We start from the raw sequence: 57,671 nt of genomic DNA, 5'->3' as shown, positions 1-57,671 counted from the left end.
AAAGAGTTGGATAAAAGTAAAAAAATTGCAGTTCATTGCAATAAAGGTGTTACAGGAAATATGGGGCAAAATATCCTTTTAAATTCAGGGTTCGATGCATATAATATTTCTGGTGGATATTCAAACTATTCAACTTTAAATAAAAAATAATTAAAAAATAATTTGACTTCTAAATTTTCATATGTTAGTATACTTAAAAATAATTTATCGAAGGAGTAGTTAAATGACGAACTATAATTTAATATCAAAAACTACAATGATGAATATGATGCCTATGGGAGTTGGAACCAAAAATTAATTTTTAATTTTGGGACGAACTCATTTTTGCTTACAAAAAGAGAGCTCCCAAGGAATAAAGTTGTTAACATAAAGCTTGGGATTAAATCTCAAGCTTTTTTTTATACAATTTTTTCAAAAAATTAAAAATATAAAATATTTGGAGGAGATAGATATGATACAACTTAGGAATATTATAAAAACTTATGAGAGTAAAGGTCAAAGTGTTGAGGCATTAAAAGAACTATCTTTCGATTTTAAAAAAGGAGAGATTACAGGAATTATAGGTTATTCTGGAGCTGGAAAAAGTACGCTGCTGAGATGTATAAATCTTTTAGAGACACCATGTTCTGGAGAAGTTTTAATTGATGGAGTTGAGTTAGGGTCTTTAAATGCGAGAGAGCTTAGAGAGAAAAGAAAAAAAATTGGGATGATATTTCAACATTTCAATCTGATGAGAAGTAGGACAGTTGCTAAAAATATAGCTTACCCATTGAAAGGCAGTGGACTTTCAAAAGCTGAGATAGATGAAAGAGTAAATAGTTTGTTGGATTTAGTTGGATTAAAAGATAAAAAAAGTAGTTATCCATCACAACTTTCTGGAGGACAAAAGCAAAGAGTTGGAATAGCTAGAGCGTTAGCGAATAATCCAGATATAATCCTTTGTGATGAAGCAACCTCAGCCCTAGATCCAGAAACAACAGTATCTATTTTAAAACTACTAAAAAAAATAAATAAAGATTTAGGAGTAACCATTGTTTTGATAACTCATCAGATGGAGGTTATAAAAGAGATTTGTGATAGAGTTATTGTTATGGAAGATGGGTTTGTAAAAGAAGAGGGGGATGTTATAGATATTTTCTCGAGACCGAAAGAGCCAATAACAAAAAGGTTTTTATCCTCAGTTTTCAATAGTGATAAGATAAATGATTATTTAAACACAGTTCTTGTAAAAGGCGATGAAAAAATAATTAAGTTAGCTTATGTTGGTAGTAATACAGAGGAGGCTTACATTTCAAAAATATCAAGAGATTATGATGTTGATGGTAGTATCCTTTTTGGAAATATAGAGATTATAAAGGAAACACCAATAGGAAACTTGGTTGTGAAATTGAAAGGGGAAGAGGAAAATATCCAAAATTCCTTAGATTACTTAAATAAAAATAATATATACACGGAGGTTTTAAAAGATGGTAGAAAAGCTATATAGTTCTTTAGAAAATGTAATTAAGTATCAAGATGAGATGGTTCGTGCCATGGGAGAAACTTTGTTAATGGTATCTATAGCAGGAACAATCTCAACGCTGATTGGACTTTTAATGGGGATAGTTTTGGTTGTGACTAGAAAAGATGGAATTTTAGAAAATAACTTAATCAATAGTATTTTGGGGAAGATTATAAATGTGTTTAGATCAATTCCATTTGTGATTTTACTTGCAGCTTTGATTCCTGTAACAAGATTTTTTATGGGAACAACTATTGGATTGAAAGGAGCGATTGTTCCTCTTATATTTGGGTCAGCACCTTTTGTGGCTAGACAGATTGAATCAGCACTTTTGGGAGTGGATTCAGGAGTTATAGAAGCAGCGTATTCAATGGGTTCAACACCTTTTGAAATAATCTATAGAGTTTTACTAAGAGAAGCTCTACCTGAAATTATATATGCTCTTATTATAACAACAGTTAGTTTGATTGGATTTTCAGCAGTGGCAGGAACTGTTGGTGGAGGAGGTCTTGGAGACTTTGCAATAAGATATGGATATCAACATTTTAAAACGGATATTATGGTTGTAACAATTGTCATACTTGTGACTTTGATTACAGCAATTCAATGGTCTGGAGAAAAAATATTAAAAAGAATAAAAAAATAAAAATTGAAACATCGGAGGAGAGATTATGAAAAAATTAAGAGTTATTTTATTAGTAGTGCTATCTATTTTAGGAGTTGTAGGTTGTGGAAAAAAATCAGAAGATGTAACTTCAGGAACTAAGATTGTAAAGTTAGGAATAAATGGAGATGAGAATGTTATTTGGGAAAATGTTAGAGATGAATTAAAAAAAGAGAATATAGAGTTGAAGTTTATAAATTTTGCGGATTATATAAGACCAAACTTAGCTTTGCAGGAAAAAGAGATAGATATAAATGCTTTTCAAACTGAGATATACTTTGATAATTTTAAGAAAGAGCATAAGTTAAGTATTGTAAATTTAGGATATACGGTTTTAGCACCGATGGGGATATATTCTAAAAAGATAACTGATTTATCAGCTTTAAAAGATGGGGCAACAGTAGCAATACCAAATGATAGTTCAAATGGTGGAAGAGCACTATTATTACTTCAAGATGCAGGATTAGTAACTTTAAATAAAGAAGCAGGAGCATTTCCAAGAGTTAAAGATATAGTAGCTAATCCGAAAGGAATAAAAATTGTTGAGCTTGTAGCAACACAAATTCCAAGATCAATAGAGGATGTAGATGTGGCAGCTATAAATAATGGGGTTGCTGTTCAAGCTGGGTATTCGCCTCTGCAAGATTCAATATTTATTGAAGACTTCAAAAATGAGAGATTGAAACCATACTTTAATATTATAGCAGCAAGAGAGGATAATCAAAATAACCCTGAAATAAAAAGAGTTTTAGAGATATATCAAACTGCTGAGAATAAAAAAATAATAGATGATTATTATAGAGGATCATCAATAGCTGTATTTTAAATAAAAATAAAAAAGATAAGATTGGGAGGATTTAAAATGGAAAATAGAATAATAGGTTTTTTAGATGAGAATAGAGATGAGTTTATAAGTTTAAGTCAAAATATACATAAAAATCCCGAGATTGGAAACGAAGAGTATTTTGCATCTGAGTTGCTAACAAACTATTTGGAATCGAAGGGGTTCGATGTAGAAAGAGATATAGCTGGACATAAAACAGGATTTATAGCTAGAAAAAAATCAATTCATGGTGAGTATCCAAAACTTGCTTTTTTAGCTGAGTATGATGCTTTGCCAAATTTAGGGCATGCTTGTGGGCACAATGTTATAGCCGGAATAAGTGTAGCTGGTGGAGTTGCTCTTGCTGACTCTTTGGAAAATATCCCAGGTGAAGTAGTTATATATGGGTGCCCTGCAGAAGAGGGAGGACAAAATGGAAGTGCAAAAGGCTCATTTGTGAGAGAGAATCTTTTTGAAGGAATAGATGCAGCTATGATTATTCATCCAAGTAGCGAGCACTCAATAACAAAAAATAGTTTGGCTGTAAATCCCTTGGATTTTGAATTCTTTGGAAAGTCTGCTCATGCTGCTGGGTCTCCAGAAAGTGGAAAAAATGCTTTAGATGCCTTATTACATTTTTTCAATGGAATAGCTACATTGAGACAGCATGTTACATCAGATATAAAAATTCACGGGATTATTACTCATGGTGGGGATGCTCCAAATATAATTCCAGATTATACAAAAGCTAGATTTTATATTCGTGCTGCAACAAAAGAGGGGTGTGACGAGGTTACACAAAAAATTGTGGATATAGCAGATGGTGCTGCTCTTATGACTGGATGTAAGTCGAAAGTTTCTAGTTTCCAAAATAGAGTTGATAACTTAGTTCAAATAAGATATTTTGATGATCTTTATGTTGATGTTATGAAAAAGTTAGGAGTAGAAGTTTTAGTGGATTCTAAGAAAAGTATGGGTTCAACAGATGTTGGAAATGTAAGTCACATTGTTCCAACAATTCATCCAAATATTAAAATTTGTGATTCATGTGTTGTTGGACACACTCATGAGTTTAATGATGCAGCAGGTTCTTTAGCTGGAGATGAAGCTGTTATTTTAGGAGGAAAAGCTTTGGCACTTTTAGGACTTAAATTGATTTTAAATGAGAGTGAATTATTAAAAGTTAAAGAGGCTTTTGAAGCTACAAAAAAGTAATTCAAAAAGAGATAAAAATGAGAGAGGATTATTTCCTCTCCCACTCTTTAGCTAACTTATAAAATGTAGATTTTTTTAGATTTAAATTTTCCATAGCAAATGAGGGCGATATCTCTTTATTTTTCCATTTTACATAGATATTCTCCCAGTTATCAGGAAAAGGAATCGGTTTGCGTCCTTTATATTTTCCTAACTCTTTGGCTAGAAAAATCCCTTCTTTTTGTCTTTCTAAAAGGTTTGTTCTTTCGAACTCATTTATAGCTCCAATCATAGTTAGCATTAGTTTTCCAGTTGCAGTCGAAGTATCTATATTTTCTTTAAAAGATATAAGAGCCACCTTTTTCTGAGCTAAAATTTCAGTGATGTATAGGAGATCTTTTGTTGACCTAGCCAATCTTGAAAAATCGTGGACATAAATGGTGTCGCCTTCAACAACTTCATTTAACATAGTTATTAATTGAGTTCTTCCTTTAATATCTTTAGCGGATATTTTTTCGATGTATATTTTGTCAATCTTCATTTCATTCATTTTTTTTAATTGTCGTTTTTCATTTTGTTCGACTGTTGAGACTCGAACATATCCAATCTTCATAAAATCCCTCTTAAAATAAATTATTGTAATAAAGCTATATTATAATCCATAATAGCTTTAAATAATAGTATTATAATTGAAGGATTAAAGGTACCAAACAATAAATTGATTTTCATTCTCTTTGAATTTAATTTTCTCTTTTTTCAAGAGTTCCTCTACTATTCTTTCAACTTCTAAAGGGTTATTTTCTAATTTAGATGCGATTAAATCTCCCTCTAAAGTTTTTGTACACTTAAAAAAATCAATGAGAAACTCTTCAGAATTTAGAAAGGCATCCATATTTTTTGTATATGAAAAAATATCAGAAGAGGAAACTTTTGGATTTTGAATGAAAATATCCTCTATAAAAAATTCGAGACACTCTATTTTATATACTGGAAAAGAGATTTCTAATTTTTCATAGAAAGTATTAACTTTTTCTGAAGGCCAGTATTTCTTTAAAACTTGTTTAATTTTATTCATGTGTTGATTTCTCCTCTAAGATTATTTTCCAAATCTCTTTGATTTTATATGTTTTAAAATGTCTGTATATTGTTGTTTTGCCAGGAAGAATTCCTTGTTTTGTGAGAACTTCAATCTCAGAAATAGTTAGAGTTGAACCTTTCAAACAATATTGTTTATATAGTAAATCTTTAATCTCCTCAAGAGAGTATATTTTTCCTTCGGTAGTTGTTTTTTCTAAGTTTTTTTCAATCTCATCCCATACTTTGGAAATTTTAGTAGTCTTGAAAAATTTCAAAATTGTTTCTAGAGATGGAAGCTCTTTATTTTTGTTGATTTCACTTTGTGAAAGCCTTCGTCCTTTCTCTGCTCGAGCTATTAGTAACGCTTTGACGATATCCTCTTTAGAGTAAATAGAACCAAGTTTAAATGTAAATCCAGATAGCTCTTTTACAGTTTTCCAATTTCCAAAACGTCTCAATAAAACTGTTGAAGAGTATTTGAATCCATATTTTTTTAATTCAGACATAGAAGCTCCATTTGTAGCTTTAATTTTCTCAGAGAAGCTTTTGTATAAAGATATTAGTTCTTCATTTGACTCTACTACAACTTGTCTTTTATTGTTTCCATTTGAGGTAGAGCCTAAACAGAGTATAGAATTAGAGGAGATAGGAAAGTATTTTAAACAATTTTATGATAATAAACTGCATGGAAAAGATTTAAATAATAAAAAACATACTGATTGGAAAAATTGGGAATTGAAAAGCTTTATGAATTTAGCAAAAGATAATCCTATAAAATATTTGACTAAAAATGAGAAAAATAAAGACTTTTTTGAATATAAAAATAATATTTTTTATTTAAATGAAAAGTTGTATAATGAAATTAAAAATAATTATATGCTATTAAACAACATCTTAGATAGATTAAACTATCGTAATATAAACTACTTTAATAGAAAGTATATGGAGGAAAAATAATGTCGGTTAAATTTTATAATGAAAATGCAGAAAATTTTTTCAAGGATACAGTTAAAGCGGATATGAGTTACAACTATAACTATTTTATTAAAAATTTATCTGAACAAACTGGTGAAATATTAGATTTAGGTTGCGGAAGTGGAAGAGATTCAAAATACTTTATAGAATTAGGGTATAAAGTTACAGCAATTGATTTATCACCAGTTTTAGCAGAGAAAGCTTCGAAATATATTGGGCAAGGTGTTATCGTAATTGATATGAAAAATATAGATTTCAAAGATAAATTTATTGGAGTGTGGGCTTGTGCTTCTCTTTTACATCTTTCTTACGAAGAGATTTTAGAAACTTTAAATAAAATATACACTTCTCTTAAAAATAATGGAGTTGTTTACGCTTCTTTTAAGGTTGGAAGTCAAGATTATGAAAAAAATGATAGAAAATTTACATGCTTTACAAAAGAAAGATTTTCAAAGCTACTTGAGAAAAGTGACTTTTATTTAGAAGATATTTTTGAAACATCAGATGTGAGAGTTGGTAGAGGAGATGAAAAGTGGTTAAATGTAATTTTAAAGAAAATTTAAAAAAAGATGAAGTTCGTTTAGGCTCTACCTCAAACAAACTTAAAAATAATGGAATTTTGTAAGATTTCGTCATTTCGGTTGTATCTAAAAGCTTTAAAAAGTCGATTGCTTTTTGAGTAAACTGTAGTTCTTTTTCATTTAAATCATTAACTGTTTTCAAGAAATTATACCAACCCTCGTATTCTTTTATATACAGAGAAACTGGATACTCTCCAAATGTATAGATATCCATAATAGTAGGTGTTTTCTTTAAATAATCTTTAACATTGAGATAATCTTGAATCATTTTTTGATGAAGGGGCTCTCTTTTCTTTTCCTCATTTTCAAAGTGCTCTATAATTTTAAAATCAAAGTTAGCAGTACAGCCCTCTGGAAGAATAAAGTTTTCATCTAAAGGGGATTTTGGTAAATTACCATTTTTTCTGAATCCAGTTAAAAATGAAGGCTTTAATTCAGAACCTTTATAATTTCCAACAAAATCAAGAAATCTTAAGTGATGTTTATTGGGATAAGTTCTAAGCCCTCTACCTAATTGTTGCATGAAAATTGTATAAGAAGTTGTAGGTCTTAAAAATAAAACTGTATCTATACATGGAATATCTATTCCCTCATTAAAAATATCAACAGTGAATATGATATCTAATTTTCCTTCTTTAAATTTCTTAATTATATTTTGTCGATCAGAAATAGAAGTTTCTCCTAAAACTATAGCGCTTTTTATTTTATTTTTTAAAAAATAGTTATGCATAACTTTAGTATGTTTTACACTAGCACAAAAAGCGATAGTACTTTTTTTACGATATTTCAAATATTTTTCTAAAATTAGTTGGACTCTTTTTTCTACAATCAATGAGTTTTCTAAAGATTCTAAATCATATTTTCCTCCACGCCAAGGAATAAGTGAATAATCAGTGTCATCATAAATTCCAAAGTATTGAAACGGAGTTAGCCAACCATTATTAATAGCAACTCTGAGATCGCATTCGTAAGCGATATTGTAGTCACATAACTTATAAATATCACCAGAGTCAGCACGATCAGGAGTTGCAGTTAATCCAAGAAGAAATTTCGGTTTAAAGTAGTTTAAAATTTCAGAGTAACTTTTAGCTGAACTGTGATGAAACTCATCTACAACTATATAATCAAAATAGTCTTTTGAGAAATAATCTTCAGAAAGATAATCATTTTTAGAAAGAGTTTGAACACTTGCAAATATAATATCTTTTTTTGTTTCTTTTGTAGATCCATTGAAAAATCCGTAGTTTTTAGAATCTGAATAGATAGTTTCAAAAGTTTTTTGAGCATCTTTTAAAATCTCATCTCTATGAGCGACAAAAAGAATTTTATTGAAATTCTTAGAATCGAAAGCCGATAGGTATGTTTTTCCAAGTCCTGTTGCAACAATCACTAAAGCTTTATTGAAGCCCTCCTCTCTTGTTTTTGATAACTCATAAAGAGCTGGAACTTGAAATTTTATTGGTTCGATCTCTTCAATTGAACTCTTTGAAGAGTCAGGGTCTATATAATTTTGAAACTCCTTTTTTTTATAGTTTTTTTCATATTTTCTGAGCCAATCTAAGGTTAATTCGAAACTATTTTTTTCGTATAGCTCTTCAAATTCTGTTAATATATTGTTGATATCACTATTTTGTGTATCTCCAAAAAATTGATATGACCATTCAACTCCAGAGATTAAAGCTGAGTATGAGATATTTGAAGAACCGACGTATATTTCAACATTGTTTTTATTTTTAAAAATATAAGTTTTGGGATGAAATGAAGGTTTTTCAGGATTTTTAAAAATTTTCACACCAGGAATATCGAGTAATCTATATAAAGCATTAGGCTCTGTAACGTTCATATAGTCACTCGTGAGTATCTTGATAGACTTACCTTCAGAACGAGCTTTTGTAAGTTCTGGAATTAGTAACTTTAATCCGCTATCACGAATAAAAGAGACATTAATAATTATCTCTTCGGATAAATTAATAGAGTTTTTTAAACTTTCATACATTGTAACTTTGTTATTACTAATTAACATAGAGTCTCCAATCTTTTAAGATTTATTATGAAATTATTGTAACATAAAAAAAATAGATTTCAAACTTTCATTTATAATAGAGGATTTTTTCAAAAAAACCGTAAAAATATATGAATAAAGATATTTTTAAATTTAGTTACAAAAGGAGATAATTATGAAGGTACTATGTATATTAGCCAATCCAAAACCAATAGAGGAATCTTATAGTAAAAGAGCAGGAATGGAATTTATAAAAGAATATAAAATTCAAAATCCAACTCACGAAATAGAAATAATGGATCTATATGAAAAAGGACAGGAACATTTGAGCTATGAAACTTTATCTAATGCAATAAATAAACGTTCTGGAAAAATGTGTGAAGAAGCAATATATTTTTCTGAGTTTGATAAATATATTGTGTGTGCTCCTATGTGGAATTTAACAACTCCTTCAATTTTGAAATCATATATAGATCATATTGTTGCAAAAGGAGTGACATTTAGATATAGTTCTAATGGAATTCCAAAAGGACTATTAAAAGATAAAACAGCTATTTATATAGGAAGCAGAGGAGGAGCATATCCATTTCCTCTTTCACTTATAGCTTGGGATGAAAGATATGTTCGTTTTATCTTTAGATTTATGGGAATAAAGAATTTTAAGAAGATAATATTTGAAAATACAGATAAAGATCCAGTAAAAGCAAAGGAAAAGTTTCCAGAGTTTTTAAATAAAGTTAAAAGTATGAGTAAAGGTTTCTAAAAAATCAAGTTTTTAGGAGGATAGAGTTATGAAAAAAATTTTATTATTAATGATAGCAATTTCTAGTATAGCTAACGGACAATTGAAAGATGGTAAATATACTGTTGTGAGTGATGGCTCAATTTGGTTTTGGTATCCATATACAGAGATGGTTGTAAAAAATGGTGAGGTTGTTGAAGCAACACATGATAGAATTAAGAAAAGTGGAAAAAAAGCTTCTCAAGATAAAAATTATAATACAGATATGTTAAAAAAAGTAGGAGTGAATCCAAGTATGTATTCTAAAATGATTCCAGAAAACTATTTTAAATCTGGAAAAAATTTAGAAAAGATGGACAGTGTAGCTGGTGCCACAGATTCAACAGATCATTTTAAAAAACAGATGGCTTTATTGTTGGAAAAAGCTAACAATGAAGGACCTGGAGATTATGTAATAAAAAAATCTGATTTATAAGAGAGTGGAATATGAAACTTTTAGGAATAGTATTATTGATATTTTTGATTAGCTATATCTTTATAAAACGAAGAGATTTATTAACAGTAAAATTTGAATTTAAAATAGATTATTTGAAGTATTTAATTTTATACTTGATTTTAATTCTTGTTCTGATATTATTTATAGATAAAAAGATGGCTTTTTTTATTTCTAATAAGTATCCTACAGGATATTTTTCTCTTCATCCAGATTTAAATATAGAGTATACAAAGATTTTTAAAATAATTACACATCTAGGTGAACCAGAGTATGTTGCATTACTAGTTTTTCCAATGTTTTTATATTCAAAAATAAAATCTATTGTAAAATTAGAAAATACTAGTTTAGGTATGATAATTGTTATGATTTTAGGTGTGAGTATATCAACTATTTTAAAAATTATATTTATGAGAAGTCGTCCATTTTTAGAGTGGAACAGCTCTGGATTCTATTTTATTGAAGATATTTTAGAAAGAGAGATTCCTTTTAAAGGAACTTATATGTCATTTCCATCAGGACATACGATGGTAGCATTTTGTAGCTATTCTTTTTTAGCTTTTAAATCTCAAAAAACCTCTATAAAAATATTGTGTTTTTTACTAGCTATTTTAGTAGGAGTTTCAAGAATTTGTTTATCAGCACATTGGATGAGCGATGTATTTACAAGTGCAGTAATAGGTACAATTTTAGGAGGAGTTTATGCAAACAAAAGATAAGTATAGCAGAATTGCAAAATTATTTGATAAGATAGAGCGAAATATGCCTATGAAAAGTATAAAAGAAAATGCTGTTCAAATGTTAAATGGAAAAATTTTAGAAGTTGGAATAGGAAGTGGAGCTTCTTTAGAATATTATCCAAAAGATGCTGATGTAACAGGGATAGATTTTTCAATTGGAATGTTAGAGTTAGCTAAAAAAAAGTCAAAGTTATTGGATATGAAAAATATAACTCTTTTGGATATGGATATTGAAAATATGAGCTTTGAAGATGAAACTTTTGATTCAGTATTTTCCTCGTGTGTATTTTGTACAGTTCCTAATCCTGAAAAAGGAATTGCTGAAGTGTATAGAGTTCTTAAACCTGGTGGAAAAGCTGTTTTTATAGAACATATGAGAAGTGAAAATGAAATAATAAACTTAGCTCTTAGATTTTTAAATATTTTTACAAAACTTATATTAGGGACATCTCTTATAAGAGAAACTGAAAAAACCATTAGAAATACCGGTTTTTCAAAGGTAACTAGTCGAAATATAATGTTAGGCGATGTGGTTAGATTTATAGTAGCTGAAAAATAAAAAAATCCTTCTCTTCTAAAAAAGGGAAGGATTTTTTTGTTTGAAGTTATTCTCTGATTAAAATTATATATTCGTTATTAGAGTATACTTCTTTAAAGTTTTGAAGTGGGATATCTTTATAATATTTTTTTCTTGCTAGCAGAAGTTCTCCTTCATTTATTTTGTATAGCTCGTCTAATGGTAGATCATCTAAAGATTTTTTATTAATTTCAGTTAAAATATTTTTAGCATCATTAAATCTGTAGCTATAAACATTTTGAGTGTTTTCTTTCAATATCTTTATAGCATCCATCATAGTGTAATTTTTATTATAATAAGGAAGAGCAACAGCACATAAAACTCCTATCCCAACATTGATATATAATATTTTTTTACAAATTGATTCTTTTGTTCCACTCCATTCGTGTTCTATAAATCTTAAGGCAATAACAACAACTCCATAATATAGAGGAAGTAAATAGATATCTAGTTTCCCACTTATTAAACTGAAAAATAGTAAATTAGGTAGAAATAAGCTTAATGATATCTTATCCACAAGTTTCCATTTATGTCTAAGTTTTATATTTTTTAAACTGTTTATAGAACCTCTCACAAGAAATGGTGTTAGAGGCAAAACCGTGAAAATAAGATTTTTAATATAATAATAGATTGGTCTTGTGTGAGTTTTAGCTTTTACCATTCTACCAATAGTTTCTTGACCTAATAGAAGAGATATATACTCATTCCCATTAGATGAAGTTGAGATCAGTAAAAGCCAAAAGCCTAGAATACTTAAAATAACTCCAAATCCAAATATTGGTTTTATATTTTTTAAATATTTTAAATTTCTATCTAAATATAGAAACGTTAAAATTGTAAGTATAGTAATAACTATAGCTGCTCCACCTTTTACAAGAACTCCAAGAGCTATAAATAGATAGATTAGAAATATATTTTGAAAACTAATTTTCTTTTTATCTTTTTCAGAGTATGATTTAAAGAAAATGTATAAAGCTCCAAAAATGAAAGCAGTCATTAGATAGTCCATTCGAAGAACTAAAGAGATACCTAATAAATATGGAAGTGTTATAAAAATAGCAAGAGATAAATATGCCATTTTTTCACTCCAATAAAGTTTGAATAATTTAAAACCTAAAATTCCTGTAATCCAAGCAGGAATGACACTTCCAAATATTAAAGCCAATGGATAGAAAGAATCTTTGCTAATACTTCTAATAACTCCTAGTAGCCAGAAATAAATTGGGGGCTTATCAGGATAAAGTTCATTAAAATATCCTAAAACTACAAAGTTCTTAGTTGCTAACATTTGATCTGTAATTAAAAAATATTTTAGTTCATTTCTTAAATCAGGGGCTCTAAAGAAAGTGAGGCATATCATAAATAAAAAATAAATTATAAAAAATAGTTTATAACGTTCTCTATTTTGTTTGTTTTCATCAATTTTTAGATACATAAATTCTCCTCTAGTTTAAGTTTTATTTTTGCCCAACTGGATAATATTTGAATAATGATCTTACTCTGCAATTTTTAGTATGTACATTTCTTAGATCAAAATAAAAATTATCATTCATTCTATTCTTCAACTCTTCTAGATTAATTCCTCTAAATTGATTCCATTCTGTCATTAAAACTATCGCATCTGCATCTTGAGTACAACTCTCTTCATCTTTATAATATTTTATTTTATCATTGTAAGATTTCAATCTCCACTTAGCTTCCTCAATTCCTTTAGGACAGTAAGCTTTTATATTTGCACCATGTTCAATCAAACCTTTAATTATATCGATACTTGGTGCATCTCTAACATCATCTGTATCAGGTTTAAATGATAATCCTAATACACAAATTGTTTTTCCAGAGATTCCATTCATTTCTCTGATTATTTTGTCAACCATTTTTTGTTTTTGTTTTTCATTTGCTGAGATAGCAGCAGCGATAACACTCATATCCTCTCCATATTCTTTTCCAATCTCAACAATAGCTTTTGTATCTTTAGGGAAACATGACCCACCATATCCAGGTCCACAATGTAGAAACTTAGGAGATATTCTACCATCCATACCCATAGCTTGAGCGATTTCTTGTGTGTTAGCTCCAACTTTTTCAGCTAATAAAGCAATTTCATTGATGAAAGATATTTTTACAGCTAAGAATGCATTAGAGGCATATTTTATCATCTCAGAAGTTCTTCTATTTGTAAAGACAAATGGAGTTTTATTTATATATAAAACATCATATATTTTTTTCATTATAACTTGAGCTTTTTTACTTTCTGTTCCAACAACAACTCTATCAGGTCTTAGACAATCATTAACAGCTTTCCCTTCTCTTAAAAATTCAGGATTTGAAACCACATCAAATTCTAAATTTAACTTTCTTTTAAGCAATTCATTCTCTATAGTTTCTTCAACAAGATCTCCAGTTCCAACAGGAACAGTTGATTTATTCACAACAACAACGTAATCTTTTATATTTTTTCCAATATCTTTAGCACAATCTAAAACATAAGTTAAATCAGCAGACCCATCATCCGCAGGCGGAGTTCCAACAGCAATAAAAATAACTTCAGAGTTTTCTAAAGCATACTCTTTATTTGTTGTGAACTTTAGTCTACCTTCTTCTACATTTCTATCTAAAATATCTTTCAAACCAGGTTCATATATTGGAATAATTCCATTTTTTAAATTTTCAATTTTCTTTTCGTCTATATCTAAGCATATAATTTTATGTCCGAACTCACTTAAAATAACTCCTTGAACTAAACCAACATAACCAGTTCCAATAACTGTGATTTTCATACTATTTTCCTCCTAAATACCATCTTATAAACTTTTGGATTCCATCATCAAACTTTGTAGTAGGATTATATCCTAGAAGGTTTTTAGCTTTATCTATCTCTGCAAATGTTCTTTTAACATCCCCTGGTTGCATTGGCAGTCTATCTATTTTGGATTTTTTATTCATATGTTTTTCAATTGTTTCAATCATAAAGTTTAAAGAGATAGCATCAGATTCACCTAAATTTATGATTTCATAAACATTTTTATTTTTTTCTAAATATTGAACACCTTTTACAACACCGTCAATGATATCATCAATATATGTGTAGTCTCTATATGTTTCTCCATCTCCAAAAACAGGAATACTCTCATCTTTATAAATTTTATCAATAAATTTGTGAATAGCTAAATCAGGTCTTTGTCTTGGTCCATAAACTGTAAAGAATCTAAATTGTAAGCTATCAATATTATAAAGTTTGAAATAAACATGACCTAAAACTTCACACGATTTTTTAGTTGCAGCATAAGGAGAGATAGCGAAGTCTACAATATCAGTTTCTTTGAATGGAACTACTTTATTATCTCCATATATAGAGCTTGAAGAAGCTTGAATAAATCTTTTTACATTGTATTTTTTACAACACTCTAAAAGGTTTAGATAGCCACCAACATTAACTTTTTCATATTCAATAGGATTTTCTAAAGATGGACGAACTCCAGCTAATCCAGCTAGATTTATAACCATATCAATTTGATTATTTTTAAATATCTTATTTAAATTTTCAGCGTCTTTAAGGTCACAGTACTCTAAAAAATATTCATTTGAGTTTACTTTTTGAAGTAGTGAGTTTATTTTCTTCTCTTTACTGTCCTCTGATAAAATCTCATCAAGATATTCAATTTTATTTGTACTTTCTAAAACATTTTTAATCTTTATATCTAAAGAATAGAACTCATGGAAGTTATCTACTCCAATAACTGCGTGTCCTAAACTCAATAGTTTTTCTACAAGATGTGAACCTATAAACCCAGCAGTACCTGTTATAAGAATTTTCATTTATTATTCAACTCCTCTTTTTTTTATTAAGTATATATTTCTAGAATAAATCAAAACATTTGGTGCTTGACCAAGTATGAAAACAGGGTCTTTTTTATATAAAGCATAAATTAATAGTAAAATACTTCCAAGTAAACTAAAAATCCAGAAAGAAAAAGGAATTACACTTTTCTTTGCTTTCTCACTCGCTATCCATTGAATAATAAACCTCATTGAGAAAAGGCCTTGTCCAATGAATCCAATTATTAAAAATATATTCCAATTGTTTATATTCATATTACTCCTCTATTTTCCATGTAAGTATTCTATTTTTCATCCATCTTACTGCAAATACATCTTTGAAAGCTTTGAATCCTCTTCCAAAAACTTTATATTTAGATTCGCCGTGTAATCTATCGTAGTGTCTTACAGGAACTTCTGTTACTTTATATCCCATGTATTTTGCTAAAGTAGGTAGGAATCTATGCATTCCATTAAACATCTTATATGATTTAACAACCTCTTTTTTGAATAGTTTTAAAGGGCAACCAGTATCTTGAATATTATCGCCAGTTACAAAGTTTCTAAAACCATTTCCAATTTTAGAAGCTAATTTTCTTTTGAAACCATCCTCTCTTGTGGCTCTTCTTCCATTGACAACATCATATTCAGGAATATATTCTAAAAGCTTATATACATCCTCAGGATCTGTTTGTAAATCTCCATCCATCATCAGAACTAAATCTCCTTCAGCTCTTTGAAAACCTGCATCAATAGCAGCACTTTGTCCACTATTTTTAACAAAATGAAAAACCTTTACGTTAGAGTTTTCTATTTTTAACTTATTTAAAATTTCATAACTTCCATCATTACTACCGTCATTTACAAATATAATCTCATATTTTTTAAAACCTTTTTGAAATGCTGTCTCGATTCTCTCAACCATAGGTAAAATATTATCCTTCTCGTTGTATACGGGTATTACTGCTGATATTTCCATCCTTGCCTCCTGTTTTTTTTCCATTATAAGTTCAAAAAGTAAATTTTTAGTAAATTTTTAAAAATATCCTATATTTCTTCAAAAAAAATTAAAATATCCTTTTTGAGACTAAAAAAATAAATTTTACCAATTTTTTACTTTTTTATTTTATAATATAAAAAATGATTCAACATGGAGGATGATGTTAAATGAAAAAAGAGATATTGATAATAGAAGATGACCCAAAAATTAGAAGATATTTAGAGTTAGAATTGATACATGAAGGATATAATGTACATTTAGCAGAAAATGGTAAAGTGGGATTGGAATTATTTAGAGAGAAAAGTTATTCGTTGATTCTTTTAGATTTAATGTTACCTCTTATGGATGGAGAAGAGGTTTGTAAAACGATTCGAAAAGAGTCAAACATTCCAATCATAGTTTTGACAGCAAAAGATGAAATTTTTAGTAAGATTGCTCTTTTAGATTTAGGAGCGGATGATTATATAACTAAGCCGTTTATTATAGGTGAGCTTTTAGCTAGAATGAGAGTGATATTTAGAAATAAACAATCAGTAGTGGATAAGAAAATTTTAAAGTTTGGAGAGATATCATTAGATCTTACAACAAAAGAGGTAGAGGTAAATGGAGTTGCAATTGTTTTAACTAAGACTGAATACAATTTACTTCACTATTTAATGGTAAATAAAAATCTCGTTTTAACTAGAGAAAATATTTTAGAAAATGTATGGGGGTATGATTATTTTGGAGATGGAAAAATTATTGATATGTATATAAAATCACTTCGAAAGAAATTAGATCCTGAAAATAGATATATAAAAACAATTCGTGGTTTTGGATATTCATTAAAAAAGGAGGATTAATTTGAAAACACTTTCTGGAACTCTTAGAAGAAGTTCGATTCAAACAATCTGTTTATTTGCAGCAGTATTAACAATATCCCTTTCAATAACAGGGAAGTATCTTATAAACTCATCAAAGCATACAATGAGAAATGCTATGGCTTTTTTGAAATATGAAATCTTAGAAGAGGTAAGTTCAAAATCTATGGAGATATTTGAAGGAGACCTTGTAAATAGTCTTTTTAGAGTTGAGAATCCATCCCTTGAAGATTTAAAGATAACTATAAAATATAAAGATCATATCTATTCAGAAACTCAAGATAAAAAGATTCTAAATTTTGCGATTGAAGATAAGGTTACAAATATTCACATGTATGATTATCTAGTTTTAAAAAATGAACTGAAAAATAGAGATGGAGAAACGTTTACAGTTATACTTGTAAAAAATTTAGGAGACGAAAAAAAGTTTTTCTTTGATATGATATATATTTTTCTGGCCGGGCTTATAGTAACTGTTGCAATTTCGAGTTTTGCTTTTAATCGCCTCTTGAAAAAAGTTGATAAACAGCTTTCATTATTAGAAAAATTAAATTCAAATATAACTTTAGAAAATTTAGAAGTTATAAAGCCAACAAATTATTTTAAAGAGTTTGACACAATTATAGATTCTTATGAGGAGATGTTACTTAGACTTGATGAGCAAAATAAAAAACAGATAGAATTTGTTCACAACTCATCTCATGAATTAAAAACGCCGTTATTCATAATAAGTGGTTATATTGATATGATAAAACGTTGGGGAAAAAAAGATCCTGAAGTTTTCAATGAAGCATTAATTTCAATAGAGGACGAAACTAAAAATATGAATCTTTTAATTGAAAAACTTCTTTTTATAGCTAAAGAATCCGATATTCGTAGCGAAAGAAAAGAGATTGAATTTTCAGAGATTATTTTAGGGTGTATATCTGGGTTGAAGCATCAATATCCTAAAGCAGATATAATATTTAACCCAGAATACACAATCATAAAATCTGATGAAGCATTAATAAAGTTATTGGTAAAAAATCTTTTAGAAAATGCGATTAAATACGGAAAAGATAATCCTATTGTAATATCTCTTTCAAATAATGAAGAGGAAAACAGAGCAGAATTAACAATAGAAGATCAAGGAATAGGAATGACACCAGAAGAGTTACACCATATATATGATAGATTTTTTAGAGCTAACAAATCTAGAAGTAAGGAGATTGCAGGACATGGACTTGGAATGTCTATAGTTAAGAGGATAGTTAATATTTTAAAATTAGATATAAGAATATCGAGTACTCCAAATATTGGGACAACAATAAAATTATTATTTGACTTATAAAAGATTACATAATTATTTAAAATTAGGAGGAGTTTATGTTTAAGGATAAAAAACTTTTATCACTTTTGGGGTTGAGTTTTATCTCATTTTTTTCAACAATTTGGGTTAGAAAAGCTGACCTTATGGAATCTAGAAACTTTATAACAGCAAGAGAGATTGTTCTTAATAATGAATGGCTTGTGACAACTCTAAATGGCCAATACCGTTTCGAAAAGCCACCTCTACCAACATGGTTAACTGCAATTGTAATGAAAATGAGTGGGAATTTTTCAGATGAATGGATTTTAAGAATTCCAGTTGCACTTTGTTCTATTTTATTGATATTTTTTATTTACCGTATGGTTCAAGAGTTATCAAAAGATGATAATCTAGCCTTTATATCTGCTTTCATAGCAAGTACAACATTTATGTTGACGAAAGTTGGATCTGAAAACGCTTGGGATGCATATCCATATATATTTATGTTTGGTTCGATAACTTATTTAATTAAAAATCTGAGAAGCGAAAAAAAAACTTATCTATTTTTAGCAGGAGTTTTTTTAGGCTCATCACTGTTGAGTAAAGGACCCGTTGCTTTGTATGGAATGTTTATTCCATTTTTAATTTCATATGGAGTAATTTTTGGTTTTAAAACATTGAAAATTAATAAGTGGAGAATAGCTGGGTATTTAGCTATAGGAATTGCATTAGCTTCTATTTGGCCAATAGCTATGCTGATAGAGAATAAAGATTTGTTTCTATCTGTTATGATGAAAGAAAAGGATACATGGTCAAGCAAGCATGTGAGAGGATTCTTTTTCTACTTAAACTATTTCCTATTTATGGGTGGCTGGATATTCTTTTCAGTAGCTACATTTTTAAGAAAGTGGTCTTTTAAAAACGAAAATAAAAATAAAATCTTTAAATTTGGATTTATTTGGACAGTTCTAACGTTTCTGTTTCTTTCAGTTGTAAAAATGAAGAAGGAAAGATATGGGTTCCCAATTTATATTGTGTCTTCAATTCCTATAGGGGTGGTTTTAAACTATTATTTGAATACAGACTGGAATATCTTGGAGAAATTTGATAAATTATTATTTAGAGTTCAAAGCTGGTTGTTATTTGTTGTAGCTATCGGTGGAATTGGACTTGTATTTTGGAAACGATTTAATATGTTTTATTTAGCAATTCCATTTTTGGTCTTACTATTTGTGCTGATTAAGTCGTATTCGAAAAATAAAAATATATTAAAACAGCGAGTTATCTATTTGACTGGATTGTCATTGATATTGGTAAATTCTAGTTTAACATGGATAATAGAAAAAGATATTAGAAGCAAAAAAAGTGTATCTATACAATCTTTAGAAACTTTACAAAAAAATAAAAAAAGTTTTGAAATATATTCCTCTGATTTCTCTATTGATGATGTTTGGAGTGTTGGGCAAAATATCTATCCACTAACGGAAAAGACAGAGTTACCTGAAGAGTTTTATATATTATCTAAAGATTCATCTTTTGAAAATAAAGATAAATACAGTATTGAGTATACAGAATCATATGCTAGATTTAGTGATAGTAATGATTTAATCTATCTTTATAAAATAATAAATAAATAGAATTATAAAAGTCAAACAAGGATATATATAATAAAGATGGTAAAAATAACATGACAAGTATTTAAGGGAGGAGTAAAGCAAAGAATAGATACATAGGGGGAAAGTTATGAGAAAAAAACTATCGATTTTATTGATACTAATTTTAAGTGTTACTAAAGCATGGGGTGCTGGAAATATATATTTTTGTGGTGGCAGTGCAGAAAAAAAGATAGCTTTAACATTTGATGATGGTCCGAATGATACATCTTTATCTAAAATTTTAAACTTATTGAAAGAGGAAGAGATAAAAGCTTCTTTCTTTTTTATAGGAAGAAATATAAAAGCTAAAAAAGAACAAGTAAAAAAAACATTTGATGATGGACATTTAGTATTAAATCATAGTTATAGTCATTTAAATTTTCAGAAGGCATCAAAAGAAGAGATAGTTAAAGAAATAGAGAAAACTAATTTATATATAAGTGATATAATAGGTTTAACCCCGACATTATATCGTCCACCCTATGGAATAAATACAGCAAATGTAAAATTAGCCGTAAAACAAATAGGGATGGATATTATTCTTTGGAATGTAGATGGGGAGGATTGGAACTCTAAAAAAACTGTAAAAGAAATTGTAGAGATACAAAAAAAACAAACGAAGAATGGAAGTATAATACTTATGCATACTCAGCCAGATAAATATACATCATATGAAGCATTAAAAGTTCTTATTCCATATTATAGAGAACAGAATTATGAGTTTGTTCGGTTAGATGAACTTTTAAGAGTCAATGCATATAAAAAATAAATAAAAAGGAGATATCTAAAGATTTAAAAGATATCTCCTTTTTATTTTTAAGTATTTATAACCAGTCATTAAATTTTTTTATAAAATATTTTTTCATTACTAGAACTATTAAGAAATACCCTAGGATTATTAAGAATAACCAGAAATAGTAGCTGCTTGCAAGAGGTACAAACCCTAATGTGGTACTTAGTTTACTATAAGGAACAAATATAGCAAACATCATAATTGTAGTTGTTAAAAGAATAACTTTTACGTTTGCATTAGACTGTATAAACGGAATTTTTCTAGTTCTTATAAGATGAATTATAAGAGTTTGAGAGATAATACTTTCAATAAACCAACCGGTGTGAAAAAGATCTTGAGTAGCAGCAGTATTGGCTTTAAAAATGCAAAACATCAATAAGAATGTTAATATATCAAACACAGAGCTAAGAGGGCCAATATAAATCATAAACTTTGCAACATTTTTAGCATTCCAATTTTTAGGAGTAATAATTTCCTCTTTATCAACATTGTCCCAAGGAATAGAAATTTGAGATATATCATATAATAAGTTTTGGAAAAGTATCTGTATTGGAAGCATTGGTAAAAATGGTAAAAATGCACTTGCTAAAACAACACTGAAAACATTTCCAAAATTAGATGAAGCTGTCATTTTTAAATATTTTATCATATTAGTATATATTTTTCGTCCAACGATAACTCCTTCTAAAAGAACGGATAGATCTTTTTCTAAAAGAATTATTTGAGCTGATTCCTTGGCAATATCCATAGCTGTGTCTACAGATATCCCTACATCACATTGTTTTAAAGCCGGAGCATCATTGATTCCATCACCCATATATCCGACTGTATTTCCCATATCTTTTAAAAGTTTTATAATTCTACTTTTATCTATCGGAGAAAGTTTGCAGAAGATATTAGTAGTTTTTAATAAATCTTTCAATTGGGTATCATTTAAAACTTCGAGTGTATTTCCATTTAAGCAACCAGTTATTATCAAATCGATATCTTTACAAATTTTTCGAGTGACAAGCTCATTATCACCAGTCAATATTTTTATATCCACACCATATTCATTTAAATTTTTTAAAACATCACTGACACCATCTTTTGCTGGATCTAAAAAACCTAACATTCCTATAAAACTCATTTCAGATTCATCTTTAATTGTAAAATTAAGTTCTCTATTTTGAGAAAGAGATTTTTTAGTAATTCCAATTACTCTCATGCCATCTTCGTTTAGTTTAGAAACAATATTTATAATTTTTTCTTTGATTTTTTGATTCATCGGCTGAGTTATATTATTTATCTCAATAAAATTTGAAACATGTAGCATCTCTTCAATAGCCCCTTTGGTAATCATAAATCGATTACTGTTATTATCCTCTAGAATAACAGACATTCGTCTACGTTCGAAATCAAAAGGTAACTCATCAACTTTTTTAAACTCATGTTTTACTCCGTAGTGTTCCTCTTCAAACTCTAAAATGGCTCTATCCATAAGATTTTTAAGTCCAGTTTGGAAATAACTATTAAGATAAGCTAGATATAAAACATAATCATCCTCATCACCATTGAAATTTATATACTTTACAACAGCAACTTTATCTTGAGTTAAAGTTCCAGTTTTGTCTGTACAAAGAATATTCATAGCACCAAAATTATGTATAGCATCAAGTTTTTTTACAATTGTTTTCTTTTTTGAAAGTTCAATGGCACCTTTTGTAAGATTACCAGTTACAATCATAGGTAACATCTCAGGTGTCAATCCTATAGCAACAGAGATACTGAAAAGAAAAGCCTCAAACCAAGAACCTTTTAAATAACCATTGATAAAGAAAACAATAGGTACCATAATAATCATAAATCTAATAAGAAGCTTAGAGATATCATCAATTCCTTTTTCAAAGCTATTTGTAGTTGAACTATTCTTCAAAGATTCACCAATGGCATTTAGATAACTATTTTTACCAGTTGCTAACACTACACCAGTAGCACTGCCACTTAAGACATTTGTTCCCATAAGTAAAATATTTGTTAAATCGGCAATTGAAGAGTCACTAGAATGCAAAATTGAATTTTTTTCTATCGGTGCGGATTCTCCTGTAAGAGCAGATTGACTAAGAAAAAGATCTTTGCTTGATATAACTCTTATGTCTGCGGGAATAATATCTCCAGCAGCAAGTTTAACAATGTCACCAGGAACGAGAAGTTTCATATTTATCTCTTCTGAAGTATTATCTCTTATAACACTTACAGTTGTTGTAATAAGGTTTTTTAGAGCTTCAGCAGTTTTTGAAGATTTATACTCTTGAACAAATTTTATAAGACTACTGACTAGAATCATTGAAAAAATAAGAACTATAGAAAACCAAGAGCGGTCATGTTTTTGAGCAAAGATTATATCTGTAAAAAATGAAACTCCAGCTAATATTGATAAAATTAAATTAAATGGATTTATAAAAGCTAAGAAAAGTTGAATATACCAAGGCTTTACTTTTTCTTTTACAATCTCATTTATTCCGATATCTTTTAATAAAGTTTCACTTTGGGTTTTAGATAAGCCACTTAATGAGGTATTCAAAGTTGAGAAAATAGTTTCAATATTGGCTTGAGAGAACAATTTCAAAATAGGACTATTATCATGTTTATTATTTTCAGAGCTGATATATTTCATAAAATCACATCCTTAAATTATGATTCATCAGTTTTATGAATTGCTTGAACTATTCCACCGCTAGTTAAAGAAACAATATCTTTTAATACAAGAGGAAATATTAGATGTCCAGCATAAGCTATGTAGACAGGTTCCCATTCTGGTTTAAATTTATCTTTAAATAGTTTTAAACCTTTAAAATTATAAAAGTGTTTTTCATGATTAAAAATAAAATGCTCTACACTTTTATATGGAGTTAAAATATGTTTATCTATTCCTGAAAGAGGAACAATTCCTAAACTAAAAGCCGCATAGTTATTTTCTTTAGCATAAAGAATGAGAGAAACAAAAAAGAATTCCATAACTCCGTTTTCAAGATTTCCTCTATGTCTCATAAGATCAAGAGTTAAACACTCCTTATTAGGTGTTCCAAAAAGAGTGGTAAAAGCAATAATTTCACCATTTTTTTCAACGATAGCTATATCAAAATTTTTGATATACTCTTCATTAAAATGTCCAATAGAAAATTTTTTTTCAGATGCATTTTTCCTTTTTAACCATTCTTTTGAGATGTTTGAAAGAGTTTCTAAAACATGAGAATTATTATGTTTTGTTATAACTTTGAAGATATAGTTATCTTTAGCTAAGTGATTATATGAATATCTAAGTTTTCTCATATCAGAGCCTTCAAGACTAAAATTTTTAAGAATTATTTTCCCGCGTTCACCTATTTTTGAGATAATCATATTATTCTTTAAATAATTTCCAATATAAGAATGATCAACTTCGTAAAAAATACATTTTTTCTCTCTTTTTTTACAAAATTCTTTAAATTCTTTAATAGCTTTTTCAAAGAATTCCTCATAACCTATAGGATCTCCCATAGCAATGTAGGAGCTACCTTTTTCACCATACATAATAAAACAACAATTTTCAGAGTTTTCAGGATAAAAGAAGAACTTTTTATCATTCAAAAGAGCTAGAAAGCCATTTTCATTTTTAGATACAGATAGACAATATTGAATTTTTTGAATGTCATTTTCGGTTATTTTTTGATTTGTTGAATTCAGATTTTTATTTGAAAAATATAGTAGTTTGTTTAACCATTTCATAAGAATTCCCCCTTTAATATTAATTAATCATTTAGAAATTATATACCAAAAAAAATGAAAATTCTTTTTAAAATTGTTATTAATATAACAAAAAATATGAAAAATAAAAATAAATAAAAGTACATAAAAAAACATTAAAAAATATTTGATAAAAAAATTCAATTTTTTTGAAAAAAAGTTTTAGTAATTTTATTTTTTATGAAAATTCCTTATATATATTATTTTGATAGATAAAAATAAATTTAATAAATGTAATTTTAAATATATAAAAATAAAAAATGAAGATAGAAAGACAAGGAACGGACATTTTTATTCCGTAAAATTGAGCAAGAAAATAGGAATAAAAAAGAACATGGAGGGGAATGAATGAAAAGATTAATAATACTTCTATTTTGTCTAATTTTTTTAGGATGTAATAAAGATGGCAAGAAAGATATGCAAGTAAAATTAGAAACTTCTGTAGAGAATAGAATTCAAGAAAAAATAGACTCACAGTTAGAAAGTTTATCTATTAATTTAAAAAAAGTATATCTAAATAACGATAAATTAAGTTATCAATTTATGGGAAATGAAAATGGAACAGTAAAAACATTTATAACTGGAAAAGAATTAGTAATTCCAATTTTATACGAAAGTATTAATAATGAGTTGATATTAAGTATTGCAATTTTAATTAATTTAGAAACAAAATCTAAAGAAGTATTTATAGATAATCTTAGAATAGATTACAAACAATTTAAAGAATTAATAATGAACGCAACAGATTGGATTTATAAAACTGATCAGTTTTCGAGTAAATATTTGTTAGAAAAATCCTTCGAAAAAAAAATTGAAGTAAAATTTCCACAAAAAAATGAGGTGAGAGTTTTTGATTCATTTATGGTTTTTGATGGTGAAAGAAATCTTAGAAATTTGATTTTAAGAGAAAAAGAAGCGACAGAATATCAAACTGTTATTTCTTTTAAAAGAAATAAGGTTATATATTTAGTTGATAAAATTAAAGATGAATATATATCAGGGTCAATAGCTGAAAATTATAACATAATGATATCTAATATAGATGAGTTAAACGAAGCTTATTTAAAACTAGATTTATTATTAAAAAATAAACAAAATGAGGGAGGAAAGTTATGAAAAGAATAGTTTTATTATTTGTTTTAATTGTATCTACAGTTTTTGGAGAAGTGAAAACACATTTAGGGAGTACGAAACTAATTAAAGATGAAAGTGGAAATGTACAAAAAGTTGCAGCTGAAAATGCATCTCCAGGTGATATTTTAGAGTACACCTTCAGTATAGATAATCAGGAAGAGGAGATTATAAAAAATCTTAGTCCTACGATTCCTGTACCTACAGGAACATCTTTGGTTCCAGAAACAGCAACACCAGATAACTATTTAGTTAGTATAAATGGAAGGGATTATTATCCATATCCAATCAAAGTTGATGGAGAGCCAGTTGAACTATCTAGTTATTTAGGTGTTGGATGGAATATTGATGAACTTAAGCCAGGAGAGAAGTTAGAATTACAAATGCAGGTTAAGTTAAATGGAGGTGAGTAGATAAATTTATGGATTTGTTTTTATTAATAAATTTTAAGAGCTTTTAAAAGAGGAGATGACGTATGAAAGAAAAAAGCAATAATAAATTTAAATCACTTTTAGCGACAACCTCAGTTTTAGGAATGATATCATATGCTTCTGCAATGGGTGCAGTAAGTTCAATACCGTTTGCTAATGCTGATATAGGAAACCAAGCTACATTAACATACCAAACACTTGGTGGAGTAGATAAGCTAGTTCAATCGAATATTGTTATCACAACAATTAATCAAACATATGCATTAAATTTAGAACCCAATAGAACAACTACTATAACAAAAGGTCAGAATGCAATATTTAATCATACATTAACAAACTTAGGTAACGGACCTGATAGTTTCCTAATTACTAACAGTTATTTAGCTGGAAGAGGAGTAAAAATCTATTTAGATGTTAATAATAATGGAATAATTGATGGAAATGAAACTGAAATTCCATTAGTTGATGGAAAGCGTACTATTAGTGGTGTAGGAGCATTTGAAACTAGAAGTATCTTAGTTGTAGTTCCAACGAGTGTTACTGATACTGGTCCATCAGTAACAGGAAACATTACTGCAGCGAGTATAGGAGACTCAAGTAAAACTAAACTTGTAACTGAAACAATTAACTTTACAGCAAATGCAAACGTAGGAGTTTATAAAGCTTTGAGTTCTGCTTCAGGAGCGTCTGATGTAGCGAGAGAAGTAACAGTTTACTTAAAGGTATATAATGATTCTTTAACAGCTGGATCAGCATTTGCTCTAAAAGATGAATTAAATACAAAGTTTGAGTACTTAGAAAATAGTGCAACATGGCAAGACTTTAATTCCAATACTGTAGTTCCTTTGACAGATACATTTAGTGCAGAAGGAATAACATATAGTGTTGTTACAAATGCTAATAATAAAAAAGAGATTAATTTTGGGTTAGATACTGTAGTTCCTTTTTCAATCGAATCGACAGGTGGATTATTATCATTCAAAGTTAGAGTAAAGCAAAATGAAAATATAGGAACAATTCCAAATAAAGCAAGCTTTGAATTTAATGATACAGTAGAAACAATTACAAAAGATTCTAATACTGTAAATTATACAGTACTAAAATATGTAAAAGCAGAGTTTACAGGAGAGACAGTAACAAATGCTCAAGCGGGTCAAGAGATTAGATTCGTAAACGTATTTAAAAATACAGCAAATGCACCAGAAATATATAACTTAGCAGTAGCTGATAAATTCTTCCCTGTTGGAACAACATTTAGAATGATGTTACAATCACCTGGGCAAAATGAAAAACCTGTTTTAGACAACAATGGTGATGGAATAATAGATACAGGAATAGTAGGAATAAACGAAGTAATTAATGTAGTTTTATATGCACAATTACCTCAAAATATAGCAAATCCACAACCTAATTATACTGTTAAAAAAATTGCGACAAGTACATTCACACCTGCGTATAATGTAAATGCAATAGATACATTAAATACAATTACAGCAGCTACAGTGGATTTAACAAATATTGATAGTTTATCTACAAATGCAAACGCTCCAGGAAAAGGATTGGGACCTGAAGCATCTCCTGTTACACAAAAGTCATTAAACCCAGGAGAAACTACAAACTTTGTTTTACATGTAAATAATACAAGTTCATACATAACAGATACATTTAAATTAGAGGTAAGTACTAAGCCTGATTTCTCAAATTTAGTTATGCCTACAGGTGTATCAGTTAAATTTAAGATAAGTGGTGGAGTTGAATCAACGGTAACGTCAGCAATACTGCCTAATACTAGCCAAAGAGTTGACGCGGAAGTATCTGTAGCACTGAATACAGTTGCTCAAACAGTTCCTCTATACTTTAGAGTAACATCGTTAACGACAGGTGCAAGAGATACTAAATATGATGCTATGACCATAAATGCAATTAGAAATGTTTCAATAACTCCAAATAATACATCATCAACTTATGCTGGTGGAACAGTTATTTATACACATACTGTAAAAAATAATGGTAATGTAAAAGAAGGGGATGGAAGTTCAAGTAATATCTTCTTAGTATTATCAGAAACAAAATCTTGGGCAGCTTCAGATATATTCTTAGATACTAATGGAAATGGAGTTTTCGATTTAGGAGTAGATACACCATTTGGAGATTTTGCAACAATTAATGGATTAAATCCAGGTCAAGAAGTTAAAATCTTTACAAGAGTTGTTGCATCGATTGGTGCTCCAGCAGGAGATAACAATATAACAACAATAACACCAAATGTAAGCCAAGGAACATATTCAGTTCCAGCAACAGTGACAGTGGCAACAGACACAACAACAATCTTAGCTGAAGATTTAACAATAATAAAAGGACAAAAATTATCACCAACAGAAAATTATACAACAAGTCCACAAAGATCAAATCCAGGAGGAACAATATACTATAAGATTGAAATAAAAAATAATGGAGCAATAGATGCTACAAATGTAAAAATAAAAGATACGGTGCCATTCTATACAACTCAATACCATAAAACAGGTGTATCAAGTCCAGGAGAAGGAACAGATTATGTTGCATCTTACATAGTTATTGATTCAAATGGTACGGCAGGAGCTTTTAAAGTAGCTGAAACACAACCAGGTTTAGGAAAGAGAGGAGATATAGTAGCGAATGTAGGAACATTAAAACCTAAAGAAAGAGCTATACTTTATTTCCAAGTTAAGATAGATGAGGTTCCAACATCGTTACCATCGGGAGACGCATAAAATAAGTTATATAGTTAAAATTAACTTATTTTAAAAATATAAAATTAAAAGGAGGGTCAATATGAAAAAAATGAAGTATTTCTCATTTTTAGTGACTCTCCTTTTTTTTAATATTAGCTTATATTCAAATGTAATAGTAAATACAGGATATTTATTAGGAGAAAATATTCAAAAATCTAGTAATAAAGTTAGAGTAGATGTATTAAATCGAATTATAAAATTTAAAACTCATAGTAGTAATATATCCGAACAGAATTTAAGTGCTGAAAACAAAATATCAGTAGTGGGAGAGTTGGATTTAACAAACTTTAACACTTCATTTTTTTATTTTAAGCTAAATATTTATAGTCGATTTTATCCATATAAATCTAAATTTTATTTACAAGAAGATGGAACAGAAGAATTTATAGAAATACCTAAAGAAAGTGATATTTTATTAAAAACAAAACTGATAGAAATAATGGGGGGAAAAAAATATAAAATAGTTGTTTATGGAACTGATATAAAAAATGCCGTGAATTTAGATGAGGGATATTTTTCTTTGGAGGCCTTTCATAATGGGAGTAGTTTGGGTGAAGTTAAAAATAAATTATTTATTGATTACTCTATACAAGTAGCTCCTTCTGGTGAGAATGAATCAGTTCAACAGTTATCAGTAGATGGTATATTGACAGCTAATTTAAAAATTAATTTTAAGAATCTTCTAAAAGAAAAAATTCGTCTAAAAATAAAACTAAGTAATGATATATTAGTCAATGAGGTTATTGGCAAAATAGGTGATTTAGAAGTTAAATTTTATTTGAATGAAAAAGATGGAACTTTTTATTCTGATGAAATAGAGGTTGATGGAGAAATATTAACAGATATTTTTCTAAATGGAGCAAAAGCTGTTAATAATTCAAAGATTGGAGAGTTTAGAGTATCGGTTTTAATTGGAGATATTGATTGTGGGGGTATAACTAATACGGTTATTTTAGAGTCAAAAAATAAAATTTTATTAGAGAAAAAAGTAAAACAAAAGTCGGCTAGAGTTGGAGATTTAATAAAATATACATTAGATGTTAAAATAAGTGATGATGAAAGTTTTAAAAGTTTTATTTTTAGAGATTTTTTACCAAGAGGATTTGACTTAATAGAAGAAAGTATAAAAGTTAGTAAAGGAACGATTAATAATTTAAAAAAAGAAAAAGGTAATACTTTTTCTTTTGAAATTAAATTTTTAGAAAAATATTTTGAAGAAACATTATTGACAATAGAATATATGGTTAAAGTTGGAGTAACTTCAAAACATGGAAAAAATATTAATAGAGCAGTTATTTATGGGAATAATAATGTAAATCCAACAAGCGAATCTAATTTAGCTTCTGTTGGTGTAAATATAGATACAGAAAATTTTTCTGAAAAAGGTATTATTTTAGGCTTGATTTATTTAGATTTAGATTTAGATAATAAATATGACAGTAAAAAGGATAAAGTTATTCCAGGAGTTAAAATTTTTTTAGAAAATGGTGATTTTGCTATAACTGATGAAAATGGGAAATATAGCATATTTGGAGAAGATGCGACAACACATATAGCCAAAATAGATAGAAAGAGTTTAATAAAAGGAATTAAAGGAGTTAAATTGACTTCGAAGCATAGTGAAAATGGTGAGTCTCAATTTGTGGATTTAAAAAAATCACAATTGTATACTGCTAACTTTGCTTTTCAATTAGAAAAAGATATTGATAGTGAAAATATTTTAAAAAAAATAGAAACAAGAAAAAAATTTATTGATGAAAATACAAAAAAAGAGCACATATACAATGTAGAGAGTAAAGAATTAAGTTTTAAAGGTACATCAACAGTCACAGAAAAAAAAGAGATTGGAGAAAAAGGAACAATAAATAGTTTTGCAGCAATTGAATTTAAAAATAAGCCTATTTTACCTGATGATGAGACTTCAGATGAAGATAAAAAAGTTGTTGTTGAAGATCTAAGAGGAAAGTTTAATATATTAACAGCTGAACAATTAACAAATGATATAGAAAAACTAGATAATGCATTAGATATAATGAATATCTCAAATGGAGATGTCGTTTTAGAAAGTATGACATTTCAAATAAAAGCACCATCTGGAGGAATAGTTAATCTTTATGTAAATAACAAAGAAGTTGATATAAATCATATAGGATTACGGGCTAGTTCAGCTTTAAATTCACTTTTTTTCTTAGAGTATTCATCAGTAAAATTAGAAAAAGGAAAAAATACGATAAAAGCTAGCTTTTTAGATCCATTTGGAATAGAAAGAGCGAGTGTTCAAAAAGAAGTTTTAGTAAGAGGAGAATTATCGAAAATAAAATTTGAAAAATTACCAAAAAATGAAAATGAAGACGATATTGAAAAATTTATAGTTAAAGGAACTGATGAAAATGGTTTAGATATTCCATATTCTTTAAATACAACAATATTAGAATCTGGAGGTGGGGAATGGGTTACAGCAGATCGTAACTCAGCAATAAGAGGATTGCAAATCGTTATTCCGCCTAACTCTGAAAGTGAAATATATTTTAGACCAGATCCAGGAAAGAAAAAAATTAAATTTAATGTAACACTAGAAACTGTAGAAAAAGAGTTTGAATTTGAAGTTTTCGGAAAAACAGAAGAATTATTTGTGAATGGACTTATTGAAGGAAGAATAAATTTAAAAGGTGGAGCAGCTGAAAATTATTTCTTTGAGAAAAAAATAAATAACTTATATAAGGATAAAATAAATTACAGAGGAGCTGTTTTTGCTCAAGGGCATGTAAAAGATGAGTACTATTTAACAATGACATATGATAGTGCTAAAGAAGATGAAAAATTCTTTGCATATGAAAATCCAGACGAGTATTATCCAATATATGGTGATAATTCAATAAAAGGATATATAGGTGAATCAAAAGAGGATCTTTATATAAAAATAGAAAAGCAAGATTCATATGTAATGTATGGAGATTATAAAACTTCAAATATGTTTGATGATAGATTAAGATTAAATGAATATTCAAGAACATTAACAGGAGCTTCGTCGAGTATAAAAGAAGGAAATTTTCAAATAAATACGTTTATAGCAAAAACAAGTAGTCAAAAAGTTATTGAAGAGATTCAAGGAAAGGGGCTATCAGGACCATATAATCTTTCAAATAGAAATATATTAGAAGGTAGTGAAGAAGTTAATTTAATCATATACAGTAAGAAAAACGGGACTGTTTTATCAGAAACATCTCTAAGCCGAGGTCAAAGTTATACAATAGATTATGATTTGGGAAGAATATATTTTTCAGAACCTATAATGGGATATGATTCTGATTTTAATCCATTGTTTATTAAAATAAATTATGAAGTTTCAGAGGATGACGGAGATAAATACTTTGTTTATGGAGTAAATGCAGAGTATGATATAACAAGTAAAATAAAAATAGGGACTTCGTACATAAATGATGAAAATACAAGTTCTAAATATGAAATGAACGGTATTTATATGGTGTTTGAAAATGAAAAAAATAGATTTACTGTTGAAGCTGCTCAAACTAAAGATTTTGAAAATAAAATAGGAACAGCAGCTTCAATTCATCACAAATATAAAAATGAAAATTTGGAAGTAAAAACTATTTATGAAAAAGCAGATAAAGATTATTCTAATTCAGATAGTAAAGCATCTTCAGGTGTAGAGAAATTAGAAACTAATCTTGAATATAAGCTTAAAAATGAAAGTATACTAAAGCTTGAAATAAATTCTGTAAAAGATGAAAATAGTAGTGGAGCTTATGAAAAAAATGAGATTTACTACGGGATTCAGTTACCTAAAAAAGGAGAATTTACTTATGAAATTGGAGGAAAATATTACTACAAAAAAGACAGTATGGAAGTCTTAGAAACCAATACAGTGGGTGGAAAAGTCATATGGGAGCCAGAAGATTACGAAAGATTTAGAGGTTTTTTAGAATACGAGCAAGATATATCATTAACTGAGAATCGAAGAATTGCTTCAGGATTTGATTATACATTTGATGAAACAACCGGATTTTATTTACGTCAAGAGATTATGTCTAATTTGGGAGAACATTACTATCTTGATCCAGAAGATGAAAGTAATAGAACACTTCTTGGGATTCGAAGCAGTAAATATTTTAATAGTGAAATTTTTTCTGAGTATAGAGAAAAAAATAGTGATAATAAAATACTTCCAGAAGTAGGATATGGCTTCAAAAGAAATTATGAATTAAATGAAAATCTTACAATTTATGGAACTTTTGAAAGAATAGATCCTGTTTCTAAAAAAATTGAAGATGAAAACGAAAGAAAATCATCTACATCTTTAACAGTTGGTTATGATTATGAAATGGATTCATTAACTAGAATTAAAGGGGATTTAGAATTTGAATTTGGTTCAAAAAATTCTTTTTTAAACAAATTTGGTTACGGTAGAAAAATTAATAAAAGTCTATATTTTATTGGTAAGAATAGATATTATACAGAGGGAGAAAATAAAGAAGAAAATAGGTTATTATTAGGTTTAGCCTATAGAGACGATTCAACTGGAGAATACAGTTCATTGAATAAATATGAAATGAATTATTCAAGTAATATAATTGATGATAATTACAAACAGTTAACACATATTCTTAGAAGTTCTCACAGCTATAAAATTAATGAAAATTTTGATACAACTATGACTTTAGGAGCTAAAAATATTAGAAGTAATTATGAAAACATAGCTACAAACTATAGTGCATACTTAGTTGCAGGAACTTTAAATTATAGTATTTTTGAAAATTGGACAGCTGGAATTAATTTGGCAACTTTATTTGATAGTGAAAAAAATATAGATTATGGTTTAGGATTCGAACTAGGTTATATATTTAAAAGTAATTTATGGTTATCTTTAGGATATAATTTTGTTGGTTTTAGGGATAAAGATTTTGATCCAAATGGAGAATTAGCTCAAGGATTGTTTCTAAGATTTAGAATGAATATAGGAGATATGTTTGATAGATTTAAAGAAAATGGAAAGAAAGAACCTCCAGAGAAAGTAGAGATAGTAGATGTGTATAATTTACCTAAAGAAAAATAATAAAGGTTATTTATTTTATGAAAATGTGATATACTATTAATCTGAGAAAATGTTATGGAGGAATTTCCAATGAATGAGATATTAGTAAAAATTTCAAAAAAATATATGATGGCTTTAGAAAAACAAAGTCCTGAGGATAAAGAGAGTAATATAATATACGGAAAGATATTAAATATATTAGAGAAAAATCCTGAATTAAATCTTTTTGGTCTTTTAGAAGAGTTAAACAAAGGAAAGAAGTTTTATGAGAAGAACAAAGTCAGAAATCGTAGAGATAGATTAACAAATCTAGATATTATGATAAAAAATGCAAATACAATTGTAGATAATCTTTTAGAAGAAGATGAAGAGAGTCTAAGAAGAATAGAGAGAAGCTTAAATAGAAGTGATATTTATAGAGATAGAATGGCTATGAATATTTTATTAGCAGAGTTTCCATCACACGAATTACACGAGGTTTATTATACAATAAAAAATGATCAATGTAAGAAGTTTTTATTAGAAGTTGTAAGCGAAATAAGAGCTGAAAGATAAAAATAAGACATCCTTTGTAATAGTAATTATACTGTTATGAAGGATGTCTTTTATTGTGAATTTGATTATGACAATTAATTATAATGAGCTTTTAAAGTGAAATTCCCTGAATATATTCCCGGAGCTTGGTCACGACTTACATCAGTCGAAGCAGCAATATTCAGAATCTGTTTTCCTGAGTCAGATAATTCAATAACATCATTTCCAGGAGTAATCCATTCACCAGGTTTATTTATTTGAGTACAATTAAATAAAATTGTGAAAGTATTATTCCCATTTTTTAAAGGAACTCTAAAACTATCTCCTTCAGATTTTACACCTTCAAAAGTTATTCTAACTTTCGAATTAGATTCTCCTTGAAGCGAGAAACTAGAAAAAGCTTGATTGAAAGTTCCAGGTAAAATATCGCCGAACTCTAGATCTTTATCAGCTTTTACTGTTAGCGGTTTTAAAACCTTAGCATTAATCTGCATTATTGCTTGATTAGACTGTCCTTCATTTGATAAAAGATTTAGAGACACCACCCCAAATAAAGTGCTTAACATTAAAATTTTTCTCATTAATTCCCTCCTAATAAAAACAAAAAAACCAACTACACTATAAAGTGTAGCTGGCTGTCATTTAAAAGACCCTGTAGCTTTGCGTCATAAGGTTTCCCTTATTTTGCCAAAATATAAAGACTGTATTAAAATAATATAACAAAAAATAAAAAAAGTCAAATACTTTTATTGTATATTTTAAAATGTAGATTAATTGCAAGGAAAGTTGTTTATTTTACAGTAAATAAAAATATGGAATTAATGGTGTAAATTCTTTAAATATAAGGAGATGAGTAGGATGGTTATTGCATTTGTAGGTGGGATTGTTTTAGGGTTTTTATTTTTTTATAGTCTAGATTTTGGAGTAAATGAAAGTAAAAGATTTAAAAATCCGTCATTATTTATATTTATCACATCTCTAGTGAGAATTATTATTCTTTTAGGGGGTTTTTATTTCTTGGCACAAAACAATGGTTATAACTTTTTTGCAGCATTAATCGGAGCTTTAGTGTCTAGAATATATATTGTATATTTTTATAAGAATAAAAGAAAATAGATATTTAAATATCAACATAATATATATATAGCTCACGGAGTATTCTTTTTTTATAGAATGATTGAAAAAAATACAATGTAATGATAATATACCTCTGTAATGGTTCGAAAGATTAAAAGGGAATTGAGTGAAAAGCTTAAACGGTCCCGCCACTGTAAAGAGGATGAAAATAGATTAATCCACTGAATTTTTATTTTAAAATTTGGGAAGGAATATGAGTAAAGTGAATCTGAGTCAGGAGACCTGCCATTATAATCTGCGAGGACGGAGAAGAGTTTAAGCTCTTCTCTCAAATTTAAAATTATATTTGGGAGGTTATTTTTATGAAAAAATTATTATTATCACTATTTTGTTTGTCATCAGCATTAATTCTAGCTCATGGTGAAGATGCTTTTGAGGACTCAAATTTTTATACAGGGGGAAAAAGTGCTATAATTATGACACATTTTGGAACTACACATAAAGACACGAGAGCTAAAACAATCGATAGAATCAATCAAAAAGCAATTAAGGCTTTTGAAGGAAAAGCTGATGTTTTTGAGGCTTATACTTCGAGAATTGTTGCTAAAAGAGTAGAGGCTAACGAGGGAATAAAGAAGTATAATCCGAGTGAAGTTTTGACTTCATTAAAAAAACAAGGGTATAAAAATGTTATTATACAACCAACAAATATAATAGATGGTGTGGAAATGGAGTCAATAAAAAGAGAGGTTTTACTTCATTCAAAAGATTTTAATAATTTGAGAATAGGGGATGCACTTCTAACAGATCCACATCATTATGAAGACGCAATAAAGGCGATAATGAAAATAGCAGCACCTCTAGGGAAAAGAGAAGGAGTAGTTTTAGTAGGACATGGAACATATAATTCTGCTACTTCAGCTTATGCAATGTTTGACTATATGGCAAAAGATATGAATGAACCAATTTATGTGGGAACAGTTGAAGGATATCCAACTTTTGAAACTGTTGTGAGACAATTGAAAAAAGCTGGAAAGAAAGAAGTTGTCTTAATGCCTATGATGTTTGTAGCTGGAGATCATGCAAAAAATGATATAGCTGGAGATTGGAAAGAAAACTTAGAGAAAGAGGGATTCAAAGTAAAAGTAAAATTAACTCCTTTAGGAGAGATTCCTGAAATTCAAGATATGTTTGTAGGGAATGCAAAATTTTTAGAAAAGCATAGAAGTATTGATATTATAGAAAAAAAAGCTGGATATGCAAAAAGTAAAGATATTTAGTATTAAAATTAACAAATTTTGTATATAATGTAGATGAGGTGATTTTATGAAAATTAAAAATATCGATTCAAACTTAAATATTCATGAGATTTATTTAGCCGGAGGATGTTTTTGGGGAGTAGAGGCCTATATGAAAAAAATATCTGGAGTGATAGATGTTGTTTCAGGTTATGCTAATGGTTCTACAGAAAATCCAAGCTATGAAGATGTTATATACAGACATACAGGTCATGCCGAAACAGTAAAAGTGATTTATGATAGAAATATTATAGATTTACCTCTACTTTTGAAATATTATTTTAGAATTATTGATCCAACTAGTTTAAACAAACAGGGTAATGATAGAGGAACACAGTATCGAACAGGGATTTATTATACTGATTTAAATGATAAATCAATAATTGATAAGGAGATATTAATTCTACAGCAAAGTTATTCTGAAAAAATTCAAATTGAGATAAAAGTTTTGGAAAATTTTTATTTGGCAGAAGAATATCATCAAAATTATTTAAAGAAAAATCCAAATGGTTATTGTCATATTGATTTAGAAAATTTTGAATCTATTTTAGTTGATAAAAAATAAAAAGATAAAACCCCGTTTTAGTTTTTAACTATACGGGGTTTATTTTTTTAAGTTATTCAGCTCTTAAAGCATCTATAGGATTAAGTTGTGAAGCCTTTTTAGCTGGTGTGACTCCGAAGATAACTCCTATGAATGTTGAAACTCCGAGTGCTAATGATATTGAAAATATCGAAAATACTGGAGGGATATTTACAAAGTATCCAATTATAAGAGCTAACGAAACTCCAATAACTACACCTACAACTCCACCGATTCCTGTTAAAATAACAGACTCCATTAAAAATTGAATTAGTATATCTTTGTTTGTAGCACCAATTGCTTTTCTTATTCCGATCTCCTTTGTTCTTTCAATAACACTAACTAACATTATATTCATAACTCCGATTCCACCAACAAAAAGTGAGATACCAGCAACAAAAGTTATAAATAGATTTAAAGTACTTAGAATTTTATCAAATGAAGCAGCAGCATTACTCATAGTTTCAACTTGATATAGTCCTTTAACTCCGCTAATATCCTCTAAAACTTTATTAGCAGCACTCATATCAGTAGCTAACTCTTCAGGGTTTTTAGATTCTACAATTATAGAGTTATATCCTCCTGTAGATAGATTATAAACTTTATCATACGTGTTAAGTGGGGTTCTCATAAATCTAGGGATTCTTTGTCCACCCATAACTTTCACAAGTTCTTCTAATGGATTTTTAAAAACTCCAACAATTTTATAAGTGATAGGGCTATTTTTTCTTCCAATAGCAAAAGACATCTCATTTCCAACAGCATTTTCTGAACTACCAAAAAGACTTTTAGCGGTAAGATTATCTATCACTAAGATTTTCTCACCTTTTTCATATTCAAATGGAAGAAAAGCTCTACCGTAAAGATATTCAGCTTTGTCAATTTTCTCATAGTCTGGAGTAGTTGCAGTGAGCTGTATCATCTCACGTCTACGCCCCACTTCAATAAAAACTCTAGTACTTATATTTGCACTTACATTTTTAAAAAGATTAGTTGATTTTAAACTTTCTATTATCTCTGGTTCTAAAAGATATTTCCATCTAAACTCTTCATCATCTTTATCAACTGAGATTGTAAATTTTCCATATCCGCCCTCTTTTAAATCTCCAGTTATATTTTGTTGTCCACCTTTTCCAATAGCAGACATTGTTATAACAGAAGAGATTCCGATTATAATTCCGAGCATAGTTAAAAATGATCTGACTTTATTGCCTCTTAAATTCTGTATAGCACCTTTTAAACTTTCTAAAAAATTCATACATTTCTCACATCCTCGATAACCTGACCATCTTTGAATCTGATAACTCTTTTACAAGCTTTACCTACCTCAGGTTCATGTGTAACTATAATTATAGTTTTCCCTTGTTCGTTCAACTCTTTAAAAAGTTGCATAATCTCTTTCTCAGATGTACTATCTAGGTTTCCAGTGGGCTCGTCAGCTAAGATTATAGAAGGCTCATTTACAAGAGCACGAGCTATGGCTACTCTTTGCCTTTGTCCTCCCGAAAGTTCATTAGGTTTGTGATCTAATCTATCCCCTAATCCTACTTTTTCGAGTACAGCCTTGGCTTTTTGAGCTCTTTCTTTGTGATGAACACCAGAATATACCAATGGAAGCTCAACATTTTCTAAAGCTGATAACTTTGAAAGTAGATTGAATGATTGGAATACAAAGCCAATTTTTTTATTTCTAATTTTAGAAAGCTCTTCATCTTTTAGTTTTGAAACTTCAATTGCATCTAGAATATATTCGCCCTCGAAAGTGTGATCAAGACATCCTAAAATATTCATCATAGTTGATTTTCCACTTCCACTACTTCCCATAATAGCAACAAACTCACCTTTTTCGATAGAGAATGTTATATCTTTTAGAGCATGAAGTTTCATCTCACCGTTTATATAGTATTTATCTAAGTTTTTAATTTTTATCATTGAGGTTTCTTACCTTTCCCTCTTGGAGATTCACTTGAAATCTCAGAGATTTTTATAGTTACTTTTTCATCAGAAGTTAAAGATTCTCTTGGATTTGTTAAGAATATCTCACCTGTACTTAATCCCTTAGTGATGATAACATTATCTCCTTTCAAATCTTTAAACTCAACAACTCTTTTTTGAATTTTTCCAGCTTCATCAGAAGTATAGATATAATATTGGTTGTTATCAAAAAGTAAAGAAGTTGAAGGAATTATTATTCCAGGTTCATCCTCACCTAAGAAAATTCTAGCTGAAACTTTGAAACCAGGCACAATATGTGGAATCTCCTCTGTTGGTCTAACCTCTACTTGTAAAACATTTTCAGAAGTTGTTTTAGAAACTTGAGAAACTCTTGAAATTTTTGTGATAACTCCTGGATATGATATTTTTTTTTCGAAAACTTCTGGTTTTATAACTAATTTTTGATCTAACTTAATCTCTTTAACTTCGTATTCAGGAACCTCTAAAATTATTTTAATATCCGAAAGGTCTGCAAGTTCTAAAAGAGGCTCATCTGTATTAACAGAGTAGTTCTCTTGAGCATAAAGTGTTGTAACAGTTCCACTAACAGGACTTTCTATTTTTTCAGCAGTTTTTTCTAAATCCTCTTTGTAGTAATCTATACTGATTTCAGATGTTCTTATCTGCTCAGCAAGTTCTTTAACAGAGTTGTTAGAGCTCCCGCCTATTTTATTTAACTCTTTTTCAACAGAATAATTTCTTTTTAATTTAGAAAGATTTATCTCCTCTTTTTCCAAGTTTCTTTTTATATTGTTTCTTTCTGTTTCATCAAACGTCATTAAAAGTTGCCCTTTTTCAACAAAGTCTCCCTCTTGTATAAGAACATTTTTAACTTTTAATTTTTTATCTACGAAAACTTTTTTAGTATCGTTTGCCTCAACACTTCCATCGACATCAATAAAGCCACTTCCTTTACTAAGAACAGCTCTTTGAGCATTGTATGTGATTTCAGATGAAGTGTTTTGAGTTTTAGTTCCACATGCAGTAAGACCTAAAGTCATCGTTAAAATTATCGGTATTAAATATTGTTTTTTCATTAAATCTCACTCCTTACTATAATTTGATATATATATGCATTTAAAGAGTTTTTAGCTTTCTCTTTTGAAACTTGGAGCTCAAGATAGGTATCAAAAGCTTCCATAACTTCTGTGTAACTAACTTTTCCAAGCGAATTTTCCAATTTTTTTATATCATATTTACTTTTTTCTAAATTAGCACGATTTTCTAAAACAAGATAATCCTTTTGTAAAGTAAAATAGCTATCTTGAACTTTATATCTTTCAGCCATAGCTTCATTAACTTTTTGATTGTAAGTAACTTCTTGTTGCATCAGAGAGCTTTCTTCATTGTATAAATTAATATCTTTGTAGAAGATATCTTTTGAAAACTTTAAGAAAACTCGATTCTCATCATTTTCATTATTTCTTTCAATACCAACAGAAACTTCAGGCATCTTATTATCATATTTCATATATTTTATATTCTCTTTTGTAATATTTTTTTCTAGTTGTAATTTTTGAATATCTTTTTCTCCAACATTTGTAATATATCTATCCAAATCACTTACAGATGGAGATATATCAAGAAGAGATACACCCGCAAGTTTAAGGTTATAATCATAGTAAAATCTTTCTAGGATTTTATCAAGAATACTTTCAATCTTTTGAATTTCTAACTTGATATTATTATAACTAACTAAAAGACTATCTAAATCAATTTTTGGAATAGCTCCTAACTGATAAGATTTCTCGAGAATAGTTTTCTCTTTTTCTAAAGTTAAAAGAGCGTTTTGTTTAAGCTTTAATTCAAATTGATTATCTTTATACTCTTTATAAAGAGATATAAGGTTTAATTTTTGAGTTTCTAGCCCTTGTTTTAGCTCCAGAGTTGTAAGATCTCTTGTTATTTTAAGTTTATTTAGCTCACTATCATTTTTAGAAAGAATCAAATCTTTAAGGCTTCTTTGAACTCCATATGTAACCTTGTTGTCCTCATCTTTTTGCTTTTCACCTTGAACATAAAAATCTCCATATGTAACTGTACTTTGGAAAGTGTACCTTTTTTCTTCATCCTTATACTCTGTACTACCATCAACAGCAACTCCATTATATCTTCCAGTTTTATAAAAATCCTCTTTGAAGTCATTTTGACTATTTTTTAGATTGTATAATTGATTTTGATAAGATGTTATATTGATTTCACTCAATAGATTATCTAAAGTTACCTCTTTTGAGTAAAGAAGTTTACTTAAAAGTAGGGTTATTAGTATATATTTTTTCATTTATTCTCCTTTCGTTATTCGTTTAGAAATACTTTGAAAATAACTGCTTCATCGGTTTCATCGTAATAAAGTTTATAGTTTAAAGAAAGATTTTTTAATATCTCTGAAACAACGGACAAACCTAGTCCAGTTCCTCCATATTTTCTAACTTTTTTATCATTTTTTTTAGAAAATGGTTTGAAATACTCTTCTATATTCTCATTATTCAATGGATGACTACTATTTTTTATAGTTATGGCTTCATTATCTAAAATTATATTGATATTTTTTTTCTCATTTACATATGCTAAAGAGTTTATAATTAGATTATTTAAACATCTATCTAAAAGTTTTTTGTCACTTTCTATAGTTATCTCTTCTAAATTTAATTCTAGATTGATATTATTAAGTTTAAAATCCATAGAGTAACGTTTTAAAATATTTTCTAAAGTTTCTTTTAAGTTAATATTTTCTTTTTTTATTGGAATATATCCTGATTCCATTTTACAATAGAAAAGTAACTCTTGAATAAGAGCATTCATATTAGAAGCTTCTTGATTTATATTTTTACATATATCTGGAATCTCTTCATCTTCGATAATCCCATCTAAAATAGCTCCGCTATAACCATCTATTATAGCAACAGGTGTTTTTAATTCATGAGTGACATTAGATATAAAGTTTTTTCTAAAAAGTTCAGATTTTTTTTGTTTTTCTAACTCCTCTTTCAATTGTGCATTTAATTCTAAAAGTTCAGATTCTATAGGTTGTCCCATTTTTATAGAGAAAATATAGGCTATATACAAGTTGATTGGAATACTTAAAAGTATTATATAGATAAAAAACTTCAAAGTTGATTTTATAACGTCACTTATTGGAGCAACAGAGGTTGCTACAACTAGCATATACTCCTCATCAAGTTTTTTAGCTAAAACAATTCTTCGAATATTATCTCGACCAGTTTGAACATCAATAACAGTTTTTCCTGATTTTAAATCTTCCCATAGATAGTTTTCTATAAATTTCATAGAATGAATTTTTGAATTTTTTTTATCTTTTGTGAACGAAATCTCTCTTATGAATATACCATTTTGTTCTGAAAGCTCTGAAAGTTCCTCAAAATTTTTACGAGTATATTGTTCACTAAGGGTTGTAAGTTCTCGTTTTTTTAATCTGATTTGATAGTTTTCAAGAAAAAGATAGTTTATAAGAACATAAATAGCTATGAATCCATACGTAAGTGCATTAAGAAATAGAAATATTTTTAAAGATATTCTTCTCATTCCTCAACCTCCTGAAACTTATATCCAATCCCACGAATGGTTTTGATATATCCTTCACCAATTTTTTTTCTTAAAATTTTTATCTGTGTATCAACAACTCTTTCATCTACTTCAAAATCCATAGGCCAAATATTGTTTAATATTTTTTCTCTTGTTAGAACTAGATCTTTATTCAAAATAAAATACATCAAAAGAGCAAATCCTTTATTCCCAAGATTAAGTTCCTCTCCATTTTTAATAACTTTGTAATTTTCTTTATCAATTTCTAACTCTCCAATTTTTTCAAGAGTTGTCAATCGATTTCTTTTGATAAGTGAATTGATACGAGCCATTAAAATTTTTGGTTTAAAAGGTTTTCCAATGTAATCTTCAACACCAAGTTCAAGACCTTTAATTTCATCCTCTTCTTCAGTTCGAGCAGTGAGCATTATAATAGGAGTATTAGATATTTTTTTTATCTCTCTACACACTTCCCACCCTTGAATACCAGGTAACATTACATCTAATAAAACTAAAGCATAGTTACTGCTATAAAATTTTTCTAGCCCAATCTCCCCAGTTGAAGCTTCAATAACTTCATAACCATCCTTTTCAAGATATCTTTTTAATATATCTCTTAAAAAATCTTCATCTTCTATAATTAAAATTTTTTCCATAAATAATCTCCTATATTAAAGTTATCATATCAATACATTTTAACTTAATTTATAAATATAATCTATACTATTTCAAATTTGTGTATTTTTTGTGTATAAGTAAAAAAATATAAAGCTGTACTTTTTCGTTTATTTAAGATACAATAAAGTATTGAATGTTTTATGGTTTTATAGGTTTTACAGGGTTTGCAATAAATTTTTATGGGAGCATTTATGAGTTATGTAAAAAAACAGGAACTAAAAAAACAGTTTAAAGTAGAAATATTTAAGGGTGTTCAAATAATTGACAATGAATCGTATGATATTATTGATTCAAGAAAATTTTTTCCAACTTCTGAAGATGCATTAAAATATGCATTGAGCATAAAGGATAGATTAGAGGGTGATTCGGTTATCAGATTTTTTAAAAAAAATGAAGAAAACTGGGAACTTGCAGAGATAATTACAAAAGATTAAAAATAAAAAAGTAACCTGTAAATTATGGTTACTTTTTTTATTTTTAAATTTAAATTTGACAATTGTGAAAAAATATGACATAATTATTTAAAAATTAAGAAGGAGGACAAAATGAAAAATATAATAGTTAAAAAATTAAAATTTAATAATGTACTCCTACTACTGGCAGATTTATTGTAGCAATTGTGTTTATGAAAATAATGTAGAAAAACTACATGGAATCATAGATGCAATTGCGTTTTACGTTGTTCATCTGTGAGGGCCAGTAGTTTATTGATAAATAAATGGAGACCTCATAATAAAAATATGAGGTTTTTTTAATCCTAGGCCTAAACCTCATATTAATTTATGGGGTTTTTATTTTTATAAAATTAAAATTATTAATTTAAAATAAAATTGATTTAGGAGGATTTTGTGGAAGAGAATAGAGAGCAGTGGAGCTCAAAGATGGGCTTTATCATAGCAGCGATAGGATCAGCAGTTGGTCTTGGAAATATATGGAGGTTTCCTTATGTAGTTTATTCAAATGGTGGAGGTGCATTTTTAATTCCATATTTTGTAGCAATATTTACAGCAGGAATTCCATTATTAATATTAGAATATGGAGTTGGTCATAAATATAGAGGTTCAACACCTCTTTCACTATTTAGAATAAATAAAAAATTTGAGTGGATGGGTTGGTGGCCGATTATAAGTTCTGGATTTATACTTTGCTATTATTCATTAGTGCTTAGTATGGCTATGAAATATTTAACTCTTAGTTTTACAAAAGGCTGGGGTAACGATTCAAATAGTTATTTTTATAATGATTTTTTAAATATTTCAAGTTCACCTTTTGATTTTAATGGAATTGTTTTACATATATTAATTGGAATTACAATTATATGGTTAATAAATTGGTTTATATGCTACAAGGGAATCAAATCTGGAATAGAAAGATATAATAAGATTTTATTACCTTGCTTATTAATAATTGTATTAATAATCGTTTTGAGGGGTGTTACCCTAGAAGGAGCAACTCTAGGATTAAATACGTTATTTACTCCTGATTGGAGTAAACTTAAGAATCCAAAGGTTTGGATTGCAGCTTACGGACAAGTATTTTTCTCTCTAAGTGTTGGAACAGGAATAATGATGACATATTCAAGTTATCTACCTAAAAAAACTGATATAAACAACAGTGCATTTATGACAGCTTTTGCTAATTGTAGTTTTGAGTTTATATGTGCTATTGGAGTATTTGCAATATTAGGAGTTATGGCTTTTACTTCAGGAGTTCCAGTAAATGAGGTTGTTAGCAGTGGGATTGGATTAGCTTTTATAGCATTCCCTAAAGTTTTTTCTCTTATGGGAATCTGGGGAAATATACTTGGAGTTCTATTCTTTATGTGTTTGACATTTGCAGGAATAACCTCTGCTGTTTCATTAGTTGAAGCTATATCAGCAGCGATAATAGATAAATTCAATATTGAACGTAAGATTGTTGTTACAAGAATATCTATCTGCGGATTTTTCTTGAGTATTGTATTTGCAACAAATAGTGGTCTATATATTTTAGATATTATGGATAATTTTATAAATAACTATGGAATTGTTAGTGTAGGACTGTTAGAAAGTTTTGTAATAGGATGGTATTTAAATGCAGATGTTATTAGAAATCACACGAATGGAATATCTTACATTAGAATAGGTTCTTGGTGGAATATTATAATAAAATATATAACTCCTTTATTCTTATTTTTAATATTGGTTCAAAGTATATTTAATGAGTTTAAAGCACCATATGGAGGTTATTCAGGATTGGCTTTGACAGTTTATGGATGGGTTATTATTTTAATTGGGATTTTAGGAGCTATTGTCTTAAGTAAAAAATCATGGAAGAGTAATTAAAGGAGAGCAAATGACAAACGAAGCGATAATATTTATGACTTTAGGATTAACAACACTTTTAGGTGGATTAATAACAACATTTGTAATAAATTTTAAAAAATAAAAAATGGAGGTAGTCGGATTTGGCTATCTCCATTTTGTTTTAAATTTTAAAATTCTTTTCTCTCTTTAAACCATTGTATAGTTTCAGCTTCAGTTTCTTTAGGTAAAATTCTACCATATACCTCTTTATAAAGCCAAGCCAAAGTCTTTTTAGAAAGATATTTTTTCATCTCATCCTCACCTTCTTGCATAACTACTTTTATAAAGCAAGGGCATTTTGTATGTGTTGCGGGTAGATTATTTGGATCTAGTAAGATATTTTTTTGTCTAATCTCAGCACATTGGAAAAGAGGTTCCTTTCCCTCAACAGCTTCAACAACATCCCAAAATGATATCTCTTCAGCAGAACGAGCAAGTTCATATCCACCTTTAACTCCAGGAACAGATTTAGTTATTCCAGCTTTCCCAAGTTTGGTAAAAACTTTTGATAAATATGATTCAGAAACTCCTTGGAACTCTGCTAAATCTTTTATTCCAACATAGTCTTTATCTTTTAATTTTACAATATATAATAAGCAATGAAGAGCATACTCCACTCCAACAGACATTTTCATAATTAAAGATAAAACTTGTCGCCAATTAAAAAAGATTTAAAAACATATTGGTTGATAAGTTAAAAAAATTTAAATTTAATTAGAGATAAGTTTTATCTATAATATGATTTTAGGAGGATTTTATGTTTAATGAGAAATTTTTAGATGTTTTAGCAAAAGAGGGAGTTGTGTCAATTGTGACAACTGGAGCAGAGGAAGCTCATATATCAAACACTTGGAATAGTTATTTAACTATAGTTGAAGAAAATAAAATATTGATTCCAGCAGCGGCAATGATAAAAACAGAGAAGAATATAGATTTTAATAATAAAGTTAAGTTAACACTTGGAAGTCATGAAGTGATGGGATACAGATATATGGGAACTGGTTTTTTAGTTGAAGGAACAGCAAAGTTTTTAAAATCAGGAGAACATTTTGATATGATGAAAGAGAAGTTTTCATTTTTAACAAGAGTTTTAGAAATAACTGTAACTTCATATAAGCAAACACTGTAAGGAGAAAAAATGATAAGAGAGATATTAGAGGAGAGATGTGTTGGTTGTGGAAAATGTGAGGTAAGCTGTATTGTTGGATGTATATCTTCAAAAGAAAATAGAAAAAAAGAGATTGATTCTTCAGCTTGTGTAAACTGTGGAGCTTGCACATTGGTTTGCCCAATGAATGCAGTTATAGAAAAAGCAGCCTAGATTTAGGCTGCTTTTTAATTTCTAGATCCCCACTCATGCATAAGTGTTAAAATTGGAATTAATTCCATTCCTTTTTCTGTAATAGAGTATTCAACTTTAGGAGGAATTTGTGGATATTCTTTTCTATTTATCAAACCATCTTCAGCAAGTTCTTTAAGTTGTTGTGCTAACATTTTGTGATTTATTCCATTTAATCTTTTTTTCAATTCACCATATCTGTGAATTCCATCAGTTCCTAAATGCCATAGGATAATTGGTTTCCACTTTCCACCCATAAAATCTAATGTATACTCGATAGAACATTGGTATTTTTCTTTTCTTTCTAAATCTCTCATAATTTTTTCTCCTTTACTTACTTTTTAGATAGTATATTACTAAAAAGTGCATACTTTACATAATTATTATATTAATATATACTAAGTCAGTAAATAACGCAAGTTAAAATTTTAAATAATTTAGGAGGAAAAAATATGTACCCAAGAAATTTTTCACACATAGGAATATCAGTACCAAATTTAGAAGAGGCTGTTAAATTTTACAGCGAAGTTATGAATTGGTATGTAATTATGGCACCAACTTTAGTAAAAGAGGAGAAGGAAACAGCAATCGGAATGATGTGTATTGACGTTTTCGGAGAAAACTGGGGAGAATTTAAGATAGCTCATATGTCAACAGGAGATGGAATAGGAATCGAGTTATTTGAGTTTCCACAAAATGATAAACCAAGAAACGAGTTCAACCCATACCCAACAGGAGTGTTCCACTTCTCAGTAAAGGATCCTAACATTGAAGAGTTAACAGCTAAAATTGTTGCTGCTGGTGGAAAGCAAAGAATGCCAATTAGAGAGTACTATCCAGGAGAAAAACCATACAGAATGGTTTACTGTGAAGATCCATTTGGAAATATAATTGAAATCTATACTCACTCATATGAGATGCACTATGGTGCTGGAGCTTACCAACACGAATTAAAAGATTAATAATTAGAAAAACCTTCAAGTTAAATAATTTAAAACTATTTTATCTTGAAGGTTTATACAAATATTTTATTAAATTTTGTGTAACTTAAATAAATTCTTCTTTTATTTTTTCAGTATAAGTTTCTTTTTTATTTCATTTGAAAACAAGTAATATCTTTTTTGAAGAAAGGAAATTCATAGAAAAAATAGAATAAAAAAATAAAAAGGTGGTGGTATTATGAAGAATAGTAACTTTAAAAGATTCTCTTTCAATAGAAAAAGAAGAGAATTTAACACAAACTATTTACTAATATTAACATTTTTTATTACTACTTTATTTTGTTTATTTTATGGATAATATATAAAAAACAGCCTATTACGTTAGGCTGTTTTTAGTGTTTTATTAAAGTTTTCCATAAGCAATTAAAGAGTCATTTATATTTATAGATAAACTAACAGTTTGATACAAAACAACTCCATCAAACTCAGCATAAAAAGTATGGAGAGTTTCACCGAAACAGTCTTTAATCTCACCTATTAAATCACCCTCTTTAAATTTTTCTTCTGGATTTAGAGCAGGATACCAATACCCTTTTAAATGAGAATCAATATACCTCACTTCTTTTATCTCGATTTGATTGATCGTTTTTTCTAAAGTTTCTTTAGATAGCGAAGAGGAATTAAGAACTCCAATAGCAACTAAAGCTTTAGAAATATCTTTTTTATATTCAGAAACTTGGTCTGTTGTCCAGCAACCTTTTCCTCCTCTTTCTAAAAGAAGAGCAGGAACTCCTTGAATAGCTGCCGAATTATAGGCTCCGGTTGAAGCTTTAGAACGCACTCTATAGGCCATATTAATTTCATTAGCTATATTGTGTGAGATATTTATAATCTCCTCACTCCCGATTCCCGGGGCATAAATAAAAGGCATTACATCTTCAAATACATCTCCACCATGTATATCTAAAAAGAAATCAAGCTGAGGATACAAATATTTTGAAAAATGATAAGCAATCTTCTCTGACAAAGACCCTTGAATAGTACCAGGAAAAGCTCGATTTATATTTTTACCATCTTCAGGTAAAATAGCAGCTACTCTTTTAAAAAAACCAGAATAATTAACAGGATGTAAGATTATTAGTGTTCCTTTAATATCTTTTGCCTCAATATCCTGTGATAGCTCAATCGCACTTTGAATTCCAGCATATTCACAGCTGTGAATTCCACTACAAACAGTAACTACTTTTCCTGTTTTTTCACCACATATAATAGTAACTGGAATTGAATAATTTTCAATTTCCCAAAATCCTTTTATTTTTTCATTTTGATTACAATATAAATTACCTAAATTGAACATAAAGTTCCTCCGTTAAATTAGTGTTTTTTTTAATTGAGGAAGCAAAAAAGCTCCTCTAAAGAAATAAAAAATTAAAAAAGATATCCAAATCCCATTATTACCTAGTTTTGGAATCATAAAACTATATGAAAGAAAAAACATGAAAAAAGCTCCCCCAGTGGATAAAGCTACTGGAAAAGTTTTGTTCGCTCCAGTAAAAACTCCATAGAAAGTCAAACCTAAGAACGAAATAAGAGGATATAAAGCAATCCAAAACCAAAATTGTCTTGATAAACTCAAAATAGTTTCTAAGTTAGAAAATATTAAAAAAATCTTTTCCGATAGACTGATATAGAAAAATGAAGTAAGAATTACAAAGATGATTCCCCATTGCAAGTTTCTTTTCCAAACCAGTTTCATCATATAGTTATCTTTGAGTCCAAGGGCTCTACCAGAGAAAACACTTGAAGTATTTGCGATTCCATCAAAAGAATAAGAGATAATAGAAACGATTTGTAAAAGAATACTATTAGTGGCCAAGATATCTACTCCCAAATTAGAACTAGCTGATATAATTAAGTTATTATGTAGTAATAGAAAGAAGGTCCTAACCATTAAATTTCTATTTATAACTAAAATATTGACAATCTCTTTTTTATTTATGATAGCTGAGATGTTGATAGATTTAAAGTATCCGTAAGGGATTATAAAGTATAAACCTATTAAAAAAGAGATCATTTGTGATACAAGGGTTGCATATGCAACTCCTTCAACTCCTTTTTTCAGAAAAATTACGAATATAACATCTAAGATTATATTCAAAATATTCCCTGATATTTGCATAGTTAGAGAACCAAAGACGTTTCCTTTGCCCATAAGCCAACCTAAAATGACATAGTTAAAAAGTACAAATGGAGCACCAAATATTAATATAGAAAAATAAATTTTAGAAATATTTTCCACTTCTAAGGTGGGATTAATAAATTTCATAGCTAGATTAAAAATATTACTTTTAAAAAGAACACAGATTAAACTTATAAAAAGAGCTATAATAAAAGGTCTTAAGAAAACTAATGCATTTTCATTTTTAGTTTTATGAGTATTTTGAGCACTATAACTAGTTGTACTAACTCTTAAAAATCCAAACATCCAATAAATCGTATTGAAAATTAAAGTTCCTATTGCAACACCAGAAATTAAAATCTCACTATTTAAACGTCCGATTACAGCTAAATCTATTGCACCTAAAAGAGGTTGCGTAACAGTTGAAAGTATAAACGGAATCATAAGAGATATATACATGCCATTAGTTATAAAATTTTTATTGATTCTCATAAATATCAATCTCCAAAATTGAATTTAAAAGATTTTGAGCATATTCAGTTTCAACATTACTTAATCTATATATAGAATTAACTTGCTCAACAATTTTACCTTCATTAAAAAATATAACTTTATTACACATATAAGTTACAGATGGCAAATCATGAGTTATAAAAATATATGTGAAGTTAAATTTTTTTTGTAACTCTTTAAGTAGATTCATAACTTGAGTTTGAATAGAAGCATCTAAAGAACTAACAGCCTCATCTAAAAGTATAAATTTAGGCTTTGTTGCTATTGCTCTGGCTATACACACTCTTTGGAGCTGTCCTCCTGAAAGTTCATGTGGATACCTTTCTAAAAAAGTTTCATTTAAACCAACTGATTGTAAAAGCTCAAGAGTTTTATTTTTTTTATCAAATTTTTGTGATTCTTTTTTTTCTAAAATTTTTAAAGACTCGTTTATAATATCTTTAACTTTAAATCTTGAATTTACTGAAGATATATAATCTTGAAATACAACACTTTTTAAATGATTAAGTTGTTCTTTTTCTTGCCTTGTTTTTTTCCCATAAAGATTTATTCCTTCTAGAAAAATCTCACCTTCATTGGGAGGTAAAAGCCCAACTAAAGATTTACCGAGTGTACTTTTTCCACTGCCACTTTCTCCTATGATTCCTAAGCAATCTCCCTCTTCTAAAAAGAAAGAAACCCCCTTTATAATTTCTTGTCGCTCTTTCCCGAATATTTTTTTTTGTGTTTCTTTTTTAAAACTAATTCTAATATTTTTTACTTCGAGTAGCATTATTTTCACCTATCTTTAAAATTTCTTTGTAACGATTCATAACAGCCATCTTTTTATCAATAAGATTTTTAGTAAATGATTCATCTTTCTGATTAAAAAGACTATTTAAATCTCCTGACAATTCACTATTCCCATTATTCATAACAATAACTTTATCAGCGATTTTGTTGATAACACCAATATCATGAGAAATAAAAATTAAAGCTACATCATGTTTTTCTTTGATATAAAGAAACTCTTTCATAATTTCGAATTGAGTTATTGAATCAATCGCTGTAGTAGGTTCATCAGCTATTATAATACTTGGATTCATACTCAGAGATAATCCAATCATAATTCTTTGAAGCATTCCTCCGCTTAATTGGTGTGGAAATTTCGATAAAACTTCTTCTGGATTTCTAATTTTCATTTTTTTAAGAATTTCTATAGCATAAGATTTTCTAATCTTAGAATTTATGCCGATATGTTCTTTCAATGTTTCTTCTATTTGATATCCAATATTATAAAGAGGATCAAAACAAGTCATTGGATTTTGTAAAATCATAGCAATATCTTTTCCTCTTATTTGTCTCATGTCTTCTTTATTTTTATCTAATAAATTTTCATTTAAATATATTGCTTCTCCATCAATTTTAAATCTATGAGAGTCAAGTAGCCCCATGATAGCTTTACAGGTCATACTTTTTCCACTACCACTTTCACCTAGTATTCCTAAACATTCACCTTTTTTTAAGGAGAATGATAGGTTGTTTACTATTTTTTTATTATTTGTATAAATAGAAAGATTTTTGACATCTAAAATTTTCAAATTAAACCTCCTTTGGATCTAAGGCATCTCTTAATGAATCACCTATAAAATTAAAACTTGCCACTACCAAAACTATGGCAATTCCAGGAGCCAACATTTGAGTAGGATTTACTGTCATAACATTTTTAGCTTCACTTAACATAGCTCCCCACTCAGGAAGTGGAGGTTGAACTCCAAGGCCCAAAAAGGAAAGCGTTGAAATATTCAAAATTGCCCACCCGATATCTAATGTTGCTAAAATTGACATCTCTGATGCAATACAAGGCAACATATGTTTTACTAAAATAAATTGTCCACCAGACCCTATACATTTAGAAAATTGAACAAAATTTTTATCTGTATATTTAACTACATTTGTACGTATCATTCTGGCATACCAAGCCCATTTAATAAAAATGTTAGCAATGATAACATTAACTATATCTACACCTAGTAGTGCAACAACTGCTAAAATCATAATCTGGCTTGGAAACGACAACATTACATCAACAACTCTCATTATAATTTCGTTAATTATTCCTTTGAAGTAACCTGCTAATAATCCCATAATAGTTCCAAGCCCAATTGTACCAAGCATTGTTAAAAATGATAAAAATAATGTCGGCCGAATTCCAAAAATCATTCTTGAAAGAACACATCTTCCTAGATGATCTGTTCCTAAAGGATATTCAAGTGAATACTTTGCAAATTTATTCATGATATTATTTTCATAAGGATTATGTGGCGCTATATAAGGTGCAAAAATTCCACAAAATATAATAATTCCAATAAAAATTAAACAAATTAAAGTAAATCTGTTCTTTAAAAGTCTTTTTAGCATCTAACTCACATCCTTTCTTAATCTTGGATCCGTCACATATTGTAAAATATCGAAAATTAGATTAAAAATTACAAATAAAACTCCAATCATAAGAACGTAAGTTTGAATAACTGGATAATCTCTATTAAAAATTGAGGTTATACACAACCTTCCAACTCCAGGCCAAGCAAAAACATTTTCAACAACTATTGTTCCTGCTATAAGTTGAGGAATACTCATTCCAATAGCTGTAATACAACTATGAATTGAATTCTTAAATATGTGCTTACTTAAAATATTTTTTTCTCTCAATCCTCTAACTTTCGCATATAAAACATAATCCTCTTTCATATTGTCAAGCATATTATTTCTGATCAATCTAATATATGTCGATATATATGTTAAAGAAACTGTAAACGACGGAAGAATTATATGTTTGAATGACCCACTACCACTTGTAGGTAGCAGGTCTAATTTGATACTAACAGTCCACATTAAAATTAATCCAATCCAATATGGAGGCATTGCTGTTGTTGTGAAAACCATCCCTCTAATAAATCTATCAAATAGAGAATCTTTGAATACAGCACTAAAAAATCCGATAGGAATACTTAGAGTTATAACAAAGAATAGCGACATTCCTGCCAATTTAAGAGTTGGAGGAAGAGATCTAGATATCTCACCTAAAACTGTTCTAGATGGATTTGTATAACTAACACCAAAATTTAGTTTCAAGCAATTTATCAACCATTTTACATACCTAATCAAAAATGGATCGTTTAAACCTAATTCTTTTCTAACTTGAAGAATAGCTTCTTCAGTAATAATTGGTGTTTGCCTAATTCTTAACGCTACTTCAGCAGGATCAGAAGGAATCAAGCTTATAAAAATAAAACATACAAAAGAGATACATAGAAGTAGAGGAATAACTAATAAAATTCTTTTAATAATATAATTCTTCATTTAATCCTCCGAATTTACTCAAAATACATCTGCTGGAAAGGAACTTCGTATTGAGTTTGAGTAAAGGTTACATTTTTTAAAGTATTTATAAAGATAGCTTTATTACATTCATAAGTGATAGGAATATAAACAGCATCTTGATGCAGGCTCTCAAAAACAAACTTATATAAATTTTGTCTTTCTATTTCATCTGTAGAAATTAAAATTTTTGTTATAGCTTCATCTATATCTTTTTTATTATGCAATCCTAATTGAGCAACGTAATCACCATAAACAGGCTGACGCATTGCCGATAGTGACGATTGGGGATCGTAAGGAAGTCCCCATGAAATATTAAATACCATATCAAAATTACCAGATTTCATCTTATCTCTATACGATTGTTCCTCTTCTCCATTTATATTTATAGCTATTCCAATTTTCTTATATTCAGATTGCAGATATTCAGAGATAATCTTTTCTGTAACACTATCACTATTATAAAGTAATCCAATTTCTAGTTTCTTTCCATTTTTCTCACGAATACCAGAAGTTGATTTTATCCAACCGGCTTTGTTTAAAATAGATTCTGACTTTTCAATATTAAATTCAAAAGGTTTCAAATTTATATTTGCATATGGCACTGTTTTAGCATAAAGAGTATCTGCTGGAGTTTCTAATCCATAAAAAATTCCTTTTGAAATCGCTTCTCTATTAGTAGCATGTTGAAGTGCATATCTCACATCTATATCTTTTAATATTTCACTATTTGTATTAATCACAATTTGTCTAGTGGACGTCGGTTCAGATAATAGAACATTGAATTTTTTGCTATCTTTATATTTATTGATTGCATCTGCATCGAGCATATTTTTTCCAAAAATCAAATCAATTTCACCTTTTTCCAAAGCCAAAATACGTGTTTGATTATCTGGAATTACTTTGACTATAATTTTTTTTATTTTTGGAATATCTCCCCAATAATTTTCATTAGCTTCAAAAATAGCATATTCATCTGTAACTACATTTTTTAATATATAAGGACCCGTTCCAATATATCCAGAAACTCCATTTTTAGTAGTTCCATCTTTCATCGCTTTTGGCGAAATCATAGCAAATGGTCTTGTTACAGCTAACTCTGTAAGCATAGGGTAATATGCTTCTTTTAATTTTATTTGAAGAGTATAATCATCTAAAATCTCAATTCCATCTAAAAGTTTCATCATTTCTAACCATGTATGTCTACTTTTATTATCTAAAATAGCATCAAAATTTTGTTTTATAGCATTAGCATCACAAATCGTTCCATCTGAAAAAGAAACTCCCTTTCTTATATTAAAAGTATATATTCTTCCATCTGGAGAAATATTCCAGCTTTCAGCTAAAGATGGTTCATACCCATTTTTTCCGATATTTACTAAAGTTTCAAAAAGCATCTCTTGAGCATACATCTCACCCGCATATAGATGTGGATTTAAATCTCTAATATCTCTAAAATTAACATATGTTAAAGTATCTTTTGGTATTTCATTGAGTTTAGTATTTATAGATTCTGATTTTTTAGAGTCATTCCCACATCTAATTAATGACAGTAGAATAGTACCTCCAATAATAAATTTAAAATATTTTTTCATATTGCCCCCTTTTTAGTTACGTATTTTTAAGATATAATAACACTTTTTCATTTTGTTTACAACATAAAATATTTTGATATACAAAATATATATATATAGATTAAATTTTTGAAATTTGATATATATATAAAAAAAGATGTAATTTAATTTAAATTACATCTTAAAATTCTTATTTTTTAATTGAAAACCAATGAGTTATAGATGGAATATTTCCGGGATTTCTATATTTATGAGGAGTATTTTTTTTTATATATATAGAATCCCCTTCTTTCAATTTATAAATTTTTCTATCTGAAAGATTTATTTCTAACTCACCTTTTATAACTAATCCAATCTCATCATGAGAGTGACTCCATCTTATATTTTCTGAAGTACACTCAGGATCGATAACCACATAACTTCCATTAAAATCAGGATTTTCTGGTATTAAGTTATAATATTTTGTTCCTTCTTTATTAGATTTGAAAAGTAATTCTCTATTATTAGCTCTTAAAATTGAAATCACTTCTTTTTCCTCTTTCAATAAATCTATAAGACTTATATCTAAAACTTGACATATAAGTTGAAGATTTGCAATTGAAGGACTATTTATATCTCTTTCTAAATTACTGATAAATCCAACAGAAAGTCCTGTTTTTTCAGAAAGTTCTTTTATTGATAATCCACGATCTTTTCTTAGCATCTTTATTTTTTCAGATATTTCCATTAGTTTTACTCCTATCATTTTCAGTTTATTTATCCTTATTATATCATAAAATCTGTTTCAGTACAAAATTCAAAATTCTGAAGAAAATATTCATTATTTTGTTGATTAAAACAAAAAAATATGATAATATCTTTCTATAATATTAATATTACAAACAAAATTAAAAAAAGGAAGGATTTTTATGACACTAAGTTTTTTATTTTCATCACTAGCAGTTGCAGCTACACCTGGTATAGCAACGATATATGTTTTAAACAACTCTGCTTCTTTTGGAAGAAGAGAAGGGATTATTTCTGCTTTGGGAATCATGACTGGAGGAATGATTTACAATGTTATTGCTGCTGTTGGTCTATCATCATTAATATATCTTTTTCCAAATTTGCTTAGTGCAATAAAAATAGTTGGAGGTCTTTATTTAATATACGTAGGAGTAACGGCATTAATTGCAAAAGATAAAGAAAATACCGACAAAATAAATTCTGTAAAAAATAATTGCTACTTAAGAGGGATTATTACAAATTTAGCTAATCCTAAAATTTTATTATTCTTTGTAACATTTATTCCACAATTTGTAAAAAATACAAATAACTATGGTTTTGAATTTATAATGCTCGGAAGCATATATCTTTTAGTTGAAATAATTTGGTTTGTTTGTTTAGCTACATTTATATCTATTTTTGCGAAAACAACAAATGGTTCTTTTAAAAAATATATGAAATATATTTCTGCAGGTGTTTACTTAGCTATGGGGCTATTACTTATTATCAATTTATAAATAGACCTATATATATAAATAAAGAAAAATAAAATTTTACAATATTTTTTAGACTTGTACTAAATTGAATGAAACATTTATAACTCTTTAAATATACAAATTACAAGTCTTTAAAAATAATTTTTTTAAAAATAATTTTTCTATAGATTGAAAGATTTTAATGAATAATTCTTAAAATCTTTCAATTTTTTATTAAATAATGTAACTACTCAGCTAGTAACTAATAAAGTTTAATAGGAAAGATACTTTTTTCAAATTAATGAAGAAAGTAT

Annotated in this window: 56 protein-coding genes, 2 pseudogenes and 2 riboswitches (1 of these 60 running past the window's edge); of the genes and pseudogenes, 30 read left to right on the top strand and 28 right to left on the bottom strand. The window is 28.3% G+C overall.

What is annotated here, in order from left to right:
• The 5 genes from L992_RS06945 to L992_RS06925 all read left to right on the top strand — a co-directional run.
• Positions 1-150 carry the 3' portion of an FAD-dependent oxidoreductase gene (locus tag L992_RS06945; RefSeq protein ID WP_047395265.1) on the top strand. Its footprint begins 1,476 nt before the window's first position, so 150 of the gene's 1,626 nt are visible here — the last part of the coding sequence; its start codon lies beyond the left edge, outside the window; its stop codon occupies positions 148-150.
• 301 nt (positions 151-451) lie between these two features.
• On the top strand, positions 452-1,486 hold the full coding sequence (locus tag L992_RS06940; protein WP_047384787.1) for a methionine ABC transporter ATP-binding protein: 1,035 nt from the start codon (positions 452-454) through the stop codon (positions 1,484-1,486).
• The gene (locus L992_RS06935) at positions 1,467-2,147 is read left to right on the top strand and encodes a methionine ABC transporter permease (RefSeq protein ID WP_047384789.1); all 681 of its coding nucleotides are present in this window, start codon (positions 1,467-1,469) and stop codon (positions 2,145-2,147) included. Before L992_RS06940 ends, L992_RS06935 begins: the two co-directional genes overlap by 20 nt.
• A gap of 25 nt (positions 2,148-2,172) precedes the next feature.
• Positions 2,173-2,991: a MetQ/NlpA family ABC transporter substrate-binding protein gene (locus L992_RS06930; RefSeq protein WP_047395261.1), complete on the top strand. Its 819-nt coding sequence runs from the start codon at positions 2,173-2,175 to the stop codon at positions 2,989-2,991.
• 36 nt (positions 2,992-3,027) lie between these two features.
• The gene (locus L992_RS06925; protein ID WP_081982749.1) at positions 3,028-4,203 is read left to right on the top strand and encodes a M20 family metallopeptidase; all 1,176 of its coding nucleotides are present in this window, start codon (positions 3,028-3,030) and stop codon (positions 4,201-4,203) included.
• Positions 4,204-4,231: 28 nt separating this feature from the next.
• Here L992_RS06925 and L992_RS06920 read toward each other — a convergent pair whose 3' ends face one another.
• From L992_RS06920 to L992_RS06910, 3 genes are all read right to left on the bottom strand, one after another.
• The gene (locus L992_RS06920; RefSeq protein ID WP_047384794.1) at positions 4,232-4,795 is read right to left on the bottom strand and encodes a recombinase family protein; all 564 of its coding nucleotides are present in this window, start codon (positions 4,793-4,795) and stop codon (positions 4,232-4,234) included.
• Between the two features lie 84 nt (positions 4,796-4,879).
• A complete protein-coding gene (locus L992_RS06915; RefSeq protein ID WP_047384795.1) occupies positions 4,880-5,257 on the bottom strand; it encodes a hypothetical protein in 378 nt (125 codons plus the stop codon).
• A complete protein-coding gene (locus L992_RS06910) occupies positions 5,250-5,765 on the bottom strand; it encodes a hypothetical protein (protein ID WP_047384796.1) in 516 nt (171 codons plus the stop codon). The genes L992_RS06915 and L992_RS06910 overlap by 8 nt, the downstream gene beginning before the upstream one ends.
• A 91-nt stretch (positions 5,766-5,856) precedes the next feature.
• Here L992_RS06910 and L992_RS06905 point away from each other — a divergent pair, with 91 nt between their 5' ends.
• Both L992_RS06905 and L992_RS13740 read left to right on the top strand, forming a co-directional pair.
• A complete protein-coding gene (locus tag L992_RS06905) occupies positions 5,857-6,216 on the top strand; it encodes a hypothetical protein (protein ID WP_197053391.1) in 360 nt (119 codons plus the stop codon).
• A pseudogene (locus tag L992_RS13740) lies at positions 6,216-6,602 on the top strand (class I SAM-dependent methyltransferase); the annotation flags it as partial. The gene L992_RS06905 and the pseudogene L992_RS13740, both read left to right, overlap by 1 nt.
• A 64-nt stretch (positions 6,603-6,666) precedes the next feature.
• Here L992_RS13740 and L992_RS13320 read toward each other — a convergent pair.
• Entirely contained in the window at positions 6,667-8,838 is a 2,172-nt protein-coding gene (locus L992_RS13320; protein WP_081982747.1) for a DEAD/DEAH box helicase family protein, read from the bottom strand.
• Positions 8,839-8,992: 154 nt separating this feature from the next.
• Between L992_RS13320 and L992_RS06890 the strand changes: the two genes are divergently transcribed.
• The 4 genes from L992_RS06890 to L992_RS06875 are packed head-to-tail and all read left to right on the top strand — an operon-like array spanning position 8,993 to position 11,351.
• Entirely contained in the window at positions 8,993-9,580 is a 588-nt protein-coding gene (locus tag L992_RS06890) for an FMN-dependent NADH-azoreductase (RefSeq protein ID WP_052193933.1), read from the top strand.
• 28 nt (positions 9,581-9,608) lie between these two features.
• Positions 9,609-10,034, top strand: coding sequence for a hypothetical protein (locus L992_RS06885; protein ID WP_047395246.1), 426 nt, complete (start codon positions 9,609-9,611; stop codon positions 10,032-10,034).
• 11 nt (positions 10,035-10,045) lie between these two features.
• The gene (locus tag L992_RS13120) at positions 10,046-10,771 is read left to right on the top strand and encodes a phosphatase PAP2 family protein (RefSeq protein ID WP_052191856.1); all 726 of its coding nucleotides are present in this window, start codon (positions 10,046-10,048) and stop codon (positions 10,769-10,771) included.
• Positions 10,755-11,351: a class I SAM-dependent methyltransferase gene (locus L992_RS06875; protein ID WP_047384805.1), complete on the top strand. Its 597-nt coding sequence runs from the start codon at positions 10,755-10,757 to the stop codon at positions 11,349-11,351. Before L992_RS13120 ends, L992_RS06875 begins: the two co-directional genes overlap by 17 nt.
• Positions 11,352-11,397: 46 nt before the next feature.
• Here the strand turns inward: L992_RS06875 and L992_RS06870 are convergent, their stop codons facing one another.
• The 5 genes from L992_RS06870 to L992_RS06850 are packed head-to-tail and all read right to left on the bottom strand — an operon-like array spanning position 11,398 to position 16,167.
• Positions 11,398-12,804: a glycosyltransferase family 39 protein gene (locus tag L992_RS06870; protein ID WP_047395243.1), complete on the bottom strand. Its 1,407-nt coding sequence runs from the start codon at positions 12,802-12,804 to the stop codon at positions 11,398-11,400.
• 22 nt (positions 12,805-12,826) lie between these two features.
• Complete coding sequence (locus L992_RS06865; RefSeq protein WP_047395241.1) at positions 12,827-14,149, bottom strand: UDP-glucose/GDP-mannose dehydrogenase family protein; 1,323 nt, start codon at positions 14,147-14,149, stop codon at positions 12,827-12,829.
• Position 14,150: 1 nt separating this feature from the next.
• Positions 14,151-15,188: a GDP-mannose 4,6-dehydratase gene (locus L992_RS06860; RefSeq protein ID WP_047395238.1), complete on the bottom strand. Its 1,038-nt coding sequence runs from the start codon at positions 15,186-15,188 to the stop codon at positions 14,151-14,153.
• 3 nt (positions 15,189-15,191) lie between these two features.
• Positions 15,192-15,464 carry a lipid-A-disaccharide synthase N-terminal domain-containing protein gene (locus L992_RS06855; protein WP_047382692.1) on the bottom strand — a complete coding sequence of 91 codons (273 nt, stop codon included), beginning with the start codon at positions 15,462-15,464 and terminating at the stop codon, positions 15,192-15,194.
• 1 nt (position 15,465) lies between these two features.
• Positions 15,466-16,167, bottom strand: coding sequence for a glycosyltransferase family 2 protein (locus L992_RS06850; RefSeq protein WP_047382694.1), 702 nt, complete (start codon positions 16,165-16,167; stop codon positions 15,466-15,468).
• Between the two features lie 188 nt (positions 16,168-16,355).
• Here L992_RS06850 and L992_RS06845 point away from each other — a divergent pair, with 188 nt between their 5' ends.
• The 4 genes from L992_RS06845 (at position 16,356) to L992_RS06830 (ending at position 20,760) form a co-directional block, all read left to right on the top strand.
• A complete protein-coding gene (locus L992_RS06845) occupies positions 16,356-17,030 on the top strand; it encodes a response regulator transcription factor (RefSeq protein WP_047395235.1) in 675 nt (224 codons plus the stop codon).
• 1 nt (position 17,031) lies between these two features.
• Complete coding sequence (locus L992_RS13115; RefSeq protein ID WP_052193932.1) at positions 17,032-18,378, top strand: cell wall metabolism sensor histidine kinase WalK; 1,347 nt, start codon at positions 17,032-17,034, stop codon at positions 18,376-18,378.
• A gap of 35 nt (positions 18,379-18,413) precedes the next feature.
• Complete coding sequence (locus L992_RS06835; protein WP_047395233.1) at positions 18,414-19,973, top strand: glycosyltransferase family 39 protein; 1,560 nt, start codon at positions 18,414-18,416, stop codon at positions 19,971-19,973.
• Positions 19,974-20,079: 106 nt separating this feature from the next.
• Complete coding sequence (locus tag L992_RS06830) at positions 20,080-20,760, top strand: polysaccharide deacetylase family protein (RefSeq protein ID WP_052193931.1); 681 nt, start codon at positions 20,080-20,082, stop codon at positions 20,758-20,760.
• Between the two features lie 55 nt (positions 20,761-20,815).
• Here the strand turns inward: L992_RS06830 and mgtA are convergent, their stop codons facing one another.
• Positions 20,816-23,440, bottom strand: a complete 2,625-nt coding sequence (gene mgtA, locus L992_RS06825) for a magnesium-translocating P-type ATPase (RefSeq protein WP_047395231.1) — start codon at positions 23,438-23,440, stop codon at positions 20,816-20,818.
• Positions 23,441-23,457: 17 nt separating this feature from the next.
• Positions 23,458-24,531, bottom strand: coding sequence for a phosphatidylglycerol lysyltransferase domain-containing protein (locus L992_RS06820; RefSeq protein WP_047382700.1), 1,074 nt, complete (start codon positions 24,529-24,531; stop codon positions 23,458-23,460).
• 366 nt (positions 24,532-24,897) lie between these two features.
• On the opposite strand from L992_RS06820, the gene L992_RS06815 reads away from it, so the two are divergent.
• The 5 genes from L992_RS06815 (at position 24,898) to L992_RS06795 (ending at position 34,493) form a co-directional block, all read left to right on the top strand.
• The gene (locus tag L992_RS06815; RefSeq protein ID WP_047395228.1) at positions 24,898-25,665 is read left to right on the top strand and encodes a hypothetical protein; all 768 of its coding nucleotides are present in this window, start codon (positions 24,898-24,900) and stop codon (positions 25,663-25,665) included.
• Positions 25,662-26,093, top strand: a complete 432-nt coding sequence (locus tag L992_RS06810) for a hypothetical protein (RefSeq protein ID WP_047395226.1) — start codon at positions 25,662-25,664, stop codon at positions 26,091-26,093. Before L992_RS06815 ends, L992_RS06810 begins: the two co-directional genes overlap by 4 nt.
• Before the next feature lie 62 nt (positions 26,094-26,155).
• Positions 26,156-28,864, top strand: a complete 2,709-nt coding sequence (locus tag L992_RS06805) for a DUF11 domain-containing protein (RefSeq protein ID WP_047395224.1) — start codon at positions 26,156-26,158, stop codon at positions 28,862-28,864.
• A 61-nt stretch (positions 28,865-28,925) separates the two neighbouring features.
• Positions 28,926-33,959, top strand: coding sequence for a hypothetical protein (locus L992_RS06800; RefSeq protein WP_047395221.1), 5,034 nt, complete (start codon positions 28,926-28,928; stop codon positions 33,957-33,959).
• A gap of 69 nt (positions 33,960-34,028) precedes the next feature.
• Positions 34,029-34,493 (top strand): hypothetical protein, encoded by a 465-nt coding sequence (locus L992_RS06795; RefSeq protein WP_047382710.1) that lies wholly within the window; start codon positions 34,029-34,031, stop codon positions 34,491-34,493.
• A gap of 74 nt (positions 34,494-34,567) precedes the next feature.
• Here the strand turns inward: L992_RS06795 and L992_RS06790 are convergent, their stop codons facing one another.
• Positions 34,568-35,053 (bottom strand): DUF4402 domain-containing protein, encoded by a 486-nt coding sequence (locus tag L992_RS06790; protein WP_047395219.1) that lies wholly within the window; start codon positions 35,051-35,053, stop codon positions 34,568-34,570.
• 42 nt (positions 35,054-35,095) lie between these two features.
• Positions 35,096-35,171, bottom strand: a riboswitch (cyclic di-GMP riboswitch).
• Positions 35,172-35,330: 159 nt separating this feature from the next.
• Between L992_RS06790 and L992_RS06785 the strand changes: the two genes are divergently transcribed.
• The 3 genes and pseudogenes from L992_RS06785 to msrA form a co-directional block, all read left to right on the top strand.
• Entirely contained in the window at positions 35,331-35,588 is a 258-nt protein-coding gene (locus L992_RS06785; protein WP_047382713.1) for an ATP synthase subunit I, read from the top strand.
• Between the two features lie 83 nt (positions 35,589-35,671).
• Positions 35,672-35,854: riboswitch (cobalamin riboswitch) on the top strand.
• 57 nt (positions 35,855-35,911) lie between these two features.
• Entirely contained in the window at positions 35,912-36,829 is a 918-nt protein-coding gene (locus L992_RS06780; RefSeq protein WP_047395216.1) for a sirohydrochlorin cobaltochelatase, read from the top strand.
• 76 nt (positions 36,830-36,905) lie between these two features.
• Positions 36,906-37,409, top strand: a pseudogene (gene msrA / locus L992_RS06775) (peptide-methionine (S)-S-oxide reductase MsrA); the annotation flags it as partial.
• Between the two features lie 55 nt (positions 37,410-37,464).
• Here msrA and L992_RS06770 read toward each other — a convergent pair.
• The 6 genes from L992_RS06770 to L992_RS06745 are packed head-to-tail and all read right to left on the bottom strand — an operon-like array spanning position 37,465 to position 43,624.
• Positions 37,465-38,688, bottom strand: coding sequence for an ABC transporter permease (locus tag L992_RS06770; RefSeq protein ID WP_047382717.1), 1,224 nt, complete (start codon positions 38,686-38,688; stop codon positions 37,465-37,467).
• A complete protein-coding gene (locus L992_RS06765; protein ID WP_047382719.1) occupies positions 38,685-39,362 on the bottom strand; it encodes an ABC transporter ATP-binding protein in 678 nt (225 codons plus the stop codon). Before L992_RS06765 ends, L992_RS06770 begins: the two co-directional genes overlap by 4 nt.
• On the bottom strand, positions 39,359-40,462 hold the full coding sequence (locus L992_RS06760; protein WP_081982741.1) for an efflux RND transporter periplasmic adaptor subunit: 1,104 nt from the start codon (positions 40,460-40,462) through the stop codon (positions 39,359-39,361). Before L992_RS06760 ends, L992_RS06765 begins: the two co-directional genes overlap by 4 nt.
• Positions 40,462-41,706, bottom strand: coding sequence for a TolC family protein (locus tag L992_RS06755; RefSeq protein ID WP_047395214.1), 1,245 nt, complete (start codon positions 41,704-41,706; stop codon positions 40,462-40,464). Before L992_RS06755 ends, L992_RS06760 begins: the two co-directional genes overlap by 1 nt.
• Positions 41,707-41,720: 14 nt before the next feature.
• On the bottom strand, positions 41,721-42,968 hold the full coding sequence (locus tag L992_RS06750) for a sensor histidine kinase KdpD (protein WP_047395211.1): 1,248 nt from the start codon (positions 42,966-42,968) through the stop codon (positions 41,721-41,723).
• Positions 42,965-43,624, bottom strand: a complete 660-nt coding sequence (locus L992_RS06745) for a response regulator transcription factor (RefSeq protein ID WP_047395208.1) — start codon at positions 43,622-43,624, stop codon at positions 42,965-42,967. Before L992_RS06745 ends, L992_RS06750 begins: the two co-directional genes overlap by 4 nt.
• A 201-nt stretch (positions 43,625-43,825) precedes the next feature.
• Here L992_RS06745 and L992_RS06740 point away from each other — a divergent pair, with 201 nt between their 5' ends.
• The 3 genes from L992_RS06740 (at position 43,826) to L992_RS13480 (ending at position 46,073) form a co-directional block, all read left to right on the top strand.
• On the top strand, positions 43,826-44,080 hold the full coding sequence (locus L992_RS06740; protein ID WP_197053390.1) for a hypothetical protein: 255 nt from the start codon (positions 43,826-43,828) through the stop codon (positions 44,078-44,080).
• Positions 44,081-44,494: 414 nt separating this feature from the next.
• On the top strand, positions 44,495-45,970 hold the full coding sequence (locus tag L992_RS06735) for a sodium-dependent transporter (protein ID WP_047395205.1): 1,476 nt from the start codon (positions 44,495-44,497) through the stop codon (positions 45,968-45,970).
• 10 nt (positions 45,971-45,980) lie between these two features.
• The gene (locus tag L992_RS13480) at positions 45,981-46,073 is read left to right on the top strand and encodes a MetS family NSS transporter small subunit (protein WP_156110656.1); all 93 of its coding nucleotides are present in this window, start codon (positions 45,981-45,983) and stop codon (positions 46,071-46,073) included.
• A 46-nt stretch (positions 46,074-46,119) separates the two neighbouring features.
• On the opposite strand, the gene L992_RS06730 is transcribed toward L992_RS13480, so the two are convergent.
• Positions 46,120-46,626 carry an Rrf2 family transcriptional regulator gene (locus L992_RS06730; protein ID WP_047382728.1) on the bottom strand — a complete coding sequence of 169 codons (507 nt, stop codon included), beginning with the start codon at positions 46,624-46,626 and terminating at the stop codon, positions 46,120-46,122.
• 122 nt (positions 46,627-46,748) lie between these two features.
• Here L992_RS06730 and L992_RS06725 point away from each other — a divergent pair, with 122 nt between their 5' ends.
• Together L992_RS06725 and L992_RS06720 are read left to right on the top strand one after the other, a co-directional pair.
• The gene (locus L992_RS06725; protein ID WP_047382729.1) at positions 46,749-47,120 is read left to right on the top strand and encodes a pyridoxamine 5'-phosphate oxidase family protein; all 372 of its coding nucleotides are present in this window, start codon (positions 46,749-46,751) and stop codon (positions 47,118-47,120) included.
• 9 nt (positions 47,121-47,129) lie between these two features.
• Positions 47,130-47,312 carry a 4Fe-4S binding protein gene (locus L992_RS06720; protein WP_047395201.1) on the top strand — a complete coding sequence of 61 codons (183 nt, stop codon included), beginning with the start codon at positions 47,130-47,132 and terminating at the stop codon, positions 47,310-47,312.
• 14 nt (positions 47,313-47,326) lie between these two features.
• On the opposite strand, the gene L992_RS06715 is transcribed toward L992_RS06720, so the two are convergent.
• The gene (locus L992_RS06715; protein WP_047395199.1) at positions 47,327-47,647 is read right to left on the bottom strand and encodes a helix-turn-helix domain-containing protein; all 321 of its coding nucleotides are present in this window, start codon (positions 47,645-47,647) and stop codon (positions 47,327-47,329) included.
• Positions 47,648-47,782: 135 nt separating this feature from the next.
• Between L992_RS06715 and L992_RS06710 the strand changes: the two genes are divergently transcribed.
• Positions 47,783-48,292, top strand: coding sequence for a lactoylglutathione lyase family protein (locus L992_RS06710; protein ID WP_047382733.1), 510 nt, complete (start codon positions 47,783-47,785; stop codon positions 48,290-48,292).
• Between the two features lie 382 nt (positions 48,293-48,674).
• Here L992_RS06710 and L992_RS06705 read toward each other — a convergent pair whose 3' ends face one another.
• The 8 genes from L992_RS06705 to L992_RS06670 all read right to left on the bottom strand — a co-directional run bounded on the left by L992_RS06705 (position 48,675) and on the right by L992_RS06670 (position 56,624).
• Positions 48,675-49,628, bottom strand: coding sequence for a M14 family metallopeptidase (locus tag L992_RS06705; RefSeq protein WP_047382735.1), 954 nt, complete (start codon positions 49,626-49,628; stop codon positions 48,675-48,677).
• A 12-nt stretch (positions 49,629-49,640) separates the two neighbouring features.
• Positions 49,641-50,942, bottom strand: a complete 1,302-nt coding sequence (locus tag L992_RS06700) for an MATE family efflux transporter (protein WP_047395196.1) — start codon at positions 50,940-50,942, stop codon at positions 49,641-49,643.
• Entirely contained in the window at positions 50,929-51,735 is an 807-nt protein-coding gene (locus tag L992_RS06695; RefSeq protein WP_047395193.1) for an ABC transporter ATP-binding protein, read from the bottom strand. The genes L992_RS06700 and L992_RS06695 overlap by 14 nt, the downstream gene beginning before the upstream one ends.
• The gene (locus tag L992_RS06690) at positions 51,710-52,543 is read right to left on the bottom strand and encodes an ABC transporter ATP-binding protein (protein WP_047395191.1); all 834 of its coding nucleotides are present in this window, start codon (positions 52,541-52,543) and stop codon (positions 51,710-51,712) included. Before L992_RS06690 ends, L992_RS06695 begins: the two co-directional genes overlap by 26 nt.
• Before the next feature lies 1 nt (position 52,544).
• Positions 52,545-53,363: a nickel/cobalt ABC transporter permease gene (gene opp1C / locus L992_RS06685; protein WP_047382741.1), complete on the bottom strand. Its 819-nt coding sequence runs from the start codon at positions 53,361-53,363 to the stop codon at positions 52,545-52,547.
• On the bottom strand, positions 53,364-54,305 hold the full coding sequence (gene opp1B / locus L992_RS06680) for a nickel/cobalt ABC transporter permease (RefSeq protein ID WP_047395188.1): 942 nt from the start codon (positions 54,303-54,305) through the stop codon (positions 53,364-53,366).
• A 14-nt stretch (positions 54,306-54,319) separates the two neighbouring features.
• Positions 54,320-55,918, bottom strand: coding sequence for a nickel ABC transporter substrate-binding protein (nikA, locus tag L992_RS06675; protein ID WP_047395184.1), 1,599 nt, complete (start codon positions 55,916-55,918; stop codon positions 54,320-54,322).
• Positions 55,919-56,087: 169 nt separating this feature from the next.
• Positions 56,088-56,624 carry a helix-turn-helix domain-containing protein gene (locus L992_RS06670; protein ID WP_047382746.1) on the bottom strand — a complete coding sequence of 179 codons (537 nt, stop codon included), beginning with the start codon at positions 56,622-56,624 and terminating at the stop codon, positions 56,088-56,090.
• A 181-nt stretch (positions 56,625-56,805) separates the two neighbouring features.
• On the opposite strand from L992_RS06670, the gene L992_RS06665 reads away from it, so the two are divergent.
• A complete protein-coding gene (locus tag L992_RS06665; protein WP_047382747.1) occupies positions 56,806-57,399 on the top strand; it encodes a LysE family translocator in 594 nt (197 codons plus the stop codon).
• Positions 57,400-57,671 lie beyond the last annotated feature (272 nt).

The organism is Cetobacterium sp. ZOR0034, assembly GCF_000799075.1.
Taxonomy (GTDB): domain Bacteria; phylum Fusobacteriota; class Fusobacteriia; order Fusobacteriales; family Fusobacteriaceae; genus Cetobacterium_A.
The sequence above is the reverse complement of the archived record's forward strand: the minus strand, read 5'-3'. Positions and strand labels throughout refer to the sequence as shown.

Bases quoted from the DNA above. Each gene is read 5' to 3' on its own strand.
- L992_RS06940 (WP_047384787.1), top strand. From the start codon at position 452: ATGATACAACTTAGGAATATTATAAAAACTTATGAGAGTAAAGGTCAA.
- L992_RS06935 (WP_047384789.1), top strand. From the start codon at position 1,467: ATGGTAGAAAAGCTATATAGTTCTTTAGAAAATGTAATTAAGTATCAA.
- L992_RS06930 (WP_047395261.1), top strand. From the start codon at position 2,173: ATGAAAAAATTAAGAGTTATTTTATTAGTAGTGCTATCTATTTTAGGA.
- L992_RS06925 (WP_081982749.1), top strand. From the start codon at position 3,028: ATGGAAAATAGAATAATAGGTTTTTTAGATGAGAATAGAGATGAGTTT.
- L992_RS06920 (WP_047384794.1), bottom strand. From the start codon at position 4,795: ATGAAGATTGGATATGTTCGAGTCTCAACAGTCGAACAAAATGAAAAA.
- L992_RS06915 (WP_047384795.1), bottom strand. From the start codon at position 5,257: ATGAATAAAATTAAACAAGTTTTAAAGAAATACTGGCCTTCAGAAAAA.
- L992_RS06910 (WP_047384796.1), bottom strand. From the start codon at position 5,765: ATGTCTGAATTAAAAAAATATGGATTCAAATACTCTTCAACAGTTTTA.
- L992_RS13320 (WP_081982747.1), bottom strand. From the start codon at position 8,838: ATGTTAATTAGTAATAACAAAGTTACAATGTATGAAAGTTTAAAAAAC.
- L992_RS06890 (WP_052193933.1), top strand. From the start codon at position 8,993: ATGAAGGTACTATGTATATTAGCCAATCCAAAACCAATAGAGGAATCT.
- L992_RS06885 (WP_047395246.1), top strand. From the start codon at position 9,609: ATGAAAAAAATTTTATTATTAATGATAGCAATTTCTAGTATAGCTAAC.
- L992_RS13120 (WP_052191856.1), top strand. From the start codon at position 10,046: ATGAAACTTTTAGGAATAGTATTATTGATATTTTTGATTAGCTATATC.
- L992_RS06875 (WP_047384805.1), top strand. From the start codon at position 10,755: ATGCAAACAAAAGATAAGTATAGCAGAATTGCAAAATTATTTGATAAG.
- L992_RS06870 (WP_047395243.1), bottom strand. From the start codon at position 12,804: ATGTATCTAAAAATTGATGAAAACAAACAAAATAGAGAACGTTATAAA.
- L992_RS06865 (WP_047395241.1), bottom strand. From the start codon at position 14,149: ATGAAAATCACAGTTATTGGAACTGGTTATGTTGGTTTAGTTCAAGGA.
- L992_RS06860 (WP_047395238.1), bottom strand. From the start codon at position 15,188: ATGAAAATTCTTATAACAGGTACTGCTGGGTTTATAGGTTCACATCTT.
- L992_RS06855 (WP_047382692.1), bottom strand. From the start codon at position 15,464: ATGAATATAAACAATTGGAATATATTTTTAATAATTGGATTCATTGGA.
- L992_RS06850 (WP_047382694.1), bottom strand. From the start codon at position 16,167: ATGGAAATATCAGCAGTAATACCCGTATACAACGAGAAGGATAATATT.
- L992_RS06845 (WP_047395235.1), top strand. From the start codon at position 16,356: ATGAAAAAAGAGATATTGATAATAGAAGATGACCCAAAAATTAGAAGA.
- L992_RS06835 (WP_047395233.1), top strand. From the start codon at position 18,414: ATGTTTAAGGATAAAAAACTTTTATCACTTTTGGGGTTGAGTTTTATC.
- L992_RS06830 (WP_052193931.1), top strand. From the start codon at position 20,080: ATGAGAAAAAAACTATCGATTTTATTGATACTAATTTTAAGTGTTACT.
- mgtA (WP_047395231.1), bottom strand. From the start codon at position 23,440: ATGAAATATATCAGCTCTGAAAATAATAAACATGATAATAGTCCTATT.
- L992_RS06820 (WP_047382700.1), bottom strand. From the start codon at position 24,531: ATGAAATGGTTAAACAAACTACTATATTTTTCAAATAAAAATCTGAAT.
- L992_RS06815 (WP_047395228.1), top strand. From the start codon at position 24,898: ATGAAAAGATTAATAATACTTCTATTTTGTCTAATTTTTTTAGGATGT.
- L992_RS06810 (WP_047395226.1), top strand. From the start codon at position 25,662: ATGAAAAGAATAGTTTTATTATTTGTTTTAATTGTATCTACAGTTTTT.
- L992_RS06805 (WP_047395224.1), top strand. From the start codon at position 26,156: ATGAAAGAAAAAAGCAATAATAAATTTAAATCACTTTTAGCGACAACC.
- L992_RS06800 (WP_047395221.1), top strand. From the start codon at position 28,926: ATGAAAAAAATGAAGTATTTCTCATTTTTAGTGACTCTCCTTTTTTTT.
- L992_RS06795 (WP_047382710.1), top strand. From the start codon at position 34,029: ATGAATGAGATATTAGTAAAAATTTCAAAAAAATATATGATGGCTTTA.
- L992_RS06790 (WP_047395219.1), bottom strand. From the start codon at position 35,053: ATGAGAAAAATTTTAATGTTAAGCACTTTATTTGGGGTGGTGTCTCTA.
- L992_RS06785 (WP_047382713.1), top strand. From the start codon at position 35,331: ATGGTTATTGCATTTGTAGGTGGGATTGTTTTAGGGTTTTTATTTTTT.
- L992_RS06780 (WP_047395216.1), top strand. From the start codon at position 35,912: ATGAAAAAATTATTATTATCACTATTTTGTTTGTCATCAGCATTAATT.
- L992_RS06770 (WP_047382717.1), bottom strand. From the start codon at position 38,688: ATGAATTTTTTAGAAAGTTTAAAAGGTGCTATACAGAATTTAAGAGGC.
- L992_RS06765 (WP_047382719.1), bottom strand. From the start codon at position 39,362: ATGATAAAAATTAAAAACTTAGATAAATACTATATAAACGGTGAGATG.
- L992_RS06760 (WP_081982741.1), bottom strand. From the start codon at position 40,462: ATGAAAAAACAATATTTAATACCGATAATTTTAACGATGACTTTAGGT.
- L992_RS06755 (WP_047395214.1), bottom strand. From the start codon at position 41,706: ATGAAAAAATATATACTAATAACCCTACTTTTAAGTAAACTTCTTTAC.
- L992_RS06750 (WP_047395211.1), bottom strand. From the start codon at position 42,968: ATGAGAAGAATATCTTTAAAAATATTTCTATTTCTTAATGCACTTACG.
- L992_RS06745 (WP_047395208.1), bottom strand. From the start codon at position 43,624: ATGGAAAAAATTTTAATTATAGAAGATGAAGATTTTTTAAGAGATATA.
- L992_RS06740 (WP_197053390.1), top strand. From the start codon at position 43,826: ATGGGAGCATTTATGAGTTATGTAAAAAAACAGGAACTAAAAAAACAG.
- L992_RS13480 (WP_156110656.1), top strand. From the start codon at position 45,981: ATGACAAACGAAGCGATAATATTTATGACTTTAGGATTAACAACACTT.
- L992_RS06730 (WP_047382728.1), bottom strand. From the start codon at position 46,626: ATGAAAATGTCTGTTGGAGTGGAGTATGCTCTTCATTGCTTATTATAT.
- L992_RS06725 (WP_047382729.1), top strand. From the start codon at position 46,749: ATGTTTAATGAGAAATTTTTAGATGTTTTAGCAAAAGAGGGAGTTGTG.
- L992_RS06720 (WP_047395201.1), top strand. From the start codon at position 47,130: ATGATAAGAGAGATATTAGAGGAGAGATGTGTTGGTTGTGGAAAATGT.
- L992_RS06715 (WP_047395199.1), bottom strand. From the start codon at position 47,647: ATGAGAGATTTAGAAAGAAAAGAAAAATACCAATGTTCTATCGAGTAT.
- L992_RS06710 (WP_047382733.1), top strand. From the start codon at position 47,783: ATGTACCCAAGAAATTTTTCACACATAGGAATATCAGTACCAAATTTA.
- L992_RS06705 (WP_047382735.1), bottom strand. From the start codon at position 49,628: ATGTTCAATTTAGGTAATTTATATTGTAATCAAAATGAAAAAATAAAA.
- L992_RS06700 (WP_047395196.1), bottom strand. From the start codon at position 50,942: ATGAGAATCAATAAAAATTTTATAACTAATGGCATGTATATATCTCTT.
- L992_RS06695 (WP_047395193.1), bottom strand. From the start codon at position 51,735: ATGCTACTCGAAGTAAAAAATATTAGAATTAGTTTTAAAAAAGAAACA.
- opp1C (WP_047382741.1), bottom strand. From the start codon at position 53,363: ATGCTAAAAAGACTTTTAAAGAACAGATTTACTTTAATTTGTTTAATT.
- opp1B (WP_047395188.1), bottom strand. From the start codon at position 54,305: ATGAAGAATTATATTATTAAAAGAATTTTATTAGTTATTCCTCTACTT.
- nikA (WP_047395184.1), bottom strand. From the start codon at position 55,918: ATGAAAAAATATTTTAAATTTATTATTGGAGGTACTATTCTACTGTCA.
- L992_RS06670 (WP_047382746.1), bottom strand. From the start codon at position 56,624: ATGGAAATATCTGAAAAAATAAAGATGCTAAGAAAAGATCGTGGATTA.
- L992_RS06665 (WP_047382747.1), top strand. From the start codon at position 56,806: ATGACACTAAGTTTTTTATTTTCATCACTAGCAGTTGCAGCTACACCT.